Source organism: Mesorhizobium sp. WSM4307 (assembly GCF_007003945.1).
Classification (GTDB): Bacteria; Pseudomonadota; Alphaproteobacteria; order Rhizobiales; family Rhizobiaceae; genus Mesorhizobium.
Map to the genome: position 1 here is coordinate 56,594 of NZ_VFTB01000014.1, position 55,105 is coordinate 111,698.

The following is a 55,105-nucleotide window of genomic DNA, read 5'->3' on the forward strand; positions in this document are numbered from 1 at the left end:
ATCATCTTCCTGAAGTTCGCCGGATCCTCCACGGCTGCGGCAAAGGCGGTGGCTGTGGCGCCTACACTGGGCACTAACATGAGCAGACGGCAGTGCTGTTCCTCACGTGCCATCGCGGCCAGCTGTTTGCTCAATTCCGCTGTTTGGTATCGGATATCACTCCATACCTTTAGGCACAACGAGGCCGAACGCTTCATCAACCCGCGAATCTGATTGGATATGTGCAAACACATCTTGAAAAGCTAGCGCCGCGCACCGATGAGCGTGCGGAATGGCATGCTGTCGGAACCTTTAACCCGAGCGATAGAAGCCGACTTCGGCCAGATGGTTGTAGCGATGCCAAAAGCTCCTTCAGGTACCCGAGTGGTGCGTGCGGCCCAATATCTGGGCACGTCGAAAGAGCACCAGACCTACTGGATCGGCAACCAGGAAGATGCCATCCGCGACTATGCGATGTAATGGGCTACGAGATCGGCGCCACTTACGAGGACGATGGTCGGCCAATGGCCGCCCAAATTAAGGCCACTGCGGAGACCATCGTTGTCTATGATGATAGCCGCTGGGGGCGATTTCAGAACATAGATGGAAGCGCCGGCGTGCGGATAGAATTGTGCGTCGAGCGGTTCATGAACAACGGCAGCGTCGGCTCCGATACCGCCCCGGTTCGATCTGGCCGAAGCGCACGGCCGCCAGATTGACCTCGCCGATTGGCGCAGTTGTGACCCGCGAACCGTCGGAAGCCTCCAGCGCGAACGCTAAGGCACCGTCGTGGTTATGGACGAGCGTCGTAGATCTGCTCGCAACTCCTGAGCTTGCGGATCTCGACCATTGCCGAAGGTTCGCTCTCGCAAACTAAGCGGTTTTCTGGAAATGCCACGACGCTGGAACCTCCATGTCGATGGCTAGTTCATCCCTGACTCATGACATGGGAGAAAACGACATGACAACCTCGGACGAGAACCCCCTAGCCCCACAATCCAAGTCTCCATCACAGCCTGCAACGCCATCACCGTCCACCCAGAAGGTCTCCGGCGCCGGGCCCGCTCTTTCCGAACATTCCAAGGACGCCAAGGCTCCGAAGAGCGGGCGACAGCCGGGGGCGTACGTCAAGGACTGAGCCGAAAGACCAATAAGCCTTGGAGTCATCCCATGCAGATTCTTGAAACGGTCGTCGAAAACGGACCCTTCCCTACAGTGCGGTTCCTGGGCGAAGGCGGCGAGGCGATTTCCGTTTCGCTCGCCTATGACAACGCCCTCGATGACGTGCAACTGATTGCGAAGGCAAAGGTGCTGCTATTACACGCGGCCACGTTCGATGAAACCAGCGCCGCCGACGACGCGAGGATGCGAAGTCAGCCGGAATCGGGCCGCGACGCGTCTTATATCCTCGAGTATCAGGACAAGGGTCACGTGCAGGAGCTCGCAGGCCTTTCGTTTCCCACGCTACAAGCGGTCTTGGCCGAATGCCGGCGTTCTGCGGCCGACCTGTGGCAGGACGCGCTCTCGCGTGGTGAAGCGCCGGTCGGCTGGGCGGTGCGAGCTAAGGATGCAAGCGGTGCGGTCGTCGCGACAGTGGATTATGAGGATTTTCGCACATCAGACGCGGACGTGACTGACGTAGGCGAGCCCAACTCATCGAACTCCTAGACATGTCGTGCCGAGGCCCGCGTTATGGGCGGCAATGATCACGTGGAGTCCTCGATGATCACCCGCAGAAAGCGGGCGTTCAACGCTACAGCTGATCGAAATAAGCAAGCCCGAGACGTATTCGCTGGCCCTCTGCGTAGGCCAGGGCGAATGCCTCCAATTCGAATGATCGGAATATCTCTTCGTCGCCGTTGACCACGCGGACGAACCATTCTCCGCAGACTTCGATCACTTCAACGCAAGGGCCGACCTGATCATTGGCGCTTACGGTCACGTTATCCATCGCAAGATCCTTAGAAAGCAATGGCGAAAACATGATTTATAAGGGTCGCTCGCAGCCGGGCTCAATATCAAATGTGTGTCGGTGCGTAGGCAGGGGATCGGCGATAAAGCTCGGATCGAGGGGACAATGCTGACCCCGAAGAAGCGTGGAGCGGGCGTATCTCCCGGAAATGTGAATCCAGTACACAGGCGGAACATTCGCATTGCCTGGCAGTTCTAGTTGTATGTCCGCGTTGGCGTTCGAATTGGTCTATTTTGCCGGTCTGTCGAGCCACGACCTGCTAGGCGGTGTCGTGTCCCTGCTGGCATGCGTTGTACTCGTCAACGTCATGGCAAAGGATAGGCCGAATCAATAGAAACTCGCGCTCGGCAAGGGCGTTTGATCGTAATGAAAGCTCGCGGCAGAAGCCTGTGTGAAGTGATTTTCGAGGCGATCAGGCCTCGCAAGAGGTCAGACCAGCCTTCAGGTTGACCACAGGATGCCTAGCTGGGCCGCGCCGGCCGCTTGAGAAGCCGGCGTTCCTGTTGTCTGCTCTCAATAGAATTCGAGGATTCGAAGCGCCCCAATGCCGGGTTGGACCGCATTTTGGTGAAGGTTTCAAGTTTGCCTGAACACCTAGCGGCTTGGCCTACGGGGCTCGAGCCGACCGAGGCCTTGTGTGCGATTACCCGGTGTCCGACCGCCAGTCGTTTATCGTAGTTCGGGAACATATTAGTAATTCGAAAGTTTGCGGCGTGGGGAGCAGCCCTCGCATGCGCGTCGGCCTCTCGTCGATTCTTAAGTTGCGGACGCACTTACAAAATGAAGATCGCCCAGATTGCTCCTCTAATGGAGTCCGTTCCTCCCAAGCTCTATGGTGGCACAGAGCGCATCGTCTCGTATCTGACCGAGGAGCTGGTTCGACAGGGCCACGAGGTGACACTGTTCGCCAGCGGCGACTCAAGGACGTCGGCCGAACTTGTGGCGTGTTGCGACGTTGCGCTACGCCTGAGCCCAGAGGCAAGGGACCCTGTCCCCTGTCACGTTTCGATGCTTGAGCAGGTGCGCAGATGGGCAGAAGCCTTCGATGTACTGCATTTTCATGTCGACGTTCTCCACTTTCCGGTCATTAGAGAGTTTAGCAGCCGAACCGTTACGACACTTCATGGCCGCCTTGACCTCCCGGATCTCGCACGGCTTTACGCGATGTTCGACGACGTTCCACTGATCTCGATCTCCGATGATCAGCGCCGACCGATGCCGCCGGTTAATTGGCTCGGAACGGTTTATCACGGCTTGCCGGCTGGTATTCTACCCTTGCGTCAGAAGGCCTCGAGCTATCTGGCGTTCCTGGGCCGCATCTCACCGGAAAAGGGCCCGCTGGCCGCGATAGAAATCGCCGCCCGCGCAAGAATGCCGCTGAAAATTGCGGCCAAAATCGACTCGGTCGATCGGGCGTTTTGGCGAGAACGCGTCGAACCACAGGTGCTGCGAAATTCAAACGTTGAGTTCATCGGCGAGATCAATGAAAGGCAGAAGGCGGAGTTCTTGGGCAATGCGGCAGCGTTGCTGTTCCCGATTGACTGGCCGGAACCGTTCGGCCTCGTGACCATTGAGGCGATGGCCTGCGGAACTCCTGTGGTGGCGTTCAACCGCGGAGCCGTTCCTGAAGTCATCGATGATGGGGTGTCGGGATTTATCGTGGACAATATCGCAGAGGCTGTGAGGGCCGTGCATCGGATAGGTGACCTCGACCGCTCTCGGGTGAGGAGAACTTTTGAAAAGCGGTTCACCGCCGAGCGCATGTGCGCCGACTATATGGCGATCTATCGCTCGCTCACGGGCGACAAGCGATGTCCCTCCGAAAAAATAGCTATGCTGGAAACATAGCTGGCCAGGCGGCCGAACCGGCATAAAGCGATCGGCTTGACAAGTTTGATTGCTCAAAATCCAAAATTGGCCAATCATACGACACGGAGTCGAAAGAGCCTCTTTGCGGTCAAAGCATGTGCCTGCCGAGGCGGGGCGCTGGTGACGATTCGACGTCGGCGACGATCGACAAGCATGTGGGCTAAGTCTCTTTCGAACGGGAGAGCTGACATGAGCGCTGAAATCGAAGATCGCAAGCTAGACCCAGCTGTGGCGCTGCCGGCGATGGATGAATCGGCACCACGCGAGCCTCATAGACAATTTGCGCTCAAGCATGAGGACTGCTTCATCGTCGCGGACAGCTACGGCGACATACGTGGCACCGGCGATGGCCTTTTCCGCGACGACACGCGCGTACTATCGCGCTTCCGTCTGTTCATCGGCGGGCGCATTCCATCCCTGCTAGGCGCCTCGCTTTCCCAGGACAACATACTGTTCACTGCCAACCTCACGAACTTGGCCACTACGGGGCCCGACGGCCGTGAAACGCTGCCGGGTGTCGTGCACGTCGATCGAACACGGTTCATCTGGCAAAATCGTATGTTCGAGCGGGTCACCTTCACGAATTACTCTGGGCGCGAAGTGCTCCTACCCGTGAGATTCGACTTCGACGCCGATTTTCGTGATATGTTCGAGGTTCGTGGCACTACGCGCAGCCGCCGCGGTCACGCTCATGACGCGCTGATCGGCGAAGCAAGCGTCATGTTTCGCTACGAAGGGCTCGACAATTTGGCGCGCCAGTCGATTATCTCGTTCTCGACGCCGCCTGACCAGATCCAATCCAACCACGCCGTGTTCTTCATCGTAGTGGGCAGGCGTGACGCAAGAGCGCTGTTTGTAGAGGTCGGTCACGACGAAGAAGTCCCCTCGAGCGACCGCTTTCGCGCCGCGGCGGCCCGAGCACGTTTTGCCATGCGCTCGAAGCGGCGTCAGGGAGCCACCGTCTTCAGTTCGGGCCGCGTGTTCAATGACTGGCTTACGCGCACGCGCGCCGACATAGCACTGCTGACCACCGATCTTGAGACCGGACCGTATCCTTACGCCGGCATTCCATGGTTCTCGACCGCTTTCGGTCGCGACGGCGTCATTTCGGCCCTTCAGATGCTGTGGCTCAACCCAGAACTTGCCCGCGGGGTCCTGGCATTCCTTGCCCGATATCAGTCCACCGAGACTTCGATATTCGATGATTCCGAACCCGGCAAGATCATGCATGAAACGCGAAAGGGGGAAATGGCGGTGCTGCGCGAGCTGCCGTTCGGCCGCTATTATGGCGGTGTCGATACGACCCCGCTCTATGTTTACCTAGCCTGTTCCTACGCCGATCGCACTGCCGATGAGGTGTTTGTCAATCGCATGTGGGATTCGCTGTGTGCGGCCGTGGGATGGATAGAGGACGTTGGAAGGCGTAACGGCGAGGGCTTCGTGACCTACAGCAGGGCGGCGGACACCGGGCTTTTCAACCAAGGCTGGAAGGATAGTGCCGACGCCATATTCCATGCCGACGGCACGATTCCGCGGGGACCGATCGCCCTGGTTGAGGTACAAGGCTATGTCTTTGCAGCCTACCAGGGCATGGCTACACTGGCAGCCAGACGCGGCGACACGGCCAAAGCAGCGCGCTGGAGCGCGCTGGCAGAAAGTATCCGCAGCGCAGTGGAGAGGCATTTCTGGATGCCGGACCACAATTTCTACGCCTTGGCCATAGACGGGGAAGGCAAGCAATGCGCGGTGCGCGCCTCGAACGCTGGTCATCTGCTTTATGTCGGGCTGGCATCGGCGGAGCGGGCGTCATCAATAGCCGAACAGCTCTTTTCGGGTCATCTCAACAGCGGTTGGGGCGTGCGCACCTTGGCCGACGACGAGGTGCCATTCAATCCGATGTCCTATCATAACGGCTCGATCTGGCCGCATGACACTGCCATCTGTGCCGCTGGGCTCGCCCGCTACCAAGAGCGTGCCGGTGTCGTGAAGCTCATGAGCAGCATGTTCGAGGCCGCGGTTCGGTTTAATATGCGGCTTCCCGAACTATTCTGCGGGTTCACCCGGGCAATTGGCGATGCACCGGTTGCCTACCCTGTCGCTTGTCTGCCGCAGGCTTGGTCGGCGGGGTCGGCCTTCATGATGCTGCAAGCCTGTCTGGGAATTCGGATCGACGGGTGGAACCGTACCATCGAGGTCGACCGTCCACGGTTGCCAATAGGCATCGACAATATCGTCATTCGTCACCTGGCCGTAGGGGAGGAGAAAGTCGATCTCACTTTCGAGCGCGTGGGTGACCACATTGTTTGTTATCTCGATGAGCGGCATGAAGGGCTCGTGCCGCTGGAGGTGCGCTCCTAGCTTGCCGGTCACTGAAATTCTTTTGTACTCCGACATTCGAACTGAGCCAAGGTGAAGAAACCAAGAGCCGCGACTGTCGAGAGGGTCAAGGAAATCGAGCGTCGCCTAGTCCTCGATGATCTGCTTCCGCCGTGATCGCGACGATAGCCGAAATCGCTCGGGATCTCCTGAGCTAAGACGTGAGCAAAGCTGGGCGGGATCCTCAGAGTTCCCAGCACCAGCCGAACGCAGAACAGGTTCTTCGTAGACATGCTGAACCTCCTGCCGGCCACGCTGGCGTCATTGCGCCCATGGCAGCTCCAAACATGGCTCCTTGAACCGCGCCTTGTTTGTTCGACTTGCCGCTATGCCCGTGTCGTGTCGATGTCCAGCGCCACTGGAAGGGCGCCTGACGTCATCCTATTCGCGGAGATCAAGAATGTGGGCAACGGGCTTGAGGCTTCGCAAAAGGATGGCGGCAAGGGCTCAGACGCGGTCGATTTGGGCGTTAACGGCCTAAGAAAATTCGAGAGGCCCGGCATGGGTGGGACTGAACGAATTGCTCGCCATCGACTCTGCGCGGCCCACGGACAGTCAAGGACGAGCGTTCACAGCGCCGCCAATGAAAGCGGCCGGATCAACGAGCCCTGCCATTCACCTGCAGCTGGCCAATTTTATCGCTGATCCGCACCGGGCCCGGCTCTTGTCAGGACGTCGGTGCGCGATAGTTTGTGCAGGGTGGGGACTTCAATCGACGGGAGCCTACCATGAAACATCAAACGCTAGACCAACTGCAGACAATCGCGAAGGTTCAGCCTTTGTCGACGTATCCGTTCATGACTCGCCAACAGCGCATAGAACGTTGGGCAGCGCTGCTGGAAAAAGACCCAGATCGGTGCCTGGGTGCCCTTACCGGGACCGAGCATCTGAAGCGGGAGGCCCGTGATTCTTCACGCTGTCAGGGCTCGCCTATCACTGTGGCCTTTGATGATCCGGTGTTGCGGGAGCTGGGCCTGCGGGATGATTCTTATGGAGAAGCCAAGCGGTTCTTCGAACTGACCGACTGGCAATTGCATAGCATCGTCTGCAGTTGCCACGTCGGCACAACATTTAAGGCTCAGTGGGCCGCCGCACGGGTTCGCAAAACGATCGGTGGCAATAAGTTCCTTGAATGGCTGAGCGAGAAACTGTGGCACTAAAGCCTTTTGATAGTCAGGTGATGCTAAGGTCGATGGTGCCGCTTGGGGTTGGAGATACATCGTCTTCCCGGTCATTACATAGCTGGGAATCCATCGAGTACCCACATCAGGACTAATGTAATGTGATCCGCACAGTTGCAGTCCGCCGCGAAAAATCGCTTCCCTAGAAGACTTGCCCGCTATCCCTCGGGAGCGGGCTTTTTCTTCTGACACTGGCCCGGCAGTTGAAGCAGGACGCTGGCGAACCAAGTGGCACGTGCGCGAACAAGAGCTTGGCCACGTCCCAAGACGCCACCCAATGCGCGCTCGATCAGGCTGGCAAGAGACGCGGGCAGACGTTCGGGACGCGAATTCGTTCGCTCCTGTGACCGCTGCCTTGGAGATCGCTCTCAAATGACCACGAAAATTAGCAGCTGAGACCTACTGAGGCAGCTAATTATCGATTAGCGCGCCTGCGAATCCTTGGCGATCCAGCCAGAGGTCAAAATGAGGGATGCTTCAAACACCTTTGCCCCATTTTCGCCCCGCACTTTGACCGTCAGCTTGAAAAGATCGCGGTCGGGCATCTCGTCGCGCGCGACATCCTGGAGGACGCGTAAGGCCTCGTCCCTGGCACTTTCCTTGGAGGCAAATAACTGGCCATTCTCGTCCAGCACCGGCCCCTCACTATTGTAGACGTCAAAAAAATACCGGTCCATTCAACGCTCATCTGCAAAGCACCTTAGCTCAATACCTCTCCTTCGATCTGGTTCCTCTTCATACTGGCATTTAGGTGAAATGCAGGCAGATTTGGACTGTCTGCCGTCGGGAATAAAATCAGGCTGCGGGCATTGAGAATAGTTGAACCCCTGTACTTGCAGCTCGGCCAGCACAATGGTCTTTCTGATGCCCGAAGGTCGATGCTGGCAGAGGTTCGTATTAGGCGGAAAGAGATTTTCCGTCGGGCACATGGTGTCGGTGGGGCTCGACCAATCTACAGCACGTTGCTCGTTGGGGGGCCAGCAGCGCGCTACAAAGTTATCGAGAACGGTGGCAGGCAATTCACGTCCTTGCAGGTACCCGGAGACGGCGCGGTCGAACCCATAGCGATCCACGCGGTCTTTGATCAATTGTCGGCGCCCGGCTTCAGCTGGGCCTGATGTGTATATCGTCTTCATCATCGTGCTCGATCAGGTCGATCAACCCTGCGACCCGTGTTCCTGGCAATGCGCGTCCCTGGCTTATCAACGCCTCATCCCCGACCGTCCATGCCAATGCCTCTCTCAACTCCTCCAGCGAGGCACCGGACGCGATGATTTCCGCAATCGTTGAGTCGTCGATAGGTCCAAGGACCGAGACGACGTCTTGGCGTGTCATGGTCATACTTACCTCCACTTGAAATCCCAACAGAGCAAATGGGTAGTGGTCGGGGCGCTTGCCACCAGCTCTTCGAAATGGTCGGCGAAAATTGGGCGTTGACGACGCCTCTTGACACGGCGGAAATCGATTCCCAACTCATCTTTGTCGGTCGCCGTGCAAGGGGCCGACGTGTCAGGGAGCGCCAGGCTTCTTGGCGTTCCCGGAGAGGCCTGGCAAGCATTTGTCAGGGCCAGAATGGCAGGGGTGCTGGCACAATCCGATCGTTCCGCATCGGCTGAGCTGATGAGGAGAAGTCGGTTGCTGCGCGCGAATCATGATCTGCCACGCCCGCCGGTTTGACCGGTATGAACACGAGACAGGCCGTCAGCTGTCCTCCGCCCTAGCCCTGACCAGCTGGAGCACGGGGCGAGGGGCCTGCTCCTCGCCCACTTCAACAATCGGCAGCGCGACAAACTCGGGTGGACTTGTCAACCGTGGCTGCAAGAAAACCGGATGCAACCCCTCTCCACGTGGCGCTGCAAGTTCATGAAACTGCAACAGCGAAATCTTCATGGCGCTATTCCCGTATATCTTCGACTTTAGCGTCAACGTCACAAGATGGCGCTCGTTTCATGCCTCTGAAGAAAATCTCGCCAGTAAGGCTGAAAACCTGTGCGCGATGAGATATCCGGTCGGTCACTGCCAGGCCAGGCTAGCTCCTATTCGCCAGCGCCTCGAGAAATGACTTCCGCCATTGTGCGGCGTCATTGCGCCGGATGCTCTCAATCAGGGCACCGTGCCTGGCCATTCTTTCCTCGAGCGGCATGGCCAGCGCTTTTGCTATCGCGTCAGCAACCTCGTCGACCACATAGGGGTTAACGATCAAGGATTGCGCAAGCTCTTCAGCCGCGCCTGCAAACCGCGACAATACGAGTACCCCGGGATCGGCTGGGTCCTGGGCGGCTATATATTCTTTTGCGACAAGGTTCATTCCATCACGAAGGGGTGTGACCAGCCCGACCTGACTGGCCCGCAACAGACCGGCCAGCCGCGAGCGCGGAACGGTGCGGTGGATGTAGCGGATCGGCGTCCAGGTCAGATCCGCGTATTTTCCGTTCACGGAGCCCGCGGTTGCCTCGAGCTGAGCGCGTATTTCCGCATACGCTCCCACCTCTTCTCGCGTGGGCGATGCTATTTGAAGATAGGTTACCGCGCGCTCGAGTTCGGGGTGCCGTTCGAGAAGGCGCGCAAAGGCCTGCATGCGGCCGGGCAGTCCCTTGGAGTAATCCAGCCGGTCGACTCCGATAATCTGCTTGAGACCAAGAATCTGGCGGCGCATGGAATCGATCTGGACATCCGCGGCCGCTTCGTTAGCCATGCGTGCGAAGGCATCGACATCGATGCCTATCGGAAAGCTGCTCGACAGGACGGTTCGGCCATTGCTTTTGGCCACGCCGCCGATGTCGAAGGTGGTCGAACCCGTCGCCCAAACAGAACGCCGAAAATTCGTCACGTCCGTCCCGGTCTGGAAACCCAGCACGTCGTATTGGAGCAGATCAGCGATGAGTTCTCCATGGTCCGGCGTGGCGACAAACAGCTCCGGCGGCGGGAACGGTATATGGAGGAAAAAACCGATGCGATTTCCGAATCCGAGCCGGCGCAACTCCGCAGCCAGTGGGATAAGATGGTAGTCGTGAACCCAGATCAGGTCATCATTGCCTGATAACAGTCGTGAGAGCGCCTTGGCAAAGCGCGCATTGATCTGCCTGTACGCATGCCGAAACTCGCTGCGATGTTGTACAAGGTCGAGCCGGTAATGAAAAAGCGGCCACAGCGTACTGTTGGCATAGCCGTTATAGTACAGCGAATACTCCTGCTGCGGTAGCGTCAGTGCGGCCGTCTCGATCTTGCCCACGCATTCGAGGTGGATGAGCGGTTCGTCGCTCGCGGCTGAATCATGGTGCCCGACGCTTGCCCCTAGCCACAGCCCTCCACGCTCGGCCAAGGCATCGACGATGCCCACTGCAAGCCCCCCCGCTTGTGCCAGATCGCGTACGTTCCCCAGTCGATTTGAGACGACAACCAGACGTCGCGATATGGTATTATTGGTGGTCTGTCGATCGCCCAACGTGGCCTCACGCTCGGCGAAATCGCAAACCGTCTGCGAAGCTTCGTTCTGGGTTTCGTTCGTTGCCTGCAACACGAGAAATCCTAAGCCTGAAGATCGCCTGAGAACGGTCCGCCCATGCGATTGTTCCACGCAATTTGTTCCATCTCTTCGATTGAGCGCCACACCAGTACCCGGCTCAATTCTGCCGGTCACGGAACGCTGACCGCAGCTGGCCTTGCATTAGCCGCCGACCTGGCCGCGGACTGTGATCGTCTGAAGCAGTTCTTGCCCGCCTGGATGGCCTATGACATGCGCCTGATGGGCGAGCGCTTCTTCCCCGAAGCCATAATGCCTGAGGCCGGCGACGTCTGGCACCGTACTGCTCCTTAGGGCCGCGCGCTGCGCCCATATCGCGACTTCGCCTCAGCGATCGCTGCTGCCGCCTGATGGAAGACGAGGGGACTTCGAGAGGATCATTCCACGGATCTTTTCGACAGACCCGTCCGGATAAAATCCGAAGACGAACCTCGCGTTGACGCGCTAGCCGCATCGATCCAGCAAGGTGCGAATGGCCAAACACTTGAAACGTTCGACCGCCCTGCGGGGCCATACCCAGACACTGGCGGACCTCACGGGCCTACTTCGATCTCAACGAATGACCCCGGAAGTTCGCCACGGAGGACGGAACAAACTTTCCCCAAACTGGTTGGAAAAGCCAGGTGGGAATCAGGAAATGAATGCCTCCAGCATCATCACGCAAGCCGGTACGCTGACAGCGAGGCCATGGGCATTTCTGATCCTGGTGGTCTACGCTGTGCTGTGGATCGTTTTCGAACGCAGCAGCTTTGATTGGCACGGCGCCGCGACATTGGCCACCTGGGCGATGACCCTTTTTATACAAAGAGCCGAGCATCGAGACACGCAGGCCATACAGTCAAAATTGGACGAACTGCTGCGCGCCAACAGCGCGGCTAGAGACGAACTGACACAGATCGACAAGAAGGAACCAGAAGAGATCGAGCGCCAGCGGGAGGCCGAGCGCCCCCAAGCCGGAGATTGAAGATTGGCTTGCAAGGCTCCAATCTGGTTACCTCGCCAAGGAAAATCCCGGCACAGCCATCCGGCGCTGCCGATGGGCTGCCCTTTAGGCTTTGTAGGCCCGCACCACTGGCGAAGCGATGCGGGCCTGGCCAAGGCTTCCCGCCCATGGCCAGCAGCGCGAGGGGACGCTGCCGCTATATGTAACTGGTTGTGGAAAATCAGGTTCCGCCACCCACCTGAAAAAGGCCCGCCACCAATTGGCAGCGGGCAGGGTCTGGAGTGGCTAGGGATCAATCCAGCATGACGTTAACGGGCGGCGGAGGGTTTCGTTGCGTCTGTATGCTGGAAGGGGCAGGGGAGGGGTAAGCGCCAGAGAGCAGGAAGTTCTCCCGGCGGAGAGTGAGAGTCGGGTCGAATTTTCGGCGACGGGTTGAAAGAGGAAGGAGAGGCCTTGGGCGCCGGTCGCGGAGAACCATGATGACTTTCCAAAGCAATCGGGGCCATGCTGTCGCCCAGCGTTCGAACCTCTATGATCGGATCAAATCACCGAGGAGACAATTCCCATGAAAGCGATCGTAGTGACGGACCAGGCTGCAGGAACGGCCGGGATGAAGCTGGTGGAGCGGCCCGAGCCGCAGGCGGCAATAAACGACGTCGTCGTACAGGTTCATGCAGCGGGATTCGTCAACACCGAACTGGAATGGCCTTCGACCTGGGCCGATCGAGCCTTCCGAGACCGGACGCCGTCGATCCTCGGCCATGAGCTGGCCGGTGTGGTCACTGCACTGGGTTATGGCACAACGGGGCTGACGGTCGGGCAGCGGGTGTTCGGCCTTGCGGATTGGCATCGCGACGGCACGCTCGCGGAGTATGTGGCCATGGAGGCACGCAACCTCGCGCCGCTGCCGGGCGATTTCGACTTTACGGTGGGCGCGAGCCTGCCGATCTCGGGCCTGACCACGTGGCAGGGGCTGTTCCAGCATGGCCGCCTTCAGGCGGGGCAGAGCGTTCTCGCGCATGGCGCGGCCGGCGCAGTCGGATCGATGGTGACGCAGCTTGCGCGAGAAGCCGGCGCTTATGTCATCGGCACCGGACGCGCCGCAGACCGCCAGAAGGCGCTCGACTTCGGCGCAAATGAATTCGTCGACCTCGGGAACGACACCCTGGAAGACGTCGGCGGCGTTGATCTGGTATTCGACGTCATCGGCGGCGACATCCAGAAACGGTCTGCAACGCTGGTCCGGGCAGGAGGAACGCTTGTGACTGTCGTAGGACCAACGGATATTCGACCTGCAGATGGCCTGACGGTTGACTTCGTCGTCGAGGCTGATCGAAACCAGCTTTTTGAGATAGTTCAGCGGATCCGGGATGGACGACTGCGGACGAATATCGGCAAGCTCTCGACCCTCGACGACGCTGTTGCGACCTTTAACTCGACCGAGCGCCGCACGGGCAAGACGGTTATCCGCGTCCGTCCGTGAGCACTCTTGGGGAGATAGGACGGTTCGTTTCTCCCCGATTATCGTATCACCAAACAAGCAACGAGGACATGGGAAGCAGAAGGCGCTTTCACGCTCCAGTGCGAGCGCGGCCAGACAACCCGGACCCGACGATCGCCCGGCCGCTCAATCAGGAAGGCATAAGTGAACGACCCGACTAGATCGCGTTGGAGCCTGCTCGCAACATCTTCAGGCTGCCGGGAAGAACCTGCCGACGCATCAGGAATATCTTCCTTATTCTTGTTGCGGGCGGAGCCACTTCCAAATGCAAACCGCATTGAGGGCTCGCTCCGGAAGAGGTCTCGAGCCCGAACTAAACGCCGGTCGCTTCTCAACGTCCGCAATGATACCGTCCAACTCGTCTGGAATTCTCAAATTCGCCTCTTGTCATCCCGCATTCGAAGAGTAGGCGAAAACCAGCATTGGGGGCAGCCGAACGAACTGCACACCCAATCGCAAAACGATATGTTAGAATTCGAGACGCAGTTGATGCTGTTCGGAGGGCGGTGCTTCGCCAAGCGATGAAAGGGTGACACCGAGCAATCGGATCCCTTCTGCGTGGGGAAAAAACAGGGTTATCAAAAGGCTTGCGGCTAGCTGCTCGACATCAGCCAGGGCATGCATTGGCAATTCAGCGGTGCGACTATGGGTAATCTGCTGAAAATCGGCAAACTTGACCTTCAAGGTAACGGGTCCTGCCACAAATGCCCTTGGCCTCACAATAATTCCAGACCTTGGCGACAAGCGGTCCCAGTTCTGCACCGCCGCATCGAGCTCAAATGTATCGGAGGTAAAAGTATCCTCGGCGCCGACGGACTGCGCGGCCGACCGGGTTCGACAAAGCGCTCATCGATGCCGCGTGCGATCTTGTAGTACCAAAGCCCCGGTTTTCCGAAATGCGGCTGCAGGAAGGCGAGGGGCTTCGTCTTGAGATCGGCGCCAGTCTCGATGCCTAGACCTTGCATCTTCGCCGCGATCGCCGGTCCGACACCGTGGAATTTCCTGACCGGCAAGGCTTCGAGAAAGCGGGCCCCAGGCGAGGCGTGATCCGATGCCATTTTGCATGGAATTTGTTGTAGGAGTTACCGGCGGACGCGGTCAGCCCGATCACTACAGGGATCTTCGCCCTGATTATTTCAGCGCCGGTCGTCGCCCGGCAATGCCGTGCCGGTTCTCAGTCACATCGAGATAGGCTTCATCGAGCGAGCGCGGCTTAATCCGATAGGTATGCTCGGCGAAAAATCCCCGAATCTGAGCCGAGACCGCTGCGGGCATTGCCGCTTTACGGTGACCGGAGGATCGCCGATCGGACGCCAAACACGCGCGCCTCGCAGCTCGGCAGCCACCACGGCATGGGACGAGTTTCACCACAGCTCGCCAACGCTCGACCCACGCGGTTTGCCGAGGGCGCCTCGTCCACGCGACATCATCGACCCGCTGAGCGGCTTATGCCGCTTGCTCTGCAAGCACCGACGGGCCGATATCACGTTTTCCATTTATGAGGTTGAGAAGGTGAGCTGCGGCGCGTGCGTCGCAGAGTGCCCGGTGATGATCTTTGAGGTTGATGTCGTACGCCTCGCAGAGGCTGCCGAGGCCGTAAGACTTGTGACCCGGGAACTGCCTTCGCATCGTCGCGCAGGTACAGAGTTTTGGGAACCGGAAGCGACGTTCGAGCCGCTCGTATTCGCTGGAGAGGAAGCCGTAGTCAAAATTCACATTGTGGGCGACAAAAATTCCCTCACCCATGAACTGCATGAACTCGTCAGCGACTTCCGCAAACAGGGGCGCGTTTCTTACCATGTCGTTCGTGATGCCGGTGAGCCGAGTGATCATAGCCGGGATCAACCGCTGCGGATTGATCAGCGAACTCCATTCGTCGACAATTTCATGATTGCGGATTTTTACCGCGCCAATCTCCGTGACGCGGTCGCCGTTCGACCAGCTTCCCGTGGTTTCGATGTCGACGACGACATACTCCTGCTCGGGATCGAACCGAAAATCGACACGCGCGATATCCGCCTTGATGCCTGCGCCGCCAAGCTGTCGCAGCCGCGTCAGCTGACTGCGGCGGACAGCATCCCCTTCTGCCTTCACCTCAAGGAACGCGACTTCGCCATTAAGCTCGGTCATGAGGTCCGGAAAACCGTCGCGCATGGCGCGAAAATCTTCGCACATGAGCCGCAACATGGTGCTTACGCCGCCTGGATGGGCGGCGAGCAGCGGCCGTATCGCGTCCATGTCGACATAGTCCCAAGCGAAGATCCCGTTCGGCGTCCCCCACTTTCCGGCAATGGTGCGCAGAACAAGTGTGAGCGCGGATTGTGATGCAACTGCTGCCAGTTTTTCGCCGATCTCTTTTGCGAACAGGCGCGCGAAGGTCCTGTCCTTCAGACAATGAGGCATCCAGTCGAAGCTCGAGTGCAGCTGGCCTGACTCGAAGAGCTCATCCCAAAACAGCAAACCGAAAAGGCAGTGCCAGAGGGTATTCTCCGCGTAGAAGACCTTGCAGCCCTGCCGGCGCATCACACCGGCGACGCCGGCCTCCGGGTTGCCCCGCCAGCTATCGTCGACTGTGATCGTGCGGCCGGCCCGCAGCAGCTCGGTGCAAAGCCCAGTCCTTCGGCCGTTGAACTTGCGGGCATAGAAATCATTCGCAAACACGAACTCGTCGTCACTGGCGGGATCATCGATCATCCGCCGCAGGAGCTCTTCCGACCCCTTCTTGTCGCCGGTCGAATAGAGCAGACGCGCGAGGCGCTCATTGCAGTCGAAGGAGCTACCGGCGCGATAGAGCTGTATCGCCAACTCCTTCTCGTCGCTCTTTTCGAAGTACTGGCCGGCTTTGTGCGCTGCCTTGCTTTTCAGGTCCGCGGCATAGTCAGTTGTGCATTGAGGACCGCCGAGGATTGCGGATATGGCGGCCCGGTAGGTGGGCTCGGATTTGACCTCAAGGCCATCAAGAAGGCGGCTGAAATGGAAGCTCGCATGGGCCTCATCGGCGTCCGTGAAGCGAGCGCTCAGATTTGCATTCTTGTTGGTGCGCAGGATGCCGAGGTCCCGCAAGGCAAAGTTCTTCAGATCCTGCTCGGTCTTGCCGAAATAAAGGTAGAGCAGGAATTCAATCGGTGCCGTGTCGCCAAGGGCGATAAAGTCATCTCCACCACAATATTGATAGGCTGTCTCGAAGGTGACGTTCGCAAGATAGTAGTCAACGAGCTTGCCCTTCGCCCAGGATGTGCGCAGCTCGGCCAGGCCCGCATTCTTTGCGCCTTGGATGAGCGCATCTTTGGGATGGCAAACGATGAAGGGGGCGTAGTCGCTCTCTGCGAGCGAGCGCACATATCCAAGAGTGCGGAGTTCCGCAACAGCGCGTTTCGCGTTCGAAATCTCGGCATAGCGGAAAGCAGACTGACGAAAAATGACACCGCGCCGGTTTATCATCCGGATCAAAAGGCACTGGGCGTCTTTCGAGATGGTCGCAAAAGTCTCGATGAAGGCCCGGTGACGATGCGTCAACACAGCACCATAGGTCTCGCTGACGAAGCCGAGCATTTCTGTGAAATGGTCGTGATAATAATAAACCGGGAGAACAGGCAGCTTCATTTGCTCCACTCGTTCAGGTCACTCTGCGGCCCTGTGAAGCGCCGTTCCGCCACGTCGTTCCCCGTTGGCATCAAAAGGCCTGAGCGGTCTCTCTCGCGGGAGACAGTCGTGTTGATTCGAGAATTTCCATGTTCTATATTTGTTCCGACGCCAGGCAAAATGTCAACTGCATGGGTAGCGCCGGCTTAGGTTCCTGGGCTGGGATTGCGCACTGCGGTCCTCGTGAAGCTCGGACTCCAGCTCGTCGCCGATCGGGTTAATTTGACTGGCGCCGCCGAGAGGCACGCCGTCGAAGTCTTGCAGCCAGGTGTCAGTATAATCGAGCCAAAACGGAACTCCTCGCCGGGGGTCGTCGGCCCCGCGTCCCGCCTGCGGCGGCGCTATGCTGACGCTCCTTCGGCTGCCCTCTTGACGCGGTCTCGTCATTGCAGTCGGTCCCGCGTCGCGCCTTCAGCGCCGCTATGCTGACGCTCCTACGGCTGCGTTTTTTCCTAAAGGGAGCCCGGCACTCCGCCATCTCCGCACAAACTCAATTGCATACGGCAAAGGCCAGGCAACAGAAGGGCGACAGCCTCACACGAGGGAAGAAATGGTCTTGGCCATCCCCCCACGCGAATGCCGTCTGCGCAGAGCGGGGCCGCTTGCTCGCAAGGCGGCGCCGACCTGTGTCTGCCGGGAAGCCTCCGAGCCAATGCGCTCGACTACCGCATTGATCTACTCAGTCTTGCCAGTGCGACCGCTGGATCTTTGCGCGTAGCCAATTGCTAAAGCTCCGGGGCGCTGGTCGCTGGTCGCCTTCGCGGATCAGGGCGAAGTACCAGTCAGGCCCCTTCAAAACAGTGGGTAGAGGCGCAACAAGTTGTCCATCTCCATGAGCGGGCGAAAGAGCGTCGGCGAAAGCTCCGAGACCCCTGACCTGCTGGTGGACGATATCCGCAAATTCTTCGGGAAGCTGATTGCCGCCTAAAGCAATCTGACGACAAGTGCTAGCTGTTTTCCATCCGGAAAATCTAACAAAAAGGTAAAGCGTTTCGCCGTTCATGAAACGATGCTGCTTTCGCCATTTTCTTTTCCTCGTTTGCGATGATCCGCGAAAAGAGGACATTGTTCCTGTGCCCGGGTTTACGAAAATGGCTTCCGTTCTCCCAGGCCACGTGCCTTTCGCAAATTGACGTCGAGACGCGCCTTCAACGTGCTCCAGCGCTTCTCCTCGTCGTCCGCGCGGCGCTGGACGGCCGCCTGATCGTTGTCGATTTCGGTGATTATTTCCGCGTGCTCGCGCTCCGCGTCGGCCAGCGCTAGCTCCGCCTTTTCCACTGCCGCCCTGCGCCGCTCCTTAGCCTTCGCCGCGGACGCCTCCTCCTTTCGGCGCTCGCTGTCACGCCGCTGCCGCTCCTTTTCGTATTCGGCTGCCGCACGGCGCTCGGCCTTCTCGTCCGCGGCCTTGGACTTGCCAGTGCTGGGTTTTTTCGCGTGTGGCTTTCTGCTTTGCTCCGGCGCATCGTCGAGGGTGGCTGGCAGGTCAGCGTGCTCACTGAACGGCCCGTTCGTCCCCAGCGTCCGCCGCAAGACGACGCCCGGCTTCTTCATCGCCGCCGCGATGACTTTGGGATCGTCGGACACGGTCGCGAATCCCAGGTGGAATAGGTTGATGCCAGACCCCCAGGCTTCGAGCGCCGCCTTCATGGAGGGCGCCGCGATGGCGAGATCGTAGAAGCCCTGAGAGGTCTGAAAGACTTTGAGCTTGCGCGGCATGCAGCTTCGGTACCTCTTTCGTTCAAGCTGAAGCGCCGGTTAGTCCATTTCCTTTTCCGCCTTTGGCAGCCAGCGCCAGACTCCAAGCACGTTGACAACCAGGAGGATCACATTCTGGACAATCAGCGAGGCCTTGCTTTCCAGCCATCCGTCCGCTGACCAGGCAATGGCAGCGACGATGAATATCACAAACCCCGCGAAAGTGATGCGCGCGTTCCAATTCACGGCGACGAGCGCCGCAGCCAGGATCGTCGTCGCGGCTGCAAATGCTCTCAGCACCATCATCGGGTCCATCGCTATCCCTTCTGCCGAAAGACCGCCCGCTAGAGCGGACAGCCCATTCTTTCGTCGCGGCCTCAGGCCGCCTTCTGGTTCATGCTGTCCAGCGCCATCTTGTTCAGCTTCTGGTCCGTCGCCTTTTCCTCGTCGAGGTTCTGCTCGAGCACGGAAGCGCAATCGTTGCGGCCTAGCTTCTTCGCCCATGCAATCAGCGTGCCGTAACGTGTGACCTCATTGTGCTCGACGGCCTGTGCGGCGGCGGTGGGCGCTGCGTCAAGGATCTGGTTGTCGTCGACGTCGCCGGCGACCTCGCTTGCTTCCTTGCGAATGCCGTCGATCACAGGACAATCGACGCCCTTGGCCTGGACGCCATTCTTCTTAAAGATCTTCTCCAGGCGCACGACCTGGTTCTTTGTCTCGGCAAGGTGAGTTTCGAAACCGTTTTTCAGGGACGGCTCGGTTGCCTTCTCGATCATGTCCGGCAGTTTCTTCGCGATCTGCCGTTCTGCGTAGCAGATATCCTGCAGGGTGTGTACGAAGAGGTCGTTCAGCGTTTTGATGTCTTTAGTGAAAAAGCCCAAGATGTCCTCCGAGGTGTCTTTGACACCAAACTAGCAGGCAGGCGGTGAGTTCCTTCGTGAGGAATTTCCCGATGTAGCCGGCCACCCATCTGGCAATCCGCCGCCGCGAACGCTCAGGACGCCCTGCGCTCCAGCTTTGTGCCGGGCCATGCTTCCAGCAAGGCGTCCACTCCACCTGCTCGCCGAACCTGTTGAGGTAGGCGCCCATCATGGCATCATGAGTTTCGTCGGCGGAGCTGCAGAGAGCATCTGTCAGGAGGATGACCCGAAAGCCCCAGTCGATCGCACAAAGGATCGGTGCCAGACACAACTAGAACGGCCCAAGTCTCTCCCGACTATGCAGCGCGATTTGAGAGGTGCCGCCTGCTCGACAGATAGCGGAGCAGTGCTGGCAGCTTCATGGCATTCAAAACACTCTTTGCCGGCACGCCGCCCTTCCGGGCCGTCTCCACGCCCCAATGCATATGATCGAGTTCGCCGATTGAATGGGCGTCGGGATTGATGCTGAAGATGCAGCCATGGGCGAGGGCTTTCTCATGCCAGCGCCAATCGAGATCCAGCCGCCAGGGATGAGCGTTGATTTCAACGGCGACGCCGAATTTTGCGCAAGCCCTCAGTATCTTGTCGATGTCGATCTCGTAACCTGGTCGACGGGTGAGTTGCCGGCCCGTCATGTGGCCTAGAATGGTCGTGTAAGGGTTCTGAACCGCCCGTATGATTCGATCGCTCTGGTCCTTCTTCGTCATCCTGAAGCGGCTGTGGACACTGGCGACAACGAAATCAAAGGTCGCAAGAATCTCATCGGGATAATCGAGAGAACCGTCCGCCAAGATGTCGGTCTCAATGCCTTTGAGAATCCGAAATTCTTTCCCGTAGAGCCTGTTCAACCGGTCCGCCTCACGGTGCTGCTCTTTGATCTCCTCGATGGACAGGCCGCCGGCGTAGTGCGCGGACCGCGAGTGGTCGGCCACCCCGAAATACTCGAAGCCACGATCGCGCGTGGCATTCGCCATGGCCTCCAAGGTTTCGGCGCCATCCGAGGCATCGGTGTGGCAGTGAACGATGCCGTGCAGGTCAGCATCGCTGACAAGCTTCGGAAGCTTGTTCCTCTCTGCTTTCTCAATCTCATTGCGGCCCTCGCGCAGTTCCGGCTCGATGAATTGCAGGCGCAGCGACTCGTAGATGTCCGCTTCGGTTGCCGACGCGATCAGCTTCTTTCCACGATAGAGACCGTCCGGCCGCAGCTCCATTCCCAGCTCTTTTGCGCGTTCGTGCAACAACCTGACATGCTCAGCCGAGCCCGTCGCATTGAGCAACTGTGCGCCAAAATGCCTTTTGTCGGTAATGACGAGGTTCAAGCCGCCGCTTGGCTTGTTCTCGGCTGGTTGCTTGGCTTCCGCGACAACCGCCAGATCGGAGACAAGTTCGCTGCCGCGGCGGAAATCGCCGGCGACCTGAAGCTTTACAAATTCAGGATGCCGCCGCCTGAGGATCTCCACGGCATGCTCAAGCAGGGCAGCTGCCTTGTGCAGATGCAGCTGCGTTTCGGCGGATCGCGCAATCGCAAGATTTTGCAGCACCTTTGTCTGCAGCGAGGCGCCGAGACCCTTTGTCTTGGCGATCAGGCCGTCCTTGGCCGCGGCCTCCAAGTCCTCAAGCGATGAAACGCCGAGCGACTGGTGAAGCTTGAGGATCTTGTCAGGACGCAGTCCCGGAATCGAGAACAGTTCGAGCACACCTTCAGGCACATCCTTGCGGAGCTTTTCGAGGCTTGGATGCGAACCGGTCTGGTGAAGCGTCGTAATAATATCGGCGATCGCATCGCCGATCCCTCGCAGCTCCGTCAGCCCGCCCTCCGCGATGATTTGCTCCAGGGGTTCCGACAACGCGCGGAGGCTGTCGGCCGCACGCAGATACGCCTTCGCCCGGTAAGGATTTCCACCCCGCAGGGAGGAACGCTGAGCATACTCCCGGAGCAAACGGGCTACGGACTGGGTATCGAGCCTTGCCATGACACGAAAACGATCTGGCTACGATCGCGTTCCAGCCGTGTGGCTAGCGGGCCGATGATTATCACACCCGAAGTCATTCATCCGCTCGGATACTTTCATGGCGCGCCTACGAAGGCCGCGTGGGGCGCGATCGCCGACGAAGGTAGCTACCGATGACGCGCGAAAACGCATGGCGGACCTTTCTCGGTTTTCTTGGTGAGTTTGATGCTCTGCCTGGCCTTGGCCGGACATTCCGCCGTCTCTACACAATCGAAATTCCATATGGCAGGGGCCATTGGCAACTGAGGGCGACAACCTCAAAGGAGAGAGAGATGGTCTTGGCCATCTCTCCCCCGCGATTGTCGCCTGCGACAGAGCGAGGCCGCCCGCTCGCAAGGCGGCGCTGACCAGTCATCCGCCGAATTGACCCGATCCGTCCCGCTCGACGCGCAGCCCAGCTCCGCTCGCCGGCATTCGCCCCCCTCTCTGCCGCGCGCTCACGCGCCCCCGGAAGGCATGCCGAGGGGCATGCCTTCGGCATTTACGGGAAAGGACCAGAACCATGACCATCCATGCAAGGAGTGCGGAAACCACGATTGCCGGCGTAAGCGGCTCGGAGGTTTTCATTCCGCTGAACAGGTTGAAGAAGTCCCCGCGCAATGTGCGCAAGACGCCGCATAGCGAGGCGATCATTGAAGCCTATGCGGCAAGCATCTCCGCCAAAGGCATGCTGCAAAACCTTGTGGTCGAGCCTGAGCTTGACGGTGAGTGCATTGAAACGGGCTTCTATCTCGTCACCATCGGCGAAGGCCGCAGGCTGGCGCAGCTTTTGCGCGTGAAGCGCAAGCAGATCAAGAAGAACGAACCGATCCGCTGCGTCATCGACACCAGGAACGATCCGCATGAGATCAGCCTGGACGAGAATGTCACGCGCGAGAACATGTCGCCTGCCGATCAGTTCGAAGCGTTCCGGCGGCTCAGCGAGGAACGTGGCTGGGGTGCCGAAGAAATCGCCGCCCGCTTTGGCATCACCGCCCATGTCGTGCGCCAGCGTCTGCGGCTTGGTGCCATCAGCCCCAGGCTGATGCGGGTCTATCGAGATGGCGATCTGACGCTCGACCAACTGATGGCTTTTGCCATCACCGACGATGCCGCCCGGCAGGAGCAGGTTTTCGAAAACCTCCCCTACAATCGCGAGCCCTACCTCATCCGCCGCGAACTGACGCGAACCCATGTCGCGGCTGGCGACCGTCGCGCTGTCTTCATCGGTGCGGCGGATTATGTCGACGCGGGCGGCATGATCATCCGCGATCTGTTCACCGATGATCGCGGCGGCTTCTACGACGATCCGGCTTTGCTCGACCGCATGGTTATCGAGAAGCTGCAAGGCATCGCCGAAACGGTCAGGCAAGCCGAGGGCTGGAAATGGGCTGACGTCCATATCGACTTTCCGCATGAACATGGTCTGCGTCGTCATTACCCGCAGCCCGTGGTTTTGTCGGAAGAAGATGAAGCCGCCTATCGAACGGCATTCGATATGTTCACCCAACTGACGGAAGAATGGAGGAGCGCGGAGGAATTGCCCGACGATGTCGATCAGCGTTTCGGCGAGCTTGAAACCGAGATGGAGCGCGTCGATGCACGCGCCACGCCTACGACCCGGAGGTCGTCGAGCGCGGCGGTGTGTTCGTTGTGCTCTCCCATGACGGAACGGCGCGCATCGAACGAGGCTTCATTCGTGCCGAAGACGAATTGCCCGCACCGGAAGCAGGCGGCGAAGGCTACACCATCAATGGTGATGGCGAGATCATCGAGGCGGATGCCACTTCGGACCCCAATCATGGAAATGATGAAGACGCGGAGGAGGACGGCAACCCGCTTTCCGATCTTCTCGTCCGCGACCTGACTGCCCACCGCACGCTCGGCCTTCGCCTTGCGCTCGGCGAGCAGCCGGACATTGCCCTCATCGCTGTAACGCATACGCTTGCCGCGCAGGCCTTCTATCAGGGCATGGAAGTCCATTGCCTGGAAATCCGGCCGACGAGCACGTATCTCGGCGGCCATGCCGATGGCATCGAAGACACCGCAGCGGCCAAGGCGCTGGCGGATCGTCATGCCGGCTGGGCAGCGGACATCCCGGCCAATGTGGCAGACCTGTGGGGCTTCATCGGCGCGCTTGATCCTGCCAGCGTCATGGCCCTGTTTGCGTACTGCGCCTCGCTCACCGTCAATGCCGTCAAGCAGCCCTGGGATCGCCGGCCGCGCGCCCACGAGACAGCGGATAGGCTGGCGGCAGCGCTTGGGCTCGACATGACGGCACATTGGACGCCGACGGTGCGCACCTATCTCGGGCGGATCACCAAGGCGAACATCCTCACGGCAGTCGAGGAGGCTGCGGGCAGTGAAGCGGCGGAAAGGCTTGCGGCGTTGAAGAAGCAGCCGATGGCCGAAGCTGGCGAGCAGTTGCTGGCCGGGACCGGCTGGCTGCCCGTGCTGCTGCGGACCGTGGAGCCCGCGCCGGTTGCTGACCCGCTAGATATCGAAGCAGGGGACACTATCGCGGGCGAGGCTTCCGCAGCCGACCAAGTATCCTTGGACGATGCACATGCGGCTTATTCCGAGCGCGACGACGCGAGCGAGGCAGGTGAGGGCTTCGACGTCGCTGCCGAATGAATGACAGAATCCGGAGCCGCAAAAGCGGCTCTGGTCACCCGTTAGAATTCTCCGGCCACGCTGTTCAGCGTGGCCGGGGACCTCGAGCGCACAACATCGAGGACAAGGCAAGGCGGTGGCGGCTCCTCTCATGGCGATGCCTCGTCCACCACGTTTCTGTTCCTGCTTGACGAATGGCACGACGGTCCATCGGTTCAGCTTGACGCGTATTCCCCCGGTTTGATCTCGACCATGCCCGCATTGCATCATGCGGATAAGTCCCCTGGGTCGTTGAGAGGCTCGGGGTGTGATCGTCTGACCCTCAGGGATGCCGTGTCTGCATCCATGCCGCACTGACGACGTAACGCCAGCGCGAGCGTCCTGACTTGATTTCCATTGAACGGCGGCGGCAATCGCCGCCTTGCCGCCAAGAATGAGCGGGGTTTCAGATCGGCCCAGGAGCGTGCGCGGTCCAGATGAGAAGCGCGACCCCATGACCATTGCGGCGGTTCCTCCTCATATGGCGGCGGGCCACACCCACTGCGTCCTCGAATGGATTGGGTCTGACCGAAGACCCGGCTTCGCCTCGATCGTCTTCCTGCAACGTCCAACGTTGGCTTTTTTCCGCCGCCGGCCCAAAAGGCCGGCTTTGCATCGCGAAACAAAAAAGCCAGCGCTGGCCGCCTTCCACTCCGTTCCAGCCCGAAGGACCACCCCATTGCGCAGGCGCAACGGGGCCCCCGGTGGGTGCAGACCGATCGTCTCCGGTCTCAAGACCTCCATCGAGGACGCGATAGGCGCGGCCCGATCAAACGGAAGGAACCACCACAATGGCTACCATCGGCACGTTCACTAGTACCGCCAAGGGCTTCAAGGGCGCGGTCAAGACCCTCAACCTCAACGTCATGGCAGTCGATTTCGTCCCCGCCGAAGGCGACAACGAAAAGGGTCCAGACTACCGCATCTTCGCCGGCGCCACCGAATTCGGTGCGGCATGGAAGAAGACCTCGCGAGAGGGTCGCGACTACCACTCCGTCAAGCTCGACGATCCGAGCTTCCCCGCTCCGATCTACGCGAGTCTGGTCGAGACCGAAACGCAGGGCGAATTCTCCCTCATCTGGTCCCGCCGCGCCGCCGAGTGAAATCGGCACCAAGCAAAAGAGAAGCCCCGTCCGGCGGACGGGGCTTCTCCATGCTCAGATCCGCCACCGCCCAAGAGATAGGCGGTGCAACGGGGCCGACTAGGTCTTGGCAGGACTTTTGCGCGGTTTCTTGACGGGCGACTTCGCGATCGCCGCCTTGGTCGCCGCAGTCACCGCGCGCGCAGCCCGTTTCAGCTTGGGGGTCCCGGCCGGTGTGGGCTCCGCCGGCTTGCGCCCGAGCCCGGCAGCCTTTGCCAGCGCCGAGCGGGCGGCAGCGTAGTTCGGCGCCACCATCGGATAATCGACGGGCAGGCTCCACTTCGCCCGGTATTCGTCAGGGCTGAGATTGTAGTGCGTGCTGATGTGTCGCTTGAGGGATTTGAATTTTTTCCCGTCCTCCAGGCAGATGATGTAGTCCGGCGTCACCGACTTCCTGATCGATACGGCAGGCTCCAGTTTCACCACGGGCTCGGCCGCAGGCGCACCGATCCCCTGCAATGCAGCATGAATGTCGCCGATCAGCTTTGGCAGTTCAGCAACCGGCACCGGGTTGTTCGCCACGTACGCGGCGACGATATCAGCAGCGATGGAGACGAAATCAGCTTTGTCCTGCTGCTCGTTTGAAATGGTCATGGATACTTTTCCTCTGGTCATCGGATCGGCAAACGTGTTGGCGAAAAGTCTTTTTCAGCAAACAAGAAAACAAATCGTTAGTCTCGCAACACTGCTCGCCGCATTGTGAAATTTCAAGACACCAAGCTTAGCTTCCTTCGTGCTGATCGGCAGTGGAGAAATCTTGCCCATAGCCTTCAGGGAAGCGAGGGGACTTTCCCTCGCTTCCCCGCCATTGCCGTCTGTTGCAGAGCAGGGCCGCCGGCTCGCAAAGCGGCTGACTGATCAAACCGATCCAACCATCCAAATGAGTTGCATCCGCCTCGCTCGACCGCGCAGCCCGGCTCCGCGCGACCGCATTGGCCCCCATCACTCCCGCGCGCTCACGCGCCCCCGGAAGGCATGCCGGGGACATGCCTTAGGCTTTGACGAAAAAGGAGTGAGCAAAATGAACATCATCACGAACACCAGCGGCACCAACAACGGCCAGCAGCAGTCTGTTACCAGCGGCTTTCGCGTGGACATCTCGCGCGGCGAGCGCGTTGGACGCGTTTCGTCGGAATGGTTTTCGCGCCCCGACGATGAGCGGTATCTGTCGCTGACCGAGCTTTACGACGCCGTGCGCGCCCGTGCGGACCGCGCCACCGCCCGGACCGTCGAGAGCCGGGCAGTAAGGGTTGAGGCAAGCCGCGAAAATGCGGAAAGACTTTCGCTGATTGTTCCTGGACAGGACCAGCCGATCGCACCCACGCATTGGAGCTTCGGCCAGTTGTGCAGCCTTATCGGTGCACCCGCAACCTACATGCGCCAGCTACCGGCGCCGCTCGCTGGCATCAACCTGCAGCACGGCCTGCTTTCCCATCGAGCCGAGCTTGTGAAACCTTGGAGGCGGAAGACGGACGTATCGAGCTTCGCGCCGTCACCGGCCCGGACTATGGCCGCATCTGGGACCATGAACTTGTTGCAGCGGTCATGAAGATCGCGGGGAACGGCACAGGCGACACCATGTGGAAGGTGCCGGGCGTGCTGGACTGGGCGACCATGACGCATAACCCCTTGGTCGACATCACCAAGGACACCACCACGCTTTACGCCAGCGACCGCGACGTGTTCCTGTTTCTGGTGGATGACACCCATCCCATCGAGGCGGGACGCCTGCCGAACGGAGAACCAGATTTATATTTCCGTGGCTTCTATTGCTGGAATAGCGAAGTGGGATCAAAGACGCTCGGCATAGCGTCATTCTATCTCCGCGCGGTCTGCATGAACCGCAACCTTTGGGGTGTCGAAGGTTTCGAAGAAATCAGCATCCGGCATTCGAAATTTGCTGCGCAGCGTTTTGCCCACGAGGCAGCGCCGGCCTTGACCAGTTTCGCGAACTCTTCGCCCGAGCCGTTCATCGCCGGCATCAAGGCCGCACGCGAGAAGATCGTCGCCCGTAGCGATGACGACCGCGAAACGTTTCTGCGCAAGCGTGGTTTCTCCAAGGTGGAAACGGGCAAGATCATCGAAGCAGTTTTGCAGGAGGAAGGCAGGCCACCGGAAAGCATCTTTGATTTCGTGCAAGGGATGACCGCGCACGCTCGCACCAAATCCCATCAGGACAGCCGGCTCGAGCTTGAAGGAAAGGCGAAGGCGTTGCTGGAAAAGGCGATCTGACCGTCCGACATTGCGCGGCCGAAATTCGGCCGCGCAGGCTTCATGCCGGAATTTTCAGCCCATCCGCCGTCTTGTTCGACGGCGGCGGCCGCACGTGGTTGGCGGCCGCGGGGGGGGGGGGGGGGGGGGGGGGGGGGGGGCCCGGGGTGGGCGGCCGGCCGCTCGCCGGGCTCCGCCCGGCTCGCGACGCGACTGCGGTCACATCAACCTCAGAGAAAACGTGCAATCCACTCGATCGTCAACAACGCCAAAGTCCAATACCCCGGTAAGAGCAGCTTTCCAGTCTTCCTGGGCAACTTTGTGATCACGGCGTCTGCCCGCCCGTCACGGCTGCGTTGTGACGGAAAAGGCAGCGCCCAACCTGTTCTGTTGGCGATGCCGACACAGCATCGCGTGATGCTTGCTGACCCTCCTTCGCGGGGTCCCCCCTGGTGGATCCAGCCGTGCTGACCCTCACGCCTTCGCCAGATTTCCTGCCAGTCGAACCTTCTGCGGTGCTCGTCGAACTCGGCACGCATCGTCCTAGCCCGCAAGGATCCCATGCCGTCCATGACAATCGGATCGCCACACAGCTTCTCCTCCTTCCTGGCAGCAAGGCAAACCGGTCGCTTGCAGCCCTGATCCCGCTGGATTCGCAAACGCTCGGGCGCGTCGAAGCGCTCGTCTGTTTCTGGCGTGGCTATGACAAGAGGCCGGTGCCGCCGGATACGCGAATGACAATCCCGCAGCGACACGAACGGCGCCAGCTACCGTGAAATCGCCACCGCCTTTTATGGCAAAGAGCGTGTCGCCTCCAATCCATGGAAAACCTCGTCACTGCGCGAAGCCGTGATTGGTCTCGTGAGGGCGGCCGCCATGATTGGCGGCGGCTTGCGCTCCAACGAAGGTCGCGACTATCTCGGCCTCAAGCTTGACGATCCGAGCTTCACCGCTCCGATCTTCGCCGACGAGGAAGGCGACGATCACAGCCTCATCTGGTCCCGCCCGAACCGCCGCATCGGCGAGTAAATTGGTAGACGCCTCGCTCGCTTGCGGGCGGGGCGTCTTCAGATCCCGCAAACTGAAACGTTTCCTCCAAAGCTAATCGGACCGGTTGGTCAGGCGAACGCCGGCACCCCCGCCGTTCTCTGGGATAAACTGGATACCCGCCAATTCGAATGCGCGGCGCAATGCCTCAACAGTAACTTTGTTTGCCCTTATTGGTCCGGTCAACGGCTCTAATCGTTTAATTGTAGCGAGTGAAACCTTCGACCGTTCTGCAAGCGTTTTCTGATCCCATTGAAGCAAAGCACGCGCAGCTCGCACTTGGCCACTTGTAATTACCTCTATACCAAAAGTATCATTTGATGCCATGGGGCTTGATTTTTCGCTCGAGTTCATCTAAATCGTCACTGCTACCGCTGCGTGCGCCCGAGGAGGGATACCTCTAAAGCACACGACGCAGGGGCTAACGGTCGAGCAGGGTGGTGGAACACCCTTGCCCGACCTGACCAGCGCCAAGCTGTGTGGAGCTCGGATCATGGCTGATTCCGACAATACCACGACTTTGTCTTCCGTCATGCAGGGACGGGAGTTAGTCAGTTCGTTGACCGCCGTCGACACACAAGGTTTGGCGGACTGCCTGGTCGTTGGTCAGCCTCTAGCCGATCCTGCGCTCACCCTGTCCCTTGCTTGGTTGGATGCGCACACTGCGACGCTGGCGTCCTGCGTCCGCCAGCAGCGTGCAGAGGGCGGGCTCTGGGAAAGAGGGGTGTTTTCGACCGCAGGCGAAGTCGTCGAGTGCGCGGAGAGGACCGACGCCGAACGCGTCTATCTCGACACCCGGCAGGTGGAGCAGGACGATGCTGAAAAGGCGGACGCCTTGCTGGCTGAGATTGCGGCGACGGCTGCCCAATCATTGGCGGGTGTGATCGCCAAGCTTGCGGTCGTCGTTCGTGAAGCAAACGACAACAGCGACCTTTGCGAATTTCCGCTTCCGCACATCCGCTCGGCATTGGCCGACCTGCGACGGCTTACGAATGATGCGGCGGGCGACCCGCCGGCCGGCTGGCCCCGTGGTGAGCCGATCGGCTCGCTGTTCGAGCAGTCCGCATCATCTTTTGCCGCCTGGCGCGCTTTCGGTGCGTGGTGCCAGGGCGATGACGAAACCTACCGGGGCTGGACTCAGACATTCAAGACACTGCACGGCGCAAACCAATAGGCCTCTCGACAATCATCGCCTGATCACGCAGCCCCGCCGCGCTCCCCCGTCGGCTTCGTCAATGACGGAATCCAAGGATTTCGCTCAACTCCGCGACACCCTATCAAATCTTTGACTAGGGAAAGACGCGGATGAAACCGGATACATCGCAGTGGCGTGATCCACAGGCATACGCATTCGTCAAAGGCGCTGCCGCCGATGTGATCGCCTGGGAGTTCCTGCGGCGCAATCCGCAGTATCAGCAAGACTTCGCAGCCTCCCGGTCAGCCAAGGCTCTGCGCGCATTGCGCAAGCGCTGGGGTTTGCAGTTTCGCCGCCAGGCCTGACCAGTCCGCAGTCGAACAATCCGTCTACTGGACGCCTCAAATTGACCCTGGCGTCATCAACCTCATCGAGGTTCCGCCGGGTCTGCACGGCGCGCAGGACAGCTCCCCCTTCGTTCCGCTTGCCGAGGGCCAGCGCGACGAGATCGGCCATCACACGCGTGCTGGTCCCAGCGGCACGCAGGTGGCGCTTCTCGGTGACCCGCAGCCGGGCAAGCCTTTGGCGGCCGTCATCCCGCTCGACGATATGGCACCCGACCGGCTCCTGGCGATTGAGCGCTTCATTCGCTCAATCGCCAGGCAGCATATCCCCGACGCCAGATTGACCACGGCCCAGCGCCGGCGTCTTAGTCATATGCTGCGATGTCTGGATGGCCGGGAGGAACAGGCATCCCATTTTGAAGTCGCGACCGCCTTGTTCGGCCGGCGGCTGGTCAGCGCGGCTGACTGGCACGATTCTGCTTTTCGCTACCAGACGCACCGCCTGGTGCGCGACGGTCTGAAGATGGTCGAGCGCGGCTATCGGCAATTGCTGCGCGTGCGGCGGCGTTTCTCCTGAAACCTGGTGGCTCACGGTGCAAAAAAGCGCCTGTCAATTGCGCACCTGATCACCGGCCCCTTGCTCCTCCATCCTGGCCATGGATCGCCGTTCAACCGTGACGGCCGGAAGGAGACGCCCCCATGAACGCCAACACCGCCGCAATGCCGCCGCGCTACCTGCGCACCGCGGAGGCCGCGCATTTCCTCAGCCTCTCTGCGCGCACCCTGGAGAAGCACCGCACCTACGGGACCGGGCCTGCCTATCGCAAGCTTGGCGGCCGCGTCGTCTACGCCGTCGACGATCTTCAAGCCTGGGTGCAGCGCGGGGCAATGACCTCGACGTCCGATCCGCATGGCTCGGTGCTGCCCGCCAAGCCTCATGCAGCCCGGTTGATCCCCTATGCCGGGCGCGAAACCCGCTAAGCCGCCGCCAACCCGATGTCGGGACGAACACGCCAACCCTCCGAGCGCGGACAGCTCGACCTGTTCCACGCGCTGCCCGGTGATTTCGCATCACGCGATGCGCAGGACCTCATGGCCTATCCTTTCTTTTCCCTCGCCAAATCCAGACGCATCGCGCCGATCGACTTTCGCGCTGGCGATGTGACCATCAGGGTGGAGGCCGTGCCTGACCACGGGATGGCGACAATCTGGGATGCCGATATCCTGATCTGGGCCGCAAGCCAGATCGTCAACGCACGCGACGCCGGGCTGCGCACGTCGCGCCTGATGGCTGCGACGCCATACGAAATGCTGACCTTCATCGGCCGCGGCGTCTCGAAGCGAGACTACCAGCGCCTCAAGGCAGCGCTCGATCGCCTGCAATCGACGAGCGTCGTCACCTCGATCCGCCAACCCGCCGAAGGCAGGCGCCATCGCTTCTCGTGGATCAATGAGTGGCAGGAATGCACCGGCCGAAACGGCCGCCCGCTCGGCCTCGAGTTAATTTTGCCGGACTGGTTCTACCGCGCGGTTGTGGACTCAGCGCTTATTCTGACGATCGATCGTGCCTATTTCGGGCTGACGGGTGGCCTCGATCGCTGGCTCTACCGGCTGGTGCGCAAGCATGGCGGGCGCCAGCGTGCCGGCTGGCGTTTCGACATCCGGCATTTGCATCAGAAGTCCGGCAGCCTCTCCCCGCTCAAGCGCTTCGCCTTCGAGCTGCGCGACATCGTGCGTCGCCAACCGCTGCCCGGGTACCTTCTGTTCACGGAAGTCGAAGCCAGCGGCCGCGTTCTTTTGGCGTTCGAACCGGCGCCAGCCCTCGTTGACAGGCTCGTGCTATCGGGAACCCGAACCGTCGTGCCATCGGGAACCGTACTATCGGGCTATCGGGAACCGCCAGCGGCCCTAAGCCGTGGCACCGGCGAGGAAAATCGCGCTCCTAACTTGGAGTCTAACAGTCAATCTAACAGTCTTGCGCGGCACCCGGCGAACCAGCGCGAGGAACAGTCGCGGCTGGCTGCTGGCCGACCGACACGCGATGGCCAACGCGCCGGTCGCCGCACGGGCGATGACACATGACGTCGTTTCCACAAGCCATGCCGCGTAGCGCGCTCACGACCGTCGAGTTGATCTGGGTCGAGAAGCGGATTGAACATCGGATCCGCTTCGGGCGAACCGTCCATGAGACAATCATCGACAGGCGCCGCCGCGTTCTCGCATTTGCGCCGGACGTTGTTTTTGCCTTTGTGCGCTGGGCGGCCAACGACTTCGGCACCGTCATGTCGCGCATCGATATCGTGCGTGCCGTCCGACCCTCGCAAGCTTATCAGACGCTGCCTCACATCCGGCCTGGCGGTGAGATCCTGCTCACGATCACGGGCTGGAACAAGGTCGAGCGCGTCCTCCAGCTGATCGACGCGATTGAGGCGATCGGCATTCATCCCGCCGATGCCGCGCCCGACTATTGGCGCCAAACCCACAACCGCCTGGTCGCCGGCGGAACCCCGCGCGCCTATTCGCTCGAACAGCACCAGGGCTTCCTGTTGCGCAAGCGAGCCACATCATGAGCCGCCTTGCCTGCTCAATCACGGCGCTTGCCGCGGTCGCCGCGAGCGTTACGCCGGCTGTCGTGAAGATGCCGCCGCTGTTGATGTGGAACGCATCGGCCAGCGCGCCCATCGGCCTCTACGCGGTGAGCCGAGGCACGCACGCTGCGGCCGGCGAGCTCGCAGTCGTTGAACCGCCCGAACCGATCGCCCGGTTCGCAGCGCAGCGCGGCTATCTTCCGATTGGCGTACCGATGTTGAAGACCCTCGTGGCACTCCCCGGGCAAAAGGTCTGCCGTATCGGGCGCATTGTCACTGCCGACGGCGTCGCGTTGGGCGCAGCACTTGCGCGCGACCACAAGGGGCGTTCTCTGCCTGACTGGCAGGGCTGCCGCATCATCGCCGCCGACGAAATCTTTGTCATGAACCGGAAGGTCGGGGACAGCCTCGACGGCCGTTATTTCGGGCCTTTCCCGGCGACCTCGATCGTCGGACGCGCGCTGCCGCTCTGGACCGACGAGAGGGGCGACGGACGCTACGTCTGGCTCGCTCCGGAGAACTGAAACCCAGCCAAACCAAAATAGGAAGGAGACATTTCCATGCCCGAGATCGGTGTTTTCGAGCAAACCCAATCTGGTTTCAGCGGTCGCATTCGAACGCTGCTTCTGGATGCCGAATTGGTGCTCGTCCCGACAAGGACATCCGAGGGCAATGCACCGGATTTTCGCATCCATATCGGCGACGACAGCGGCCCGGAAATCGGCGCGGCCTGGAGGGAGACCGGGCCGGCCGCGGGCGACTATTTGTCCTGCCGGTTGGAGGATCCGATGTTTGGCCGGCGTTTCCGCGCCAACCTTTTCCGTCCCAGCGCGGATGGGAGCTCCTGGTCGCTGCGCTGGAGCCGGCCGAAATCGCGTCAGGATCGCTCACGATGACCTTGCGAGCGGCAAAGATGCGTGCCGCCGGACGGCGTTTCCTTGGTCGCATGCGGGTGAGGCCTGGAACTCTTTTGTTTGCTGCCGGCATGGCGATCTTCTGTCACGGATTGACGGGCGCCGACGCACAACCAGCACCGGTCTCACGCCAGTCCACGGACGATCCCTATGCAGCGCACATTGCCGAGGCGTCACATCGCTTCCGCATCCCGGAACGCTGGATACGGGCGATCATGCGCCTGGAAAGCGCTCGCGACCCGGTCGCCGTCTCGCGCAAAGGCGCGGTAGGGTTGATGCAGGTCATGCCCGCGACCTGGGCTGAGCTGCGCCTTCGCCATCATTTGGGCCACAATCCTTTTGATCCGCGCGACAACATTCTCGCCGGAACGGCCTATCTGCGCGAGCTGTATGATCGATACGGCTCGCCTGGTTTCCTGGCGGCCTACAATGCGGGGCCGGCCCGTTACGAAGCCTCTTTGATGGGCCGTCTCCTACCGGCCGAGACCCGGTCCTACGTTGCAAGACTGCGCCCTTTCTGGGACGGCGGTGATGGTCCCGGCGCGCTGACCGCCGCTCAGCGCAACGCCGTTCCATGGACCGTCGCGCCGCTGTTCACAAACCGATCCGGCTCGACCGCCACCGCCGATCGCTCGTTGGGCGAGGGCGCATCGGCCGACATGCAAGCATCGTCTCGGGCGGGCGATCTTTTTTCAGCCGGTCCGCGGTCGCGCGAGCTGTTCAGCAGCCCCGATGTCTGGACGTCGGAGCCATGAAGGATTTGTTCTCAATTCGCGCCCTGGCGTCTTGTTGGGCGTTATGGCGTGCGCGATGGATAGGTCGCGAGGCAACGAGTAAGCGTCCGGTCGTTGCACGTCGCTCAGTTCTTGACAGCATTTCCGACTTTCCAAGCCCATGGGAGCAATTCGTCGAGCCGGTTGATGGGGTGCCCTGCAACCATGCGGATGAGCACATCGCGCAGCCAGGCATACGGTTCGACGTCGTTGAGCTTGCAGGTTTCGATCAACGAGCACAGCACCGCCCAGCGATGACCACCGCCGTCGCTGCCCGCGAAGAGATGGTTCTTGCGGCCGAGACTGACTGGGCGGATGGCGCGCTCAACCGGGTTGGTGTCGAGCTCGATGCGACCGTCATGCAGGAAGCGGGTCAGGCCGTCCCAGCGCGAGAGCGCGTAGCGGGCGGCTTCGGCGAGCGTGCTGCGACCCGGCAACAGCGGCAGCTGTGCTTCGAGCCAGACCCGCATGGCGTCGACGATTGGTTTGGAGCGGCTGCGCCTGGCTGCAAGCCGATGGCCCGGCGATTGACCGCGAACGTCGGCCTCGACAGCATAGAGTTCGCCGATCCGTCGCAGGGCTTCCACCGCGATCGGCGCGCTGGTCGCCTGTACCACGTCGTAGAACTTGCGCCGTGCATGGCTCCAGCAGGCAGCCAGAACGATGTCTCCCTTGCCGGTGAGCCGCTCGAACCCGGCATAGCCATCGACATGCAGCACGCCCTTGAAGTGCTCGAGATGCGAGACAGGACGCTCGGCTTTGCGGTCCGGCGCAAACAGATAGACCGCGGCCGGCGGCTCCGGTCCGCCCCATGGCCTCTGCTCGCGGGCATAGACCCACAGTCGCCCCGTCTTGGTGCGGCCGCGGCCGGGATCGAGCACCGGCACCGGTGTGTCGTCGGCAAAAAGATGGTTCGACGCGAAGACGCTTTTGGCGAGCCGCTCGTGCAGGGCTTCCAGCCACCAGCAGGCGCCGCCGACCCAGCCGGCAAGGGTGGAACGCGGAAGTTCGACGCCATTGCGAGCGAAGATCTGCGACTGCCGATAGAGCGGCGTGTGATCGCAATATTTGCTGACCAGCACCTGCGCCAGCAGCGCCGGCGTCGCCAGACCGCCAGCGATCGGCCGCTCCGGCGCCGGCGCCTGCACCACCGTCTCGCAGGTCCGGCATGCATATTTGGGCCGCGTCGTCCTGATCACGCGAAGCTGCGCTGGAACCCAATCCAGCATCTCGCTCACGCTCTCGCCGATGGCATGCAGCGCGCCGCCGCAGCACGCGCAGATCATGCTGTCGACATCGACCAGAACATCCTCGCGCGGCAGATGATCGGGCAGCGGCTTGCGATGCGACGGCCGCTCAGTCGACGGCTTGCTGACGACCTGACGGCTCTCCTGGATGCGTCCGATGTCAGCGTCGAGTTCTTCCAGGGCGAGTGCAAGCTGATCGGGATCGAGCCGCTCCGAGCTGCGGCCGAACTGCGCCCGCTGGAGCTTTTTGATGATCGACTGAAGCCGCTCGATCTCGCCATCACGGCTCTCGACCGCGGCCGCCATGTCGCGCACGAGACGTTGAAGAAGTGCTGGATCGGATGGCAGGTTTTGGAGATCGACCGATTCTATCACAAACAGCACAGGAACCCAAGGATTCCGGGCTTATTCGCGACAATAGAAGTGCCGGTTTCAGCCGGCCAGCATCGGTCGCCAGAAGCGTTCCGGGGCACGCCAGTCGATGCCCTCGATGAGCATCGCGAGTTGTGCCGGCGACAGTGCCACCGAGCCGCCAGGCTCGGCCAGGCGCGGCCACATGAACTGTCCGTGGTCCATGCGCTTGGTGAACAGACACAGTCCCGTTCCGTCCCAAAAAAGGATCTTCAGGAGCGAGGCATTCTTGCCGCGGAAGACGAACAGATGGCCCGAGAAGGGATCCTTCTTCAGATGCTCCTGGATGAGCGTCGCAAGACCATCGAGACCTTTGCGCATGTCGGTGTGACCCAACGCCAGATGCACTTTCACGCCCGCCGGAACGACGATCATGATGCCTTCTCCTTGCCGGCCAACTGCCGCTTGACCGCAGCCGCGGATGCGCCTGCCGGGGCAAACACGCGCCGCCCATCGTCCAGGTCGATCGCCACCATGCCATCCGGCGGCCGCACGAGATTGCGCAACGCGACGAGCGCCGGCGGCTCGCTTTCTGCTCCATCGGCGATCTCGACCAGCGCCAGTTCAGGCGCCTTGCGGGCAGTCAGGCCGAACTCTTCTCGCCAGCGGAAGGCCATGCTGGTGGCAATGCCATGGCGGCGGCAGACCCGCGCGACGACGACGCCGGGTCTCTCGGTCTCCGCAACGATCGCCCGCTTCTGCTCTTCGGTGAAGCTGCGCCGGTGCGATCGCCCGTCCATCGCTTCGGGTGTCAAGCGGTATTGGCGCCGCGCGCAATTAGCAGCGCTGCTTAATAGGGCCCGGGCACTGGGATGAAGCAGCGATCGCCAGTCCATTTCGTCGCCGGATTCCTCGAGCCGATCGCGCCAGATCCGCAACGCATGTCGCGAAAGTCCGAGCGCGGCGGCGTACTCGGCATGGCCCATGCCGCTCCAGTTCATCGCCTCGACATGCATGCTCCAGAACGCCCGCAAAGCAATCGGGCCGCTGTCCGTGCGCTTGCCGTAGCGATAGCGCGGCCGCCTCTGGGGACGCTTCGACCGTTGCGTCTTGCGCTTACGTCCGGTCTTCTTCCGGCGCAAATTCCGCAGCTTTTCCGCACGCTTGCGCAGCTCTTCGCTGCTCACCAGATGGTGCATCCACAGATCGAACGTCCTGATCGAGAGATCGTGCTGGCGGCAGAATTCCTGCGCACTGAGATCGCTGCTGAGCCAGCTCGCGACCTGCGACGACCAGTAGGGGCTGTTGGCCTTGGCCCAGGAGCGGCGAGGCGCCATCCGAATATCCTCCACAAACCGAAGGAACCCGACATGACGCGAGATTGCACTACTTCAAATATGTGCAGGGACCGGACGCTCACGGCAACGACCGAGGGATGGCGAGATAAAAGGGCGCACATTGTGCGCCGGCCGGTCGGTTGTCTTTGTTGGGTTTTTCGCCGCTTCCGGCACATTGCCGCGCTTCGGCGCAATGTGCCGGAGGCAGACAACATGTCGTATCTGCTGCATTCATCGCACGTTGCGGGCCGGCGTCATGGCCGATGAGCGCGAATTCCTCATCCGTCCGGGCCGCGTTCGCTCGACGCGTTCCCAGTCCTCCCGGCCCTTCATCGCCCAGGCGCTTGCCGCAACGCAAAAGGCCGGCGGCAGCGTGTCGCGCTCCGGCCGGATCCGGCTCGCCAGTCATTCGCAGTTTGGCCGGGGCAGGGTGGCCAGCATTCAGGCCAATCGCTTCCTGACCAGCCGTTCCCGCGTCGCCGTCATCAAGACCCGCGTGGTTCGCCATTCGCAACGCGCCGCGCCGCTGGCGACCCACCTCACCTATCTGCAGCGCGAAGGTGTGACGCGCGACGGCGCCAAAGCCCGCATGTTTGGCCCCGAGGTCGAGGATGCTTCGGTCACGGATTTCGTCGAGCGCTGCAGGGATGACCGGCATCATTTCCGCTTCATCGTCTCGCCGCAGGACGCCGCCGAAATGGCGGATCTGAAATCCTTTACGCGCGACTTGATGGGCCGGATGGAAAAGGATCTCGGCACGTCGCTCGATTGGGTTGCGGTCGATCACTGGAACACCGACAACCCGCATCTCCACGTCATCTTGCGCGGCCGAGGCGATGATGGCCGGGACCTCGTGATCTCTCGCGATTACATCAGCCGCGGCATGCGCGATCGCGCCAGCGCCCTCATCACGCGGGAGCTCGGCCTCCGCTCCGATCTCGAAGTCCGCCGGGACGTCGAGCGGCAGGTCGATGCGGATGGCTGGACTGGACTCGACCGCCAGCTGATGCGCGATGCTGGTCCAGACGGCATCATCGACCTTGCGCCTCACGCCGATCGCCGGCCTGACGAATTCAGCACCTTCAAGGTCGGGCGCCTGCGCAGACTCGAGGGGCTCGGCCTTGCCGATGAGATCGGTCCTGGCCAATGGGTCGTCAGCGACAAAGCCGAGGCGACGCTGCGTGAGCTCGGCGAACGCGGCGATATCATCAAACGCCTGCATCGGGCGCTTTGCGGGCGCGACATCGAGCGCGCCAGTGCCAGCTATGTGCTGGCGGCGGAGACGCTTGACGAAACCATCCTGGGCCGCCTGGTCGAGCGCGGACTGGATGACGAGCTCAAGGGCACCGCCTATGCGGTCATCGACGGCGTCGACGGCCGTTGCCATCATGTCCGACTTCCCGATCTCGACGCAGCGGGTGATGGCGCACCGGGCTCGATCGTCGAGCTGCGCAAGTTCGACGACGCCCAAGGACGCCGGCGCCTCGCGCTCGCCGTTCGCAGCGACCTCGACATCGAACGCCAGGTCGTCGCCGATGGCGCGACCTGGCTCGACAGGCAGGCGCTCGCGCGCAAGCCGGCACCGCTGTCCGATGGCGGATTCGGTGCTGAGGTGCGGCATGCGATGAATCGGCGTGCCAAACATCTGGTCGGCCTGGATCTGGCTGAGCGGCAGGCACGCGGCATCGTCTTTGCCAACGGCTTGATCGACACTTTGCGCCGAAGGGAGATCGACGCACTGGGCAGCAAGCTCGCGGCGACGTCCGGCCAGCCCTTCAACCGTGCCGGCAGTGGCGAATTCGTGTCCGGTATTTACCGCCAGCGCTTTGCGCTTGCCTCCGGCCGTTTTGCGATGATCGATGACGGGCTCGGCTTTCAACTGGTGCCGTGGACGCCGTCGTTGGAGCGGCATCTCGGCAACCATATCGCCGGCATCGCCCGCGGCGACGGCGGCATTGACTGGAGTTTCGGGCGCAAGCAAGGACTGGGGTTGTGATCTCATCGGCAAAGCTTCGGCCGGTGGCGATCGGCACGCATCCAGAGTTTCGTAGGGAACGCGAGATTGCCAACGCCTGCGATCGCATGACCTACGCCGGATCCCGTCTTTTGCGGGCTGCTCGAGCGCGGGTCCATGGCTGCCGATCGCCTGTCTTCCTTGCCGACAGCTCGACACCGCGCGATCGGGTCGGATGGGCCGTTGAATTCAAATGCACTTTGCCGGACCTCTTCGCAGCGAGGAGAAACGCATGTCGGGAACAAAAGTCCTCTGGGGCCAGATTGTCGTTGTCTTCCTGATCGTGCTGCTCACCACCTGGGGGGCGACGCAGTGGTCGGCGTGGCAGTTGGGGTACCAGACACAGCTGGGCCCGCCTTGGGTCGTCATCGCCGGCATGCCCATCTACTATCCGCCAGCCATCTTCTGGTGGTGGTATTTCTACGACGCCTATGCGCCCGGCATCTTCATGCGCGGCGGCCTCATCGCTGCCTCGGGCGGCTTCATCGCAATCGCCGTGGCGATCGGCATGTCCCTGTGGCGTGCCCGCGAAGCGACGAAGGTCGAGACCTACGGCTCCGCCCGCTGGGCCGAAAGGAGCGAGGTCAAGGCCGCCGGCCTGCTTGTTCCGGACGGTGTGGTGCTCGGGCGATATGGGCCGAATTATCTGCGCCATGACGGGCCAGAGCATGTGCTCTGCTTTGCGCCGACGCGTTCGGGGAAGGGTGTTGGCCTGGTCGTGCCGTCGCTGCTGACCTGGCCCGGCTCGGCGATCGTCCATGACATCAAGGGCGAGAACTGGCGCCTTACCGCCGGTTTCCGCGCTCGGCACGGCCGGGTACTGCTGTTTGATCCGACCAATGCCAGGTCGAACGCCTACAACCCCTTGCTGGAGGTCCGGCGGGGTGAATGGGAGGTGCGCGACGTTCAAAACATCGCCGATATTCTGGTCGATCCCGAAGGCTCGCTTGAACGACGCAACCACTGGGAAAAGACCAGTCACGCGCTTCTGGTCGGCGCGATCCTGCATGTGCTCTACGCCGGACCCGACAAGACACTGGCCGGCGTTGCGGCATTTCTGTCCGATCCCAAGCGACCGATCGAATCGACACTGGCCGCCATGATGACGACGGCGCATCTGGGGGAGGGCGGTCCGCACCCGGTCATTGCAAGTGCTGCACGAGAGTTGCTGAACAAGTCCGACAACGAACGTTCAGGCGTGCTTTCGACCTCGATGTCCTTCCTCGGCCTCTACCGCGATCCGGTCGTCGCCGCGGTCACCCGCTCCTGTGACTGGCGCATCGCCGACATCGTCGCGGATGCCGCTCCGGCGACGCTCTACCTCGTCGTTCCGCCCTCCGACATCAGTCGCACCAAACCGCTGATCCGTCTCATTCTCAACCAGATCGGCCGGCGTCTGACCGAGGACTTGCACGAGAGAATGGATCGTCATCGGTTGCTGCTCATGCTGGACGAGTTCCCGGCGCTCGGACGGCTCGACTTCTTCGAGTCAGCGCTTGCTTTCATGGCCGGCTATGGCCTGAAAAGCTTTCTGATCGCGCAGTCTCTCAATCAGATCGAGAAGGCCTACGGACCGAACAACTCGATCCTCGACAACTGCCACGTGCGCGTCAGCTTCGCGACGAATGACGAGCGCACCGCCAAGCGCGTGTCGGATGCGCTGGGCACGGCAACCGAAATGAAGGCGATGAAGAACTATGCCGGTCACCGGCTTTCGCCATGGCTCGGTCATCTCATGGTTTCGCGCTCCGAGACGGCGCGGCCGTTGCTGACACCCGGCGAGATCATGCAACTGCCGGCTGGCGACGAAATCGTCATGCTGGCCGGTACGCCGCCGATCCGGGCGAAGAAGGCGCGCTACTTCGAAGACCCGCGGTTGAAAAACCGCGTCCTGCCACCGCCAGCGCTCACGGTGCGAAGCGAGGTCAAGCCTGACGACTGGACAAGCCTTCCGTCGCCGCTGCCGTCGCAGAGTCCAGCAGCCCAGGCCGCTGGCGCGAAAGGCCAGGACGATGCGACCGACTCCGGCTGGCGGCGTCAGCCCGAACTCGACAACGTTGTCGCGACTTCAGCGCCTGCGGCGCCCGCAAACGAATTCGAGATCGATACGGCTGACGAGGCTGATGATCTCGCCGCTAGCAGCAGCCGGATGGCCCGCGCCGCGCGGACCGTCGCGCGGCAAATCGCGCTCGATCCAGACGATGGCATGGAGCTATGACGGCCATGAAGGCGATGAAGAAGAAGGTGCAGATCTCCGTCTATCTCGACCCTGCGGTGATGGCGTTGCTTGTCGACTATGCCGTCAGGCGCGACCGGTCGCAGTCGCTGATCGCCGAAGCGGCGATCGCTTCCTTCCTCTCCCCCGATGCCGACGCACAGCGCGAGGCGGCGGTGGCCAAGCGTCTCGATCAGATCGACCGCCGGATCATGCGGCTGGAGCGGGATGTCGGTATCTCAATTGAAACCCTGGCGGTGTTTATTCGCTTCTGGTTGGCGACGACACCTGCCTTGCCTGAACCGATGGCGCAGGCGGCACGCGCCAAGGCGAGCGAGCGCTACAACGCCTTCGTGTCCGCGCTTGGCAGGCGCTTGGCCAAGGGGCCGAACTTGCGCCAGGAAATCCCTGAAGACGTCGCTTCATCCGGTGATCCGGACTGACAGTCAGCCAAGGCAGCCGATGGACAGTGGCGCCGCCTGTTCGTGCGGCGCCACGCGATCCGATGGCTGGCAGCGATGCTGCCCGGGTACGATCCGCAATGCAGATCAGTTGGCTGAACCGCACAGCTGCGCCGTTGTCAGTCCTGTCGGCACGGCTTCGGCCGGGCCAAACCCGTATTTCGCCATGATGGTGGCGATCGCGCCGCTGGACATGACTTTGGCCAAGCCCTTGTCATAGAGGTCGCGCAGATCGCCATCGTCCTTCCTGAACGCGATAGCGATGTAACTGATTGAACTGTCGCCTGTACTGAAAGGGCTGGCGCGCTCGAGGTCGGGGCTTTTGTTCCCGGCAAGCAGCCCGATGACGGTCGGCGACGAGAACACCGCCGCATCGATGCGCCCGGCGCGCAATGCGGCGATGTTGGTTTCAATGTCGGGAAACTGCAGGATCCGATCGTCCGGGACGCCTTGCGTGATTGCATTCTTGATGACGTTGCTGCCCCGGCCGCCCCCCATGATGAGGTCTGATTTGCCTGCCAGGTCCGTATAACTGTGGATCGCTTTGGGGTTGCCGGCGAGCACGACGGCCGCGTCGTCCGACTTCAGGTCGGGACCGCCGAAGGCGACCTGCTTGCATCGCTCCGGAGTTATCGACAGGCCCGACGCCACGGCGTCGAAACGCCCGGCCATGAGGCCTGGAATCAAGGCTCCGAACTCGGTTACCTCGAAATCGATTTGCTTGACGCCGAGGTCGGCGAATGCGGCTCTCAGCAGGTCTGGATGCCATCCGACCAGCTCGCCTGTTCCCTCCTTCTTGTAGCCCCATGGCGCGCGGTTATGAATTCCGATGACGATGCGCCCGTCCTTCAGGACGCGTTCTTTCGTGGTTTCTGCCGCGGCTGGCAGCAGGCTTCCAACAATCGCGGCATAGGCGATACAGGCCAGGCCAAGGGCGGCCGATCGGGCTCGAAAATTCATCGTGCAGTCCTCCCATGAGATTGATTGCGTGCGCCTCCCCGATCCGGTTCAGCCGCAGCCACCCAAAGTTATGGTCGAGGGCACTATTTCGTCAATATAGATTGACAAAGTATGTACAAAATATTGCAATACGCCTGCATGCGAGCCCCGGGGGGCTCGCTGGCCAGGGCGCGCCCTGTCGTTCTAGGTTTCGGGAAACAGCTTGGGGAACAGCTCATCCAGCGTATCGGCCGGGAAGCGCAGCGACACCGGACCTTTCGGGGTATCCGATGCAAGCAGGCCAAGGCCCAGTATATCGGCAAAGACGCGCCGCGCGGTACGTTCCGGCAGGCCGGTGATGCGCGAGGCTTCGCCGCGATCAAACTCTCCACGCAACAGCGCCTCCTCGAGCAGCCGGAACGCCTCCGGCTTGACGTCGTGGCGCTGCACAAAGCGCTGCAGCCGCCGTGCGAGCTGATTGAGATCGAACAGGCTGGACATGAAGCCGACCTGGTCGACGCACACGTGCAAGAACCACAAGATGAAATCGCCAAGCACGCGTTCCGAAAGATTGCCGCGGCCGTCGCGATCGCCCTGGCGCGGCATGTCGGCGTGATCCATCATGCGCTTGTAGTCGCCCCGGCTGTTCAAGCCCCGGGCCAGGCCACGCGAAATCGACCACAGCCCATGCGCAGCGATACCGGCCTCATGGGCCATGGCATGGCTCATCAAGCGGCTGACGCGGCCGTTGCCGTCGGGAAAGGGATGGATGTAGTTGAACCGGTGGTGGGCTGCCGGGATGGCCAGGATGCGTGCGGCTTTGCCCATGCGGGCGAAACGGTACCGCGTGGCGAAATACTCCATGAACGCCTCGACGCGGTCACTCGATGGCGGCTGGTATCGTCCGACCGCGACATCATGCTCCGACGCCGATCTCCACTTGCCGGGGGTCATGACGAATTCGCGGCCTGCATCCCGGATGCGCAACATCGCTTCATCGGCATCGCGGTAAAATTCGGCATGCAGCCAGCGCAAGAATTCGGGCGAGGCCGGCTCGGGTACACGTTCCTGTGCTGCCATCTTGTCAATCTCAGCCTGCAGCCGCACATGCGCCGCGGCTTCGATCTGCAGATTGCGCCGCTCCTTGTCCTTGTCGAACTCACCGGCCAGGGCGCGTTCGATGTCGCGGGGGCGTGTGTTGTGGCCCTCGATGAGGTTGCTATAGTAGGTGTTCATGATGCGCACGAGATCGGCGAGATTGGCTGCGGTGCGCGGATGCAGGCTTTTGCCCAGAACGGCCGATGCCGCCGCCAGCTCAGCCAGCGCATCCGATATCGGCTCGGATATGTCTTCCAGTCGTGCCGGTTCGATGCGCTGGACGGTTTCTTCCATGGTTGGCCGATCTTTGTTTCAGTTAAATATATAATTATAAAGATTTATTTTTGTTTTTCCAGCCTAATTGGCCGATCTGTTGGCCGATCATCAGCGCAGGCATCCACAATGTCCGATTGGAGGCCCACGGCGCCGACGATGATCGTCATGCTGGCCGATGTTAGAGTACCTCAATGCTCTGAAATCCATGAATAAAACCCGTGTCGCCGAGATTATTGGCCGGTCTGTTGGCCGATGTTCGCGAAACAGCTGGATCGAGCCGGCTCAGCCAGCCTCGGAGAGACCAGGAACAAGGCTCTCGCTTGTCGTCGATGGGGATGAGCGACCTGGCGGAAGTCGATCTTGGGAGAGGGCAGATCATAGCCAGGCTGCGAGCTCCGGCTTTGATGTCCATGGATGCAACTGAGCCCGTTGCGCAGACTTGCGCGACGATAATGCTGACAAGCCTCCATCCGCTAAGCGCATGCGCGATTTAAGCGCAGTCAATACCGGAATCCATTGAGGGCGGCTGTCATTCACTTCCGCCATTTCTCTCCATGGCCCGTGAATGCGGTGGAGATGGCTATGGCGATCGATGGCGATTTGGCGATCCGTGACGGATCGCAGCCCCTGGCCGGAACGGCAACCGCAATCGCGCATCACGGAGAACTTATCCAGGGCGTCTTCCAAGGGGACGACGGGCATCTTCAACGCGGCCTGGTGACACTGCCGATTGCCGGGTTGAAATCGGAGGCGACCTTTGTCTTGGGCGTTGGCAAGGGGATCATTGTCCATCCCGATCACAAGGTCAAAGCGGCGGCGGCCGCGCGGCTGACGCTTGATCTTTTGAGTGTCAGCAGCGGCGGCGAGCTGACACTTCACAGCTCGATCCCGGTCGGGCACGGCTATGGCTCATCGACAGCCGACGTTGTCGCCTCGATCCGCGCTGTGGCTGCTGCTATCAAAGTCCAGTTGCGGCCATTGAGCGTCGGCCGTCTCGCCGTCGCCGCCGAGCGTGCAAGCGATGCTATCGCCTATGATGATCAGGCTGTCCTGTTTGCGCAGCGTGAAGGCACCGTGATCGAAAACTTCGGCGGCTCCTTGCCGCCGCTGTTGCTGGTGGGATTCAAGGCGAACGGCGGCACCCCAGTCGACACGTTGCAGCTGTCGCCCGCCCACTATGACAGTACCGAAATTCAGCAATTCGGCGTGCTTCGGACTTTGGCGGCGCGGGCCGTTCGCTTTCAGGACCCTCAACTTCTTGGACGCGCCGCCTCGGCCAGTGCCCTGATCAGTCAACGGCATCTGCCGAAACAGGGTTTCAACGAGGTCGTCCAGATCGCCGACGAAGCCGGAGCGTGCGGTGTGCAGGTCGCCCATAGCGGCTCTCTGTTCGGTGTCATTTTTGACCTCTCCGACGCGTCCCTGAGACGAAAGGCGACCCTTGTCGCGCGGAAAGCAGAACAGGCCGGGTTCACGGACGTCGAGCGTCATCTGGTCAACGGGGAGGGGTGGCAATGGTAGCCATCGATGCCGACTATTTCAGAGACCTGGAGACGCCCCGTCTGGCTCACCTGTCGTCAAATCTTGTCGCTGCCGCCTTTCCGCTGATGAAACTAATGCCGGCCCGACACATTCTGGATCGCGCCGCGTCGAACGGCGAGTTGAAGCCTGGCGCGCATATTGTCGAGACGACGTCAGGCACATTCGGAATGGCGGTGGCGCTGCTCGCCGCGGCGCGCGGCTATCGGCTTACGCTCGTCACCGCCTCGACGCTGATCGACGCCAAATACAAGGCGCGCCTCGAGCGCATCGGCGCCTCGGTCATCGCGTTGGACGATCCCCGTGGTGATGGCAACCAGCCCGGCAGGCTTGAGTGTCTTCATGACATCCTGGCCAGGGAGCCGGACGGCTTCTGGACGCGTCAATACGATAGTCCGGGAAATTGGCTCGCCTATGCGCGGCTGGCCGAGCTTCTGATCCGCGCGATGGGTCGGATTGACTGCCTTGTCGGTTGTATCGGCACAGGCGGCTCGCTTTGTGGCACTGCCTGGTTTTTGCGAACCATCTTTCCCCATCTCACTGTTTTCGCCGTCGATACCCACCACAGCATCCTGTTTGGTCAACCCGTTGGCAAACGCATGCTGCGCGGGCTGGGCAACAGCGTGTTGCCGAAGAATGTTCGCCACGAACTGGTCGACGAGATCCATTGGGTCGGTGCCTACCCAGCCTATATGGCGGCTCATCGTTTGCTGCGCGATCACGGCATCTTCATGGGGCCGACCAGTGGCGCCGCCGCGCTGGTGGCACAATGGGTTGCAACCAAACACCCGGATGCCCAGGTCGCCGCCATCATGCCGGACGAAGGTCACCGACATATCGAGACTGTCTACAATGACGACTGGCTCTCGAGCTTGCCTGGCTGGCCATGCGCGCAAGTCAGCGAACCGAATACACTTTCAATCATCGCGCCAAGGGCAGAAACACAATGGACGCGCTTTGTCTGGAACCGCCGCAGCCTGGCCGAGGTGCTGGAAACACAGGCAGCCGTGAAGGCCCAGACGAGCGACTAACTTGCCCGGCGTTTTAGGAGGCGAGCCGGGGCTCATTGGCATCCAGCCAGCGCCAGGCATCCTGGGTTGTCTGGAAAATCCGATCATTCCTGTCCTGCGTGACGGACCGGTCGAGATCCTTCAGTCCGCTGGCAGTCACAACCGCAACCACGCGGTCTGTCGGCGCGATTATGCCTTGGCGCCTCAATGTAGAGATCGCAATAAGCGGCGTGACCGATGCGAGCTCGGCAAAGATGCCTTCGTCGCGGGCAAGCTGCTCCTGCATTGCGACAAGCCCCTGGTTGCCAACGGGTACGGCATGGCCGCACGAGTCCCGAAGTGCCTTCAGTGCCTGGAAGGTGCTGCGCGGCGTGCCGATCGAAACGGCAAGGCTCTCGAAGGCCATCGGGCGCTCCGGCAGTGCATCGGCGCCGCTGGCAAGCGCCGCCGCCAGTGACCCGTGCACTTCCGCCGCAACGAGTCGCGGCAGACGGGCGATCGCGCCTTGCGCGAACAGCTCGCAAAATCCTGCCCAGACGCCAGACAAAGCATCGCCATAGCAGACCGGCAGCACGCACCAGTCCGGCGCGGTGCCTCCCGATTGCTCGACGATCTCATAGGCGATGGTTTTGTAGCCCTCGATGCCGAGTGGATGGCTTCCAACGACCGGCCCGTGATAGGGCGAGGCTATGAACCAGTCATAGCGGTCAGCCGCCTGCGCAAGCAGCGACCATCGGTCCATTTTGCTGACCAGCGGCACAACCGTCGCGCCGTATTTGCGGATTTGCGAGAGCATGGCGCCGGCTGATCCCGCGAACGTGGTGACGATGCATTTCAGTCCAGCTCGGGCAGCGTAAGCCGCCAGCGAGGCGCCGGCGTTTCCCGAAGAGGCGGTTGCGACAATTTTTGCGCCTCGCGCACGCGCAATGCTGACGGCCACTGTTGAGAAGCGGTCCTTGTGCGACCAGGTCGGGTTTCGTCCTTCGTCCTTAATCACGAGGTTTGCCACGCCGACAAAGGCGCCGATGCGCGGCGCTGCCAGCAACGGTGTTTGACCTTCGCCCAGCGTCACGGCCTCCTCGGCCGCGCAAGGCAGCATATGCGCGAAACGCCATAGCGAGCCTTGGGCGGTAGCTCCATCGAAGGGATGTGGCTGGTGGGCCGGATAGACCGGCCGAAGATTTGCCGGCGCGGTCTCACGACACTTTTCGCACCCCCGGGAGTCTATGGCGAGATCGCCGGGGTAGGAAACGCCACATCGGATGCAGACGAATTTCTGGACTCGGCTTTTGTCCACTTCGGGTCCGCTCCCGTCGTCCGGGGAATGCTCCGACACGTCGCCCAAGAGCTCGCGAAACGGCAGGCTCGCCATGGCAATTCCTTTTTCAGGGAACGATGAATTCGCCTGTCGTTTCAAACAGCCAGCAGCACGGCTGTCAATGCAGAATGTGCACTATAGTGTGTCGCACCAGAGTGTGCGCCGTAGCATCCGTTGCTTGATGAATCTTCGCGGCGTTTTTGGTCTGAACGTGCAGCGGCTGCGCAGGGAAAGAAAACTCTCGCAGGAGCAGTTGTCTTTCATTTCGGGGCGCACGCGGGCTTATATCAGCAGCGTCGAGGCTGGACGCCGCAACGCCACTCTGGATACGGTCGAAATCCTGGCAAAGGCCTTGGGCGTCGAACCGGCGGCGCTGATCTCGGCAGGCCCAGGACATCGGCGACCCGCTCGCGTGATGAAGCAGGTTGCTTCAAAGTCAGCCGAGTGACGCGATCGGATTCGATAGGTTATTGAACCGACTAAGATTTCTTTGTATTTGCGCCGGCTAATTGACTCCTTCAGTATACATTCGCAGCAAGTCCCATTGAAGATCGTGTCTCTACTCGCTTAAGTTGTTGCCGGGGTTGGGCCTGACTTTCGTCGAGGTCTGCCAATGGAAAACGATAGTATTGCTCAGCTCTTTGCGGCGATCTCAAGGATCGACACGGGGCGGTCGGCGGTTGCAATCCTGCAAGAGTTTCGCTCCGCAATGGCGCGCTACGGATTGCGTCATTTCCTCATTACCGGTTTGCCCGTGCCGCATGATACGGCCTGGCAGCGCGAGATTTTGGGCGATGGCTGGCCGCCCGAATGGTTTTTCCGCTACCTTGAGGAAGATCATTTTCTGCATGATCCCTGCGTAGCTCAGTGCCGGCATTCGCCGCAACCGTTCCTGTGGAGCGACCTTCCGGCAGGAAGGATGATTGCGCGCGCGAAACTGGTGATGGACGAGGCGGCGGAGTTTGGCATGCGAGATGGCATCTGTGTCCCCATCCACGTACCGCTGGCGGGTCCAGGCGTCGTCACGGCGGCGAGCGACCGGATCGACGTGCCACTGAGCGCAATGCCTCTTATCGAAACGCTCTGCGTCCACACATTCCGACGTCTCTCGGGGCTGGAGGCGAGCGGCCAAGGCAGTGATGCCAGGCCTTTGACAGGGCGCGAGCGCGAACTCCTGCAGTGGAGCGCACAAGGCAAATCGAACGAAGACATTGCCTGCATCCTCGGGGTAACCAGGAACACGGTCGAGAGTCACCAACGAAACATTCGCGGCAAGCTCGATGCGATCAATGTCTCGCATGCCATCGTCAAAGCTCTGCGACGGCAGGAAATCCAGATTTAGCAATACCTGAATACCGTCATACGTGCGCCAAGCGCGGTTTCCTACGACCTCCGCCTGGAGGCGTCATGGTCCGTATTCATCTGGTTACCTGGTCAAACAGGAAGCACTACAGGAAACTTCTGGAGCGCTATTTTCGCATAAGGTACGACATCTACGTCAGGCAGAGGCAGTGGCGCGCCGTCGCGCGGCCCATCAACATCGAGATCGACGCCTTCGATAACGAGCATGCGCTCTATCTTCTCGCGCTTGATACCAACGGCAAGATCGTCGGTGGTTCGCGCCTGGTCCCAACGCTGGAGCCGCATTTGATGAGCGAAGTATTTCCAGGTCTCGCCGGGGGAACGCCTCCGCGAGCCGCGGAAATATTCGAATGGACGCGTTTCTTCGTCATCCCTTCGCTTCGTACCCAAGGTGCCTCCTCCCCTGTCGCGGGCGTGGTCCTGTGCGGTCTTCTCGAAGCGGCTCTAAGACTCGGAATCCGACAGATCAGCGTTGTCTGCGAAGCGTTCTGGCCGAAACGTCTGCGCGCCCTTGGCTGGACCCTGACAGAGCTGGGCGAGGTTCTTGAACATCCCGACGGTGACATTGTCGCACTTCTGATCGATGTCACGCTTCAGGCCATCCAAGCGACGCGCCGTGCCTATTCTATCAGCGGCGCCATACTCGCGGATGAGGCTTGACTAGGCCGATACGCGATTGTTAGCGAAGGAGTTCGCGGACCGCCGATAGTGTGGCGTATTGTGTCGGGCCCACGAGCGCGGTAGTCAGCCCTATGGCGCGGCAAACCCGGTTTTTCCCCTTATGAGGCCCCTTGTCCTGATTTCCTCACAGGATCCGGATTTCTTTCTGGTCTTCGGACACATACTCTCGGTCGCGGGCTTCGACACGCAGCTAATGACCGAGGACAAGGAAGTCACCCGCCTCATCGAGGTGGCAAAGCCGCTCGCGGTGATCCTGGACTGCCATCCAGGGGAGCGTGCCATCGCAAAACAGTGCATCAGGTTGAAGTCGACCCCAGCAACAAACGCCATCCCGGTCGCAGGCTTGGTCGCGCCACGTTCCGGCAAGTTGCATCTGGACCTGATCAAGGCTGGCGTCGACGAGATATTTTCACGGCCGTTCGCGCCCGAGCAACTTCTGACCTGGCTGCATGGCAAGGCCGGCCTTGCACGGTTATCGCGTGAGACAGGGACCGGAGATCTGGTGCAGGGTGATTTTCGTCTGGAACGAGCGACCCACCGAACCTTCTTCAAGCAGAAGGAAATCACGATGCCGCCGATCGAGTTCAAGCTGTTGCGCAGCCTTTTGGCGAACCCCGGCAAGGTTATCGGCCGGGAAGAACTCGTGGCGACGGCGTGGCCGGAACATGCTGCCGCAACCGACGTGCGGGGCGTCGACGTGCATATCGCACGGTTGCGCAAAAGGCTTCGCGCGGCCGTCGGAAGCGATGTGATCAGAACCGTCCGGTCGGCGGGCTACGCGTTCGCGCCGGACTGGTAACCCGCCCGGCATTGCCCGCGACAAGCGACCAATCGCCGTTGCTCGACCAGTTGCCGCTCCGCCCGTCCGAAACGGCCTGCTCAATGTCTCAGGATCGTATCCAGGAACAGCCGGGCGCGCGGATGAACGGCTGTTGAGAAAAAGTCTTCGCAGGAAGCGTGCTCGACAAGGCGGCCTGCGTCCATGAAAACAACCTCGTCGGCGACTTCACGCGCGAAGGCCATCTCGTGGGTGACGCAGACCATGGTCATACCATCTCGCGCCAGAGCGGTCATGACGTCGAGCACCTCCTTGATCATTTCGGGGTCGAGAGCCGAGGTGGGTTCATCGAAAAGTATGATGCTGGGATTAAGGCAAAGAGCGCGCGCGATCGCCACCCGCTGTTGCTGACCGCCAGACAGCTGGCCGGGATAGGCGTTCGCCTTTTCAGGGATGCGCACCGCTTTCAGCTGATGCATAGCGATCTCCTCCGCCTCGCGCATCGATTTGCCAAGGACTCGCCGCAAAGCCAGAGTGCAGTTGGCGAGTACGCTCAGGTGGGGAAAGAGGTTGAAGCTCTGGAACACCATGCCTGTTTGCCGCCGCGCAACGGCGGTGTTGCGAGCGCTTTGTCCGAGCGTCACCCCTTCCAGCTGAATGGTTCCTTTCTGAAAGCGCTCAAGACCGTTGATGCACCGGATCAGGGTCGACTTGCCCGAGCCGGAGGGACCGCAAACGACAATGCGCGCGCCCGTGCGGATGGTCAGATCGATATCGTTCAAGACATGCAATGCGCCGAACCACTTGTTCAGTCCTTCGATCTGGACCAGGGGTTCTGCCTGAACGGCCGCAACGGGAGAGAGCATTAGCGGCGTCCAGTTGCAAGCAGGCGCTGCTCGACGCGCTTGACCCCATAAGAGACGACAAGCGCCAGCGCCAGGAACAGCAAACCGGCGACGGTCAGTGGCTCGGCGTATCGATAGGTTTCAGAAGCGATATCAAAGGCACGGCCCAGCATTTCCGGCACGGCCAGGACCGCCAGATAAGGCGTCGCCTTGAGAATCGATACCAGGTAGTTGCCGAGCGGCGCGGCGATGTTGCGCAGCATCTGCGGCGCGATGACGAAAACCACCGTATCGCGCCGGCTGAGCGATAATGCTCGCGCTGCTTCCTGCTGGCCCTTGGGGATAGCATCAATGCCAGCCTTGAAGACCTCGGCCAGGTACCCGCTGTAGTAGAGGCTGAGGGCCAGGACGCCGACTGTCATGGCACCAAGACGGATCCCATAGAAAGGCAGGACGAAGTATATGAAATAGAGCCAGGCCAGAACCGGCGTGGAGCGGATGAAGTCGATCAGGAAGCGCACCGCAAAGCCGGGCGCGCCACCGCTGCGACGGATTATTTCGAAGGTGAAGCCGACAGCCGAAGCGCCAACACAACTCAAAACGGTGGCAAACAGGGTGGCACCAATCGCGCCGACAATGATCGGGATCGTCGACAACGCAAAGCCCACGTCAAATCCCACGCGACGGTCCTTTTTCGACGTTGACACGAGCCTCGAGCCAGCGGCCGGCAAGCGTGATCGGATAGCAGACGACAAAGAACGCAAGCAGCAGCGCCGAATAGATCGCGACCGGATTGTTCTGGGTCTGCGCGATCTCCTTGGCGCGGAACGTCATGTCCGTCAGCGTTACCAGCGACACCAGCGCCGTCGCCTTGACGAGCTGTATGAGGGTGTTGACGAAGGTCGGGCTCATGGCAACCAGCGCCTGCGGCAGTTCGACCAGGAGCAGGATCTGCGCGCGCGAGAGGCCGAGCGCCATGCCAGCTTCTCGCTGGCCGGCAGGCAGGGACTGAAGGCCAGCGCGCACAGCCTGGCTGGCATAGCCGCCGGCGTTGAGACCGAGCACCAGCGCACTGACGGTCAGCGCTGATAAAGTGACCCCGACCACTGGCAGCACATAGTAAAAGACAAAGAGCAGGACGACGACGGCGGAACTGCGCCAGAACTCGATCACCGCGGTCACCAGAAAGCGCGTTAAACCGGTGGTTAGAAACTGCGCGATGCCGAAGACCAGCGCGAACGGAACCGCAAAGACCAGGCCATAGGCCGTAACCGTCGCCGTGGTGCGAACGCCTTGCAAAATGCCCAACCAGATCTCGAACGTGCTCACTAGGCGTCTCAACCCTCCACGGCATATGGTGATGGTAGCGCCGGCGATGCCGGCTTTCTTCGGGTGCACCTGACGAGGATGGCTGCACGCGCAGAGGCTGACGCTCCCGAACCTGGCCACATGGCAATCCTCCGTCTGGTGATGGGGACGATCCTGTATGACCAGGGCCATCGCCAGCCTCTCATAGGCGCGGAAACTGTCATCTGTCAATAAATATGAACTTATTATTGCATATGTTCACATTAGACGGAACCTTTTCCGACGCCCGAACCGGCCTGGTGGCCTTGGATCGATGGGGCCGCCGTTCGCCTCTCTTTGCACGCTGCGCCTCGACGCCTGCCGAAACCTGTTGAATCGGACTGATCCACAGCTCTTTTGATCATCCCGCGACCGGGGCTTTTTGACGTATTCCCGGCTCGGACGGGAACACGATGGTCATCTCGTACAACAACACCGAAGGACACACACGCAGTTCGCGCATGCTGCGCACCGCGCTCGGGCCGGCCATCGCCCGGTTCCTTGACGACGCCGCTATCGTGGAAGTGATGCTGAACCCAGATGGCCGCATCTGGGTGGACAGGCTTTCCCAAGGCCTCGCCGATACGGGGGAAACGCTGACGCCTGCCGATGGTGAGCGGATCGTGCGGCTCGTCGCGCATCATGTCGGCGCCGAAGTGCATCCCCGTTCCCCCCGGGTCTCGGCGGAGTTGCCGGAAACCGGCGAGCGTTTCGAAGGCTTGTTGCCGCCGGTCGTCGCAGCACCTGCCTTCGCGATCCGCAAACCCGCGGTCGCCGTGTTCACGCTCGATGACTATGTCGCGACATGCGTCATGACCCGCAGCCAGGCCGCAATCCTGCGCGCCGCCGTTGCTGGCCGCGCAAACATCCTCGTTGCAGGCGGCACCTCGACCGGCAAGACGACGCTGACCAACGCGCTGCTCGCCGAGGTGGCGAAGGGAACGGACCGGGTCGTCATCATCGAGGACACCCGCGAACTGCAATGCGCCGCTCCCAACCTTGTCGCAATGCGCACCAAGGATGGCGTCGCCACGCTCTCCGATCTGGTTCGCTCCTCGTTGCGCCTGCGGCCCGACCGCATCCCCATCGGCGAGGTGCGCGGCGCCGAGGCGCTCGACCTGCTCAAGGCCTGGGGCACCGGGCACCCCGGCGGTATCGGCACCTTGCATGCCGGTTCCGGGATCGGCGCGCTCCGCCGGCTGGAACAGCTTATCCAGGAAGCCGTCGTCACCGTCCCACGCGCGCTGATTGCCGACACGATCGACCTTGTCGCAGTCCTTGCCGGACGGGGTTCCGCACGGCGGCTGGCCGAACTCACGCGCGTCGAGGGGCTCGGTCCTGATGGCGACTACTGCACCGTTGAAGCCACCTTGAACAACACAGGAGAGAACTCATGATCCGCACACTTGCGCGCGCATCCCGCAACCTCGCGACCACGGCCGGGATCACCCTTGCCGTCAGCTTCATGATCGCGCCGGTAGCCCATGCGTCAGGCTCGTCGATGCCGTGGGAACAGCCGCTCGAGAAGATCCTGCAATCGATCGAAGGGCCGGTCTCCAAGATCATCGCCGTCATCATCATCATCGTCACGGGCCTGACGCTGGCGTTTGGCGACTCCTCTGGCGGCTTTAGGCGGCTGATCCAGATCGTCTTTGGCCTCTCGATCGCCTTTGCCGCATCGAGCTTCTTTCTGTCGTTCTTTTCTTTCGGTGGCGGGGCGTTGATCTGATGGCAACGGCTTTCGAACAACTCGATGCCGTGCCGGGCTGGACGGTCCCCGTTCACCGGGCGCTGACCGAGCACATCCTGCTTGGCGGCGCGCCACGCGCCATCGCGATCCTGAACGGCACGCTTGCCGGTGCGGTCGGCCTTGGGCTGAGGCTCTGGCT

At 61.1% G+C, this 55,105-nt stretch carries 57 protein-coding genes and 5 pseudogenes (1 of these 62 only partly in view); 36 read left to right on the plus strand and 26 right to left on the minus strand.

Annotated features, from left to right (window positions below):
* Positions 1-258: 258 nt before the first annotated feature.
* The 3 genes from FJV83_RS37790 (at position 259) to FJV83_RS29655 (ending at position 1,647) form a co-directional block, all read left to right on the plus strand.
* Positions 259-459, plus strand: a complete 201-nt coding sequence (locus FJV83_RS37790; RefSeq protein ID WP_179296077.1) for a hypothetical protein — start codon at positions 259-261, stop codon at positions 457-459.
* Positions 459-698 (plus strand): hypothetical protein, encoded by a 240-nt coding sequence (locus FJV83_RS37795; protein ID WP_179301131.1) that lies wholly within the window; start codon positions 459-461, stop codon positions 696-698. Before FJV83_RS37790 ends, FJV83_RS37795 begins: the two co-directional genes overlap by 1 nt.
* 451 nt (positions 699-1,149) lie before the next feature.
* Positions 1,150-1,647 carry a hypothetical protein gene (locus FJV83_RS29655; RefSeq protein WP_142885352.1) on the plus strand — a complete coding sequence of 166 codons (498 nt, stop codon included), beginning with the start codon at positions 1,150-1,152 and terminating at the stop codon, positions 1,645-1,647.
* An 85-nt stretch (positions 1,648-1,732) separates the two neighbouring features.
* Here the strand turns inward: FJV83_RS29655 and FJV83_RS29660 are convergent, their stop codons facing one another.
* Complete coding sequence (locus FJV83_RS29660) at positions 1,733-1,930, minus strand: hypothetical protein (protein WP_095790029.1); 198 nt, start codon at positions 1,928-1,930, stop codon at positions 1,733-1,735.
* An 801-nt stretch (positions 1,931-2,731) separates the two neighbouring features.
* Here FJV83_RS29660 and FJV83_RS29665 point away from each other — a divergent pair.
* The 3 genes from FJV83_RS29665 to FJV83_RS29675 all read left to right on the plus strand — a co-directional run bounded on the left by FJV83_RS29665 (position 2,732) and on the right by FJV83_RS29675 (position 7,356).
* On the plus strand, positions 2,732-3,799 hold the full coding sequence (locus tag FJV83_RS29665) for a glycosyltransferase family 4 protein (protein WP_142877491.1): 1,068 nt from the start codon (positions 2,732-2,734) through the stop codon (positions 3,797-3,799).
* Positions 3,800-4,009: 210 nt separating this feature from the next.
* The gene (locus FJV83_RS29670) at positions 4,010-6,178 is read left to right on the plus strand and encodes an amylo-alpha-1,6-glucosidase (RefSeq protein WP_142877492.1); all 2,169 of its coding nucleotides are present in this window, start codon (positions 4,010-4,012) and stop codon (positions 6,176-6,178) included.
* A 746-nt stretch (positions 6,179-6,924) separates the two neighbouring features.
* Positions 6,925-7,356 (plus strand): hypothetical protein, encoded by a 432-nt coding sequence (locus FJV83_RS29675; protein WP_095774596.1) that lies wholly within the window; start codon positions 6,925-6,927, stop codon positions 7,354-7,356.
* Positions 7,357-7,799: 443 nt separating this feature from the next.
* Here the strand turns inward: FJV83_RS29675 and FJV83_RS29680 are convergent, their stop codons facing one another.
* The 5 genes from FJV83_RS29680 to FJV83_RS29700 all read right to left on the minus strand — a co-directional run bounded on the left by FJV83_RS29680 (position 7,800) and on the right by FJV83_RS29700 (position 10,894).
* The gene (locus tag FJV83_RS29680) at positions 7,800-8,054 is read right to left on the minus strand and encodes a hypothetical protein (RefSeq protein WP_095790032.1); all 255 of its coding nucleotides are present in this window, start codon (positions 8,052-8,054) and stop codon (positions 7,800-7,802) included.
* Positions 8,055-8,465: a hypothetical protein gene (locus FJV83_RS29685; RefSeq protein WP_142877493.1), complete on the minus strand. Its 411-nt coding sequence runs from the start codon at positions 8,463-8,465 to the stop codon at positions 8,055-8,057.
* A gap of 16 nt (positions 8,466-8,481) precedes the next feature.
* Positions 8,482-8,718, minus strand: a complete 237-nt coding sequence (locus FJV83_RS29690; protein WP_142877494.1) for a hypothetical protein — start codon at positions 8,716-8,718, stop codon at positions 8,482-8,484.
* A 360-nt stretch (positions 8,719-9,078) separates the two neighbouring features.
* Entirely contained in the window at positions 9,079-9,267 is a 189-nt protein-coding gene (locus tag FJV83_RS29695; RefSeq protein WP_142877495.1) for a hypothetical protein, read from the minus strand.
* A 139-nt stretch (positions 9,268-9,406) separates the two neighbouring features.
* Positions 9,407-10,894, minus strand: a complete 1,488-nt coding sequence (locus tag FJV83_RS29700) for a trehalose-6-phosphate synthase (protein ID WP_246689028.1) — start codon at positions 10,892-10,894, stop codon at positions 9,407-9,409.
* A gap of 45 nt (positions 10,895-10,939) precedes the next feature.
* On the opposite strand from FJV83_RS29700, the gene FJV83_RS37245 reads away from it, so the two are divergent.
* From FJV83_RS37245 to FJV83_RS29715, 3 genes are all read left to right on the plus strand, one after another.
* Positions 10,940-11,194 carry a hypothetical protein gene (locus tag FJV83_RS37245; RefSeq protein WP_246689029.1) on the plus strand — a complete coding sequence of 85 codons (255 nt, stop codon included), beginning with the start codon at positions 10,940-10,942 and terminating at the stop codon, positions 11,192-11,194.
* A gap of 343 nt (positions 11,195-11,537) precedes the next feature.
* Positions 11,538-11,864 carry a low affinity iron permease family protein gene (locus FJV83_RS29710; protein WP_095790647.1) on the plus strand — a complete coding sequence of 109 codons (327 nt, stop codon included), beginning with the start codon at positions 11,538-11,540 and terminating at the stop codon, positions 11,862-11,864.
* 544 nt (positions 11,865-12,408) lie between these two features.
* Positions 12,409-13,326 (plus strand): NADP-dependent oxidoreductase, encoded by a 918-nt coding sequence (locus tag FJV83_RS29715; protein ID WP_142877496.1) that lies wholly within the window; start codon positions 12,409-12,411, stop codon positions 13,324-13,326.
* Positions 13,327-13,812: 486 nt separating this feature from the next.
* Here FJV83_RS29715 and FJV83_RS37250 read toward each other — a convergent pair whose 3' ends face one another.
* The 9 genes and pseudogenes from FJV83_RS37250 to FJV83_RS29760 all read right to left on the minus strand — a co-directional run bounded on the left by FJV83_RS37250 (position 13,813) and on the right by FJV83_RS29760 (position 21,574).
* Entirely contained in the window at positions 13,813-14,106 is a 294-nt protein-coding gene (locus FJV83_RS37250; protein WP_246689030.1) for a hypothetical protein, read from the minus strand.
* Complete coding sequence (locus FJV83_RS37255) at positions 14,061-14,402, minus strand: hypothetical protein (RefSeq protein WP_246689031.1); 342 nt, start codon at positions 14,400-14,402, stop codon at positions 14,061-14,063. Before FJV83_RS37255 ends, FJV83_RS37250 begins: the two co-directional genes overlap by 46 nt.
* Positions 14,403-14,790: 388 nt before the next feature.
* The gene (locus tag FJV83_RS29730; RefSeq protein ID WP_142877497.1) at positions 14,791-16,947 is read right to left on the minus strand and encodes an exonuclease domain-containing protein; all 2,157 of its coding nucleotides are present in this window, start codon (positions 16,945-16,947) and stop codon (positions 14,791-14,793) included.
* Between the two features lie 718 nt (positions 16,948-17,665).
* On the minus strand, positions 17,666-17,989 hold the full coding sequence (locus tag FJV83_RS29735) for a hypothetical protein (protein ID WP_142877498.1): 324 nt from the start codon (positions 17,987-17,989) through the stop codon (positions 17,666-17,668).
* An 80-nt stretch (positions 17,990-18,069) separates the two neighbouring features.
* Positions 18,070-18,702 (minus strand): cell envelope biogenesis protein TolA, encoded by a 633-nt coding sequence (locus FJV83_RS29740; RefSeq protein ID WP_142877499.1) that lies wholly within the window; start codon positions 18,700-18,702, stop codon positions 18,070-18,072.
* 39 nt (positions 18,703-18,741) lie between these two features.
* Entirely contained in the window at positions 18,742-18,996 is a 255-nt protein-coding gene (locus FJV83_RS29745) for a hypothetical protein (protein WP_095789499.1), read from the minus strand.
* 62 nt (positions 18,997-19,058) lie between these two features.
* Positions 19,059-19,562 carry a DUF892 family protein gene (locus tag FJV83_RS29750; RefSeq protein WP_142877500.1) on the minus strand — a complete coding sequence of 168 codons (504 nt, stop codon included), beginning with the start codon at positions 19,560-19,562 and terminating at the stop codon, positions 19,059-19,061.
* A 169-nt stretch (positions 19,563-19,731) separates the two neighbouring features.
* A pseudogene (locus tag FJV83_RS37260) lies at positions 19,732-19,866 on the minus strand (cysteine hydrolase); the annotation flags it as partial.
* 31 nt (positions 19,867-19,897) lie between these two features.
* The gene (locus FJV83_RS29760; RefSeq protein WP_142877501.1) at positions 19,898-21,574 is read right to left on the minus strand and encodes a DNA polymerase/3'-5' exonuclease PolX; all 1,677 of its coding nucleotides are present in this window, start codon (positions 21,572-21,574) and stop codon (positions 19,898-19,900) included.
* 541 nt (positions 21,575-22,115) lie between these two features.
* Between FJV83_RS29760 and FJV83_RS29765 the strand changes: the two are divergent.
* Both FJV83_RS29765 and FJV83_RS29770 read left to right on the plus strand, forming a co-directional pair.
* Positions 22,116-24,226, plus strand: a pseudogene (locus FJV83_RS29765) (ParB N-terminal domain-containing protein).
* A gap of 809 nt (positions 24,227-25,035) precedes the next feature.
* Complete coding sequence (locus tag FJV83_RS29770; RefSeq protein WP_095793401.1) at positions 25,036-25,347, plus strand: DUF736 domain-containing protein; 312 nt, start codon at positions 25,036-25,038, stop codon at positions 25,345-25,347.
* Positions 25,348-25,446: 99 nt separating this feature from the next.
* Here FJV83_RS29770 and FJV83_RS29775 read toward each other — a convergent pair whose 3' ends face one another.
* Complete coding sequence (locus tag FJV83_RS29775) at positions 25,447-25,980, minus strand: MucR family transcriptional regulator (RefSeq protein WP_142877502.1); 534 nt, start codon at positions 25,978-25,980, stop codon at positions 25,447-25,449.
* Between the two features lie 427 nt (positions 25,981-26,407).
* Here FJV83_RS29775 and FJV83_RS29780 point away from each other — a divergent pair.
* The 4 genes and pseudogenes from FJV83_RS29780 to FJV83_RS36630 all read left to right on the plus strand — a co-directional run.
* Positions 26,408-27,618: pseudogene (locus FJV83_RS29780) on the plus strand (DUF932 domain-containing protein).
* Positions 27,619-28,061: 443 nt separating this feature from the next.
* Positions 28,062-28,373, plus strand: a complete 312-nt coding sequence (locus FJV83_RS29790) for a hypothetical protein (protein ID WP_142877503.1) — start codon at positions 28,062-28,064, stop codon at positions 28,371-28,373.
* A gap of 1 nt (position 28,374) precedes the next feature.
* Positions 28,375-28,434, plus strand: a pseudogene (locus FJV83_RS37265) (hypothetical protein); the annotation flags it as partial.
* Between the two features lie 57 nt (positions 28,435-28,491).
* Positions 28,492-28,626, plus strand: a pseudogene (locus FJV83_RS36630) (DUF736 family protein); the annotation flags it as partial.
* A 72-nt stretch (positions 28,627-28,698) separates the two neighbouring features.
* Here the strand turns inward: FJV83_RS36630 and FJV83_RS29800 are convergent.
* Positions 28,699-28,998, minus strand: coding sequence for a transcriptional regulator (locus FJV83_RS29800; RefSeq protein ID WP_348629131.1), 300 nt, complete (start codon positions 28,996-28,998; stop codon positions 28,699-28,701).
* Between the two features lie 139 nt (positions 28,999-29,137).
* Here FJV83_RS29800 and FJV83_RS29805 point away from each other — a divergent pair, with 139 nt between their 5' ends.
* From FJV83_RS29805 to FJV83_RS29845, 9 genes are all read left to right on the plus strand, one after another.
* Positions 29,138-29,818, plus strand: coding sequence for a hypothetical protein (locus tag FJV83_RS29805; RefSeq protein WP_246689032.1), 681 nt, complete (start codon positions 29,138-29,140; stop codon positions 29,816-29,818).
* 131 nt (positions 29,819-29,949) lie between these two features.
* Positions 29,950-30,144 carry a DUF6499 domain-containing protein gene (locus tag FJV83_RS29810; RefSeq protein ID WP_095774577.1) on the plus strand — a complete coding sequence of 65 codons (195 nt, stop codon included), beginning with the start codon at positions 29,950-29,952 and terminating at the stop codon, positions 30,142-30,144.
* A 217-nt stretch (positions 30,145-30,361) separates the two neighbouring features.
* Complete coding sequence (locus FJV83_RS29815; RefSeq protein WP_246691934.1) at positions 30,362-30,700, plus strand: DUF2285 domain-containing protein; 339 nt, start codon at positions 30,362-30,364, stop codon at positions 30,698-30,700.
* Between the two features lie 122 nt (positions 30,701-30,822).
* Positions 30,823-31,104 carry a helix-turn-helix domain-containing protein gene (locus tag FJV83_RS29820; protein WP_095774576.1) on the plus strand — a complete coding sequence of 94 codons (282 nt, stop codon included), beginning with the start codon at positions 30,823-30,825 and terminating at the stop codon, positions 31,102-31,104.
* A 15-nt stretch (positions 31,105-31,119) separates the two neighbouring features.
* Positions 31,120-32,205: a replication initiator protein A gene (locus tag FJV83_RS29825; protein WP_142877989.1), complete on the plus strand. Its 1,086-nt coding sequence runs from the start codon at positions 31,120-31,122 to the stop codon at positions 32,203-32,205.
* Entirely contained in the window at positions 32,202-32,693 is a 492-nt protein-coding gene (locus tag FJV83_RS29830) for a DUF2840 domain-containing protein (protein WP_095774574.1), read from the plus strand. The genes FJV83_RS29825 and FJV83_RS29830 overlap by 4 nt, the downstream gene beginning before the upstream one ends.
* On the plus strand, positions 32,690-33,235 hold the full coding sequence (locus FJV83_RS29835; RefSeq protein WP_142877990.1) for a S26 family signal peptidase: 546 nt from the start codon (positions 32,690-32,692) through the stop codon (positions 33,233-33,235). The genes FJV83_RS29830 and FJV83_RS29835 overlap by 4 nt, the downstream gene beginning before the upstream one ends.
* Before the next feature lie 36 nt (positions 33,236-33,271).
* Positions 33,272-33,607, plus strand: coding sequence for a DUF736 domain-containing protein (locus FJV83_RS29840; protein ID WP_142877991.1), 336 nt, complete (start codon positions 33,272-33,274; stop codon positions 33,605-33,607).
* A gap of 50 nt (positions 33,608-33,657) precedes the next feature.
* Positions 33,658-34,380 carry a lytic transglycosylase domain-containing protein gene (locus tag FJV83_RS29845; protein WP_246689068.1) on the plus strand — a complete coding sequence of 241 codons (723 nt, stop codon included), beginning with the start codon at positions 33,658-33,660 and terminating at the stop codon, positions 34,378-34,380.
* A 104-nt stretch (positions 34,381-34,484) separates the two neighbouring features.
* Here the strand turns inward: FJV83_RS29845 and FJV83_RS29850 are convergent, their stop codons facing one another.
* The 3 genes from FJV83_RS29850 to FJV83_RS37270 form a co-directional block, all read right to left on the minus strand.
* Entirely contained in the window at positions 34,485-35,951 is a 1,467-nt protein-coding gene (locus FJV83_RS29850; RefSeq protein WP_246689069.1) for an IS66 family transposase, read from the minus strand.
* A gap of 126 nt (positions 35,952-36,077) precedes the next feature.
* Positions 36,078-36,431 carry an IS66 family insertion sequence element accessory protein TnpB gene (tnpB, locus tag FJV83_RS29855; protein WP_023767057.1) on the minus strand — a complete coding sequence of 118 codons (354 nt, stop codon included), beginning with the start codon at positions 36,429-36,431 and terminating at the stop codon, positions 36,078-36,080.
* A complete protein-coding gene (locus FJV83_RS37270; protein WP_246689066.1) occupies positions 36,428-37,333 on the minus strand; it encodes a transposase in 906 nt (301 codons plus the stop codon). Before FJV83_RS37270 ends, tnpB begins: the two co-directional genes overlap by 4 nt.
* Positions 37,334-37,589: 256 nt before the next feature.
* Between FJV83_RS37270 and FJV83_RS29865 the strand changes: the two genes are divergently transcribed.
* From FJV83_RS29865 to FJV83_RS29875, 3 genes are all read left to right on the plus strand, one after another.
* Entirely contained in the window at positions 37,590-39,329 is a 1,740-nt protein-coding gene (locus FJV83_RS29865) for a VirD2 family relaxase/mobilization nuclease (RefSeq protein ID WP_142885350.1), read from the plus strand.
* Between the two features lie 250 nt (positions 39,330-39,579).
* On the plus strand, positions 39,580-41,565 hold the full coding sequence (locus tag FJV83_RS29870) for a conjugal transfer protein TraG (protein ID WP_142877993.1): 1,986 nt from the start codon (positions 39,580-39,582) through the stop codon (positions 41,563-41,565).
* A gap of 5 nt (positions 41,566-41,570) precedes the next feature.
* On the plus strand, positions 41,571-42,005 hold the full coding sequence (locus FJV83_RS29875; protein WP_095774687.1) for a CopG family transcriptional regulator: 435 nt from the start codon (positions 41,571-41,573) through the stop codon (positions 42,003-42,005).
* Positions 42,006-42,110: 105 nt separating this feature from the next.
* Here FJV83_RS29875 and ehuB read toward each other — a convergent pair whose 3' ends face one another.
* Together ehuB and FJV83_RS29885 are read right to left on the minus strand one after the other, a co-directional pair.
* The gene (gene ehuB, locus FJV83_RS29880; RefSeq protein ID WP_142877994.1) at positions 42,111-42,983 is read right to left on the minus strand and encodes an ectoine/hydroxyectoine ABC transporter substrate-binding protein EhuB; all 873 of its coding nucleotides are present in this window, start codon (positions 42,981-42,983) and stop codon (positions 42,111-42,113) included.
* A 183-nt stretch (positions 42,984-43,166) separates the two neighbouring features.
* Positions 43,167-44,354 carry a Fic family protein gene (locus tag FJV83_RS29885; RefSeq protein ID WP_142877995.1) on the minus strand — a complete coding sequence of 396 codons (1,188 nt, stop codon included), beginning with the start codon at positions 44,352-44,354 and terminating at the stop codon, positions 43,167-43,169.
* Positions 44,355-44,918: 564 nt separating this feature from the next.
* Here FJV83_RS29885 and FJV83_RS29890 point away from each other — a divergent pair.
* Positions 44,919-45,857 (plus strand): kinase, encoded by a 939-nt coding sequence (locus FJV83_RS29890; protein WP_142877996.1) that lies wholly within the window; start codon positions 44,919-44,921, stop codon positions 45,855-45,857.
* Positions 45,851-46,906 (plus strand): PLP-dependent cysteine synthase family protein, encoded by a 1,056-nt coding sequence (locus FJV83_RS29895; protein WP_142877997.1) that lies wholly within the window; start codon positions 45,851-45,853, stop codon positions 46,904-46,906. Before FJV83_RS29890 ends, FJV83_RS29895 begins: the two co-directional genes overlap by 7 nt.
* A 13-nt stretch (positions 46,907-46,919) precedes the next feature.
* Here FJV83_RS29895 and FJV83_RS29900 read toward each other — a convergent pair whose 3' ends face one another.
* On the minus strand, positions 46,920-48,182 hold the full coding sequence (locus FJV83_RS29900) for a threonine synthase (protein WP_246689070.1): 1,263 nt from the start codon (positions 48,180-48,182) through the stop codon (positions 46,920-46,922).
* Between the two features lie 73 nt (positions 48,183-48,255).
* Between FJV83_RS29900 and FJV83_RS29905 the strand changes: the two genes are divergently transcribed.
* From FJV83_RS29905 to FJV83_RS29920, 4 genes are all read left to right on the plus strand, one after another.
* Complete coding sequence (locus FJV83_RS29905) at positions 48,256-48,651, plus strand: helix-turn-helix transcriptional regulator (protein ID WP_348628974.1); 396 nt, start codon at positions 48,256-48,258, stop codon at positions 48,649-48,651.
* 165 nt (positions 48,652-48,816) lie between these two features.
* Positions 48,817-49,545, plus strand: coding sequence for a LuxR family transcriptional regulator (locus FJV83_RS29910; protein WP_095789518.1), 729 nt, complete (start codon positions 48,817-48,819; stop codon positions 49,543-49,545).
* Positions 49,546-49,610: 65 nt separating this feature from the next.
* Positions 49,611-50,225 (plus strand): acyl-homoserine-lactone synthase, encoded by a 615-nt coding sequence (locus tag FJV83_RS29915; RefSeq protein WP_142877999.1) that lies wholly within the window; start codon positions 49,611-49,613, stop codon positions 50,223-50,225.
* 214 nt (positions 50,226-50,439) lie between these two features.
* A complete protein-coding gene (locus FJV83_RS29920; protein ID WP_245437842.1) occupies positions 50,440-51,045 on the plus strand; it encodes a response regulator transcription factor in 606 nt (201 codons plus the stop codon).
* Positions 51,046-51,125: 80 nt separating this feature from the next.
* Here the strand turns inward: FJV83_RS29920 and FJV83_RS29925 are convergent, their stop codons facing one another.
* Genes FJV83_RS29925 through FJV83_RS29935 form a run of 3 tightly spaced genes read right to left on the minus strand, consistent with a single transcriptional unit; the run spans position 51,126 to position 53,369 of the window.
* On the minus strand, positions 51,126-51,890 hold the full coding sequence (locus FJV83_RS29925) for an amino acid ABC transporter ATP-binding protein (protein WP_095789521.1): 765 nt from the start codon (positions 51,888-51,890) through the stop codon (positions 51,126-51,128).
* A complete protein-coding gene (gene ehuD, locus FJV83_RS29930; protein ID WP_095789522.1) occupies positions 51,890-52,549 on the minus strand; it encodes an ectoine/hydroxyectoine ABC transporter permease subunit EhuD in 660 nt (219 codons plus the stop codon). The genes FJV83_RS29925 and ehuD overlap by 1 nt, the downstream gene beginning before the upstream one ends.
* Positions 52,539-53,369, minus strand: coding sequence for an amino acid ABC transporter permease (locus tag FJV83_RS29935; protein WP_245437841.1), 831 nt, complete (start codon positions 53,367-53,369; stop codon positions 52,539-52,541). Before FJV83_RS29935 ends, ehuD begins: the two co-directional genes overlap by 11 nt.
* A gap of 260 nt (positions 53,370-53,629) precedes the next feature.
* Between FJV83_RS29935 and trbB the strand changes: the two genes are divergently transcribed.
* The 3 genes in view from trbB to FJV83_RS29950 are tightly spaced (each overlapping or abutting the next) and all read left to right on the plus strand, a layout consistent with a single transcriptional unit that may run on beyond the window.
* Positions 53,630-54,613, plus strand: a complete 984-nt coding sequence (trbB, locus tag FJV83_RS29940; RefSeq protein WP_095789524.1) for a P-type conjugative transfer ATPase TrbB — start codon at positions 53,630-53,632, stop codon at positions 54,611-54,613.
* Positions 54,610-54,945: a TrbC/VirB2 family protein gene (locus FJV83_RS29945; RefSeq protein WP_095789525.1), complete on the plus strand. Its 336-nt coding sequence runs from the start codon at positions 54,610-54,612 to the stop codon at positions 54,943-54,945. The genes trbB and FJV83_RS29945 overlap by 4 nt, the downstream gene beginning before the upstream one ends.
* On the plus strand, positions 54,945-55,105 hold the 5' portion of the coding sequence (locus tag FJV83_RS29950) for a VirB3 family type IV secretion system protein (RefSeq protein ID WP_095793393.1). Its footprint extends 121 nt past the window's final position; 161 of the gene's 282 nt are visible here — the first part of the coding sequence; it begins with the start codon at positions 54,945-54,947; the stop codon falls past the right edge of the window. Before FJV83_RS29945 ends, FJV83_RS29950 begins: the two co-directional genes overlap by 1 nt.

What these genes read in the sequence shown, in the direction of transcription:
- FJV83_RS37790 (WP_179296077.1), top strand. Translation starts at nt 259, where the DNA reads ATGAGCGTGCGGAATGGCATGCTGTCGGAACCTTTAACCCGAGCGATA.
- FJV83_RS37795 (WP_179301131.1), top strand. Translation starts at nt 459, where the DNA reads ATGGGCTACGAGATCGGCGCCACTTACGAGGACGATGGTCGGCCAATG.
- FJV83_RS29655 (WP_142885352.1), top strand. Translation starts at nt 1,150, where the DNA reads ATGCAGATTCTTGAAACGGTCGTCGAAAACGGACCCTTCCCTACAGTG.
- FJV83_RS29660 (WP_095790029.1), bottom strand. Translation starts at nt 1,930, where the DNA reads ATGGATAACGTGACCGTAAGCGCCAATGATCAGGTCGGCCCTTGCGTT.
- FJV83_RS29665 (WP_142877491.1), top strand. Translation starts at nt 2,732, where the DNA reads ATGAAGATCGCCCAGATTGCTCCTCTAATGGAGTCCGTTCCTCCCAAG.
- FJV83_RS29670 (WP_142877492.1), top strand. Translation starts at nt 4,010, where the DNA reads ATGAGCGCTGAAATCGAAGATCGCAAGCTAGACCCAGCTGTGGCGCTG.
- FJV83_RS29675 (WP_095774596.1), top strand. Translation starts at nt 6,925, where the DNA reads ATGAAACATCAAACGCTAGACCAACTGCAGACAATCGCGAAGGTTCAG.
- FJV83_RS29680 (WP_095790032.1), bottom strand. Translation starts at nt 8,054, where the DNA reads ATGGACCGGTATTTTTTTGACGTCTACAATAGTGAGGGGCCGGTGCTG.
- FJV83_RS29690 (WP_142877494.1), bottom strand. Translation starts at nt 8,718, where the DNA reads ATGACCATGACACGCCAAGACGTCGTCTCGGTCCTTGGACCTATCGAC.
- FJV83_RS29695 (WP_142877495.1), bottom strand. Translation starts at nt 9,267, where the DNA reads ATGAAGATTTCGCTGTTGCAGTTTCATGAACTTGCAGCGCCACGTGGA.
- FJV83_RS37245 (WP_246689029.1), top strand. Translation starts at nt 10,940, where the DNA reads ATGCGATTGTTCCACGCAATTTGTTCCATCTCTTCGATTGAGCGCCAC.
- FJV83_RS29710 (WP_095790647.1), top strand. Translation starts at nt 11,538, where the DNA reads ATGAATGCCTCCAGCATCATCACGCAAGCCGGTACGCTGACAGCGAGG.
- FJV83_RS29715 (WP_142877496.1), top strand. Translation starts at nt 12,409, where the DNA reads ATGAAAGCGATCGTAGTGACGGACCAGGCTGCAGGAACGGCCGGGATG.
- FJV83_RS37255 (WP_246689031.1), bottom strand. Translation starts at nt 14,402, where the DNA reads ATGGCATCGGATCACGCCTCGCCTGGGGCCCGCTTTCTCGAAGCCTTG.
- FJV83_RS29730 (WP_142877497.1), bottom strand. Translation starts at nt 16,947, where the DNA reads ATGAAGCTGCCTGTTCTCCCGGTTTATTATTATCACGACCATTTCACA.
- FJV83_RS29735 (WP_142877498.1), bottom strand. Translation starts at nt 17,989, where the DNA reads ATGAACGGCGAAACGCTTTACCTTTTTGTTAGATTTTCCGGATGGAAA.
- FJV83_RS29740 (WP_142877499.1), bottom strand. Translation starts at nt 18,702, where the DNA reads ATGCCGCGCAAGCTCAAAGTCTTTCAGACCTCTCAGGGCTTCTACGAT.
- FJV83_RS29745 (WP_095789499.1), bottom strand. Translation starts at nt 18,996, where the DNA reads ATGGACCCGATGATGGTGCTGAGAGCATTTGCAGCCGCGACGACGATC.
- FJV83_RS29760 (WP_142877501.1), bottom strand. Translation starts at nt 21,574, where the DNA reads ATGGCAAGGCTCGATACCCAGTCCGTAGCCCGTTTGCTCCGGGAGTAT.
- FJV83_RS29770 (WP_095793401.1), top strand. Translation starts at nt 25,036, where the DNA reads ATGGCTACCATCGGCACGTTCACTAGTACCGCCAAGGGCTTCAAGGGC.
- FJV83_RS29775 (WP_142877502.1), bottom strand. Translation starts at nt 25,980, where the DNA reads ATGACCATTTCAAACGAGCAGCAGGACAAAGCTGATTTCGTCTCCATC.
- FJV83_RS29800 (WP_348629131.1), bottom strand. Translation starts at nt 28,998, where the DNA reads ATGAACTCGAGCGAAAAATCAAGCCCCATGGCATCAAATGATACTTTT.
- FJV83_RS29805 (WP_246689032.1), top strand. Translation starts at nt 29,138, where the DNA reads ATGGCTGATTCCGACAATACCACGACTTTGTCTTCCGTCATGCAGGGA.
- FJV83_RS29810 (WP_095774577.1), top strand. Translation starts at nt 29,950, where the DNA reads ATGAAACCGGATACATCGCAGTGGCGTGATCCACAGGCATACGCATTC.
- FJV83_RS29820 (WP_095774576.1), top strand. Translation starts at nt 30,823, where the DNA reads ATGAACGCCAACACCGCCGCAATGCCGCCGCGCTACCTGCGCACCGCG.
- FJV83_RS29825 (WP_142877989.1), top strand. Translation starts at nt 31,120, where the DNA reads ATGTCGGGACGAACACGCCAACCCTCCGAGCGCGGACAGCTCGACCTG.
- FJV83_RS29830 (WP_095774574.1), top strand. Translation starts at nt 32,202, where the DNA reads ATGACGTCGTTTCCACAAGCCATGCCGCGTAGCGCGCTCACGACCGTC.
- FJV83_RS29835 (WP_142877990.1), top strand. Translation starts at nt 32,690, where the DNA reads ATGAGCCGCCTTGCCTGCTCAATCACGGCGCTTGCCGCGGTCGCCGCG.
- FJV83_RS29840 (WP_142877991.1), top strand. Translation starts at nt 33,272, where the DNA reads ATGCCCGAGATCGGTGTTTTCGAGCAAACCCAATCTGGTTTCAGCGGT.
- FJV83_RS29845 (WP_246689068.1), top strand. Translation starts at nt 33,658, where the DNA reads ATGCGGGTGAGGCCTGGAACTCTTTTGTTTGCTGCCGGCATGGCGATC.
- FJV83_RS29850 (WP_246689069.1), bottom strand. Translation starts at nt 35,951, where the DNA reads ATGGCGGCCGCGGTCGAGAGCCGTGATGGCGAGATCGAGCGGCTTCAG.
- tnpB (WP_023767057.1), bottom strand. Translation starts at nt 36,431, where the DNA reads ATGATCGTCGTTCCGGCGGGCGTGAAAGTGCATCTGGCGTTGGGTCAC.
- FJV83_RS37270 (WP_246689066.1), bottom strand. Translation starts at nt 37,333, where the DNA reads ATGGCGCCTCGCCGCTCCTGGGCCAAGGCCAACAGCCCCTACTGGTCG.
- FJV83_RS29865 (WP_142885350.1), top strand. Translation starts at nt 37,590, where the DNA reads ATGGCCGATGAGCGCGAATTCCTCATCCGTCCGGGCCGCGTTCGCTCG.
- FJV83_RS29870 (WP_142877993.1), top strand. Translation starts at nt 39,580, where the DNA reads ATGTCGGGAACAAAAGTCCTCTGGGGCCAGATTGTCGTTGTCTTCCTG.
- FJV83_RS29875 (WP_095774687.1), top strand. Translation starts at nt 41,571, where the DNA reads ATGAAGGCGATGAAGAAGAAGGTGCAGATCTCCGTCTATCTCGACCCT.
- ehuB (WP_142877994.1), bottom strand. Translation starts at nt 42,983, where the DNA reads ATGAATTTTCGAGCCCGATCGGCCGCCCTTGGCCTGGCCTGTATCGCC.
- FJV83_RS29885 (WP_142877995.1), bottom strand. Translation starts at nt 44,354, where the DNA reads ATGGAAGAAACCGTCCAGCGCATCGAACCGGCACGACTGGAAGACATA.
- FJV83_RS29890 (WP_142877996.1), top strand. Translation starts at nt 44,919, where the DNA reads ATGGCGATCGATGGCGATTTGGCGATCCGTGACGGATCGCAGCCCCTG.
- FJV83_RS29895 (WP_142877997.1), top strand. Translation starts at nt 45,851, where the DNA reads ATGGTAGCCATCGATGCCGACTATTTCAGAGACCTGGAGACGCCCCGT.
- FJV83_RS29905 (WP_348628974.1), top strand. Translation starts at nt 48,256, where the DNA reads ATGGCAATTCCTTTTTCAGGGAACGATGAATTCGCCTGTCGTTTCAAA.
- FJV83_RS29910 (WP_095789518.1), top strand. Translation starts at nt 48,817, where the DNA reads ATGGAAAACGATAGTATTGCTCAGCTCTTTGCGGCGATCTCAAGGATC.
- FJV83_RS29915 (WP_142877999.1), top strand. Translation starts at nt 49,611, where the DNA reads ATGGTCCGTATTCATCTGGTTACCTGGTCAAACAGGAAGCACTACAGG.
- FJV83_RS29920 (WP_245437842.1), top strand. Translation starts at nt 50,440, where the DNA reads ATGACCGAGGACAAGGAAGTCACCCGCCTCATCGAGGTGGCAAAGCCG.
- FJV83_RS29925 (WP_095789521.1), bottom strand. Translation starts at nt 51,890, where the DNA reads ATGCTCTCTCCCGTTGCGGCCGTTCAGGCAGAACCCCTGGTCCAGATC.
- FJV83_RS29935 (WP_245437841.1), bottom strand. Translation starts at nt 53,369, where the DNA reads ATGGCCCTGGTCATACAGGATCGTCCCCATCACCAGACGGAGGATTGC.
- trbB (WP_095789524.1), top strand. Translation starts at nt 53,630, where the DNA reads ATGGTCATCTCGTACAACAACACCGAAGGACACACACGCAGTTCGCGC.
- FJV83_RS29945 (WP_095789525.1), top strand. Translation starts at nt 54,610, where the DNA reads ATGATCCGCACACTTGCGCGCGCATCCCGCAACCTCGCGACCACGGCC.